The organism is Aeromonas sp. SG16, from assembly GCF_024436135.1.
Taxonomy (GTDB): Bacteria; Pseudomonadota; Gammaproteobacteria; order Enterobacterales; family Aeromonadaceae; genus Aeromonas; species Aeromonas jandaei.
Genome location: NZ_JANFNW010000011.1, coordinates 72923 through 130384 on the forward strand (window position 1 = coordinate 72923; position 57462 = coordinate 130384).

At 60.8% G+C, this 57462-nt stretch carries 55 protein-coding genes (1 of these 55 running past the window's edge); 23 read left to right on the forward strand and 32 right to left on the reverse strand.

Translation table 11 applies throughout. The annotated features are described in order from the left end of the window. The 3 genes from NOM67_RS19505 to NOM67_RS19515 form a co-directional block, all read right to left on the reverse strand. On the reverse strand, positions 1 to 1531 hold a 1531-nt coding region (locus tag NOM67_RS19505), incomplete at its 3' end, for a retention module-containing protein (RefSeq protein ID WP_255939462.1). Positions 1532 to 1763: 232 nt separating this feature from the next. Next, positions 1764 to 3425, reverse strand: a complete 1662-nt coding sequence (locus NOM67_RS19510; RefSeq protein ID WP_043849840.1) for a putative transporter — start codon at positions 3423 to 3425, stop codon at positions 1764 to 1766. 117 nt (positions 3426 to 3542) lie between these two features. Next, the gene (locus NOM67_RS19515; protein WP_255939465.1) at positions 3543 to 4178 is read right to left on the reverse strand and encodes a hemolysin III family protein; all 636 of its coding nucleotides are present in this window, start codon (positions 4176 to 4178) and stop codon (positions 3543 to 3545) included. 174 nt (positions 4179 to 4352) lie between these two features. On the opposite strand from NOM67_RS19515, the gene NOM67_RS19520 reads away from it, so the two are divergent. The 3 genes from NOM67_RS19520 to NOM67_RS19530 all read left to right on the forward strand — a co-directional run bounded on the left by NOM67_RS19520 (position 4353) and on the right by NOM67_RS19530 (position 6839). Further along, a complete protein-coding gene (locus NOM67_RS19520; protein WP_255939468.1) occupies positions 4353 to 5876 on the forward strand; it encodes an aminotransferase class V-fold PLP-dependent enzyme in 1524 nt (507 codons plus the stop codon). A 90-nt stretch (positions 5877 to 5966) separates the two neighbouring features. After that, positions 5967 to 6518: a septation protein A gene (locus NOM67_RS19525; RefSeq protein WP_041210614.1), complete on the forward strand. Its 552-nt coding sequence runs from the start codon at positions 5967 to 5969 to the stop codon at positions 6516 to 6518. 24 nt (positions 6519 to 6542) lie between these two features. Further along, positions 6543 to 6839, forward strand: a complete 297-nt coding sequence (locus NOM67_RS19530; RefSeq protein WP_033112808.1) for a YciI family protein — start codon at positions 6543 to 6545, stop codon at positions 6837 to 6839. A gap of 79 nt (positions 6840 to 6918) precedes the next feature. Here the strand turns inward: NOM67_RS19530 and cysQ are convergent, their stop codons facing one another. Both cysQ and NOM67_RS19540 read right to left on the reverse strand, forming a co-directional pair. Beyond that, positions 6919 to 7674 (reverse strand): 3'(2'),5'-bisphosphate nucleotidase CysQ, encoded by a 756-nt coding sequence (gene cysQ / locus NOM67_RS19535; protein ID WP_255939477.1) that lies wholly within the window; start codon positions 7672 to 7674, stop codon positions 6919 to 6921. A gap of 47 nt (positions 7675 to 7721) precedes the next feature. After that, positions 7722 to 8582 carry a DeoR family transcriptional regulator gene (locus NOM67_RS19540; RefSeq protein WP_104016662.1) on the reverse strand — a complete coding sequence of 287 codons (861 nt, stop codon included), beginning with the start codon at positions 8580 to 8582 and terminating at the stop codon, positions 7722 to 7724. A 274-nt stretch (positions 8583 to 8856) separates the two neighbouring features. On the opposite strand from NOM67_RS19540, the gene kbaZ reads away from it, so the two are divergent. From kbaZ to NOM67_RS19590, 10 genes are all read left to right on the forward strand, one after another. Next, positions 8857 to 10170 (forward strand): tagatose-bisphosphate aldolase subunit KbaZ, encoded by a 1314-nt coding sequence (kbaZ, locus tag NOM67_RS19545; protein WP_255939479.1) that lies wholly within the window; start codon positions 8857 to 8859, stop codon positions 10168 to 10170. A 12-nt stretch (positions 10171 to 10182) separates the two neighbouring features. Next, entirely contained in the window at positions 10183 to 11352 is a 1170-nt protein-coding gene (locus NOM67_RS19550) for an SIS domain-containing protein (RefSeq protein WP_255939481.1), read from the forward strand. Beyond that, on the forward strand, positions 11352 to 11825 hold the full coding sequence (agaV, locus tag NOM67_RS19555; RefSeq protein WP_005335358.1) for a PTS N-acetylgalactosamine transporter subunit IIB: 474 nt from the start codon (positions 11352 to 11354) through the stop codon (positions 11823 to 11825). The genes NOM67_RS19550 and agaV overlap by 1 nt, the downstream gene beginning before the upstream one ends. Before the next feature lie 15 nt (positions 11826 to 11840). Further along, entirely contained in the window at positions 11841 to 12614 is a 774-nt protein-coding gene (gene agaW / locus NOM67_RS19560; protein WP_005354369.1) for a PTS N-acetylgalactosamine transporter subunit IIC, read from the forward strand. Next, entirely contained in the window at positions 12604 to 13482 is an 879-nt protein-coding gene (gene agaE / locus NOM67_RS19565; RefSeq protein ID WP_005354370.1) for a PTS N-acetylgalactosamine transporter subunit IID, read from the forward strand. Before agaW ends, agaE begins: the two co-directional genes overlap by 11 nt. Before the next feature lie 48 nt (positions 13483 to 13530). Then, entirely contained in the window at positions 13531 to 13971 is a 441-nt protein-coding gene (gene agaF, locus NOM67_RS19570) for a PTS galactosamine/N-acetylgalactosamine transporter subunit IIA (protein WP_255939498.1), read from the forward strand. Beyond that, positions 13972 to 15171 (forward strand): N-acetylglucosamine-6-phosphate deacetylase, encoded by a 1200-nt coding sequence (nagA, locus tag NOM67_RS19575; RefSeq protein WP_255939501.1) that lies wholly within the window; start codon positions 13972 to 13974, stop codon positions 15169 to 15171. After that, on the forward strand, positions 15162 to 16016 hold the full coding sequence (locus NOM67_RS19580) for a tagatose bisphosphate family class II aldolase (protein WP_043849849.1): 855 nt from the start codon (positions 15162 to 15164) through the stop codon (positions 16014 to 16016). The genes nagA and NOM67_RS19580 overlap by 10 nt, the downstream gene beginning before the upstream one ends. Positions 16017 to 16120: 104 nt before the next feature. After that, entirely contained in the window at positions 16121 to 17590 is a 1470-nt protein-coding gene (gene malX, locus NOM67_RS19585; protein WP_255939506.1) for a maltose/glucose-specific PTS transporter subunit IIBC, read from the forward strand. Beyond that, positions 17577 to 18821: a MalY/PatB family protein gene (locus NOM67_RS19590; RefSeq protein ID WP_255939509.1), complete on the forward strand. Its 1245-nt coding sequence runs from the start codon at positions 17577 to 17579 to the stop codon at positions 18819 to 18821. Before malX ends, NOM67_RS19590 begins: the two co-directional genes overlap by 14 nt. Before the next feature lie 97 nt (positions 18822 to 18918). Here NOM67_RS19590 and pdxJ read toward each other — a convergent pair whose 3' ends face one another. The 10 genes from pdxJ to rpoE form a co-directional block, all read right to left on the reverse strand. After that, entirely contained in the window at positions 18919 to 19656 is a 738-nt protein-coding gene (gene pdxJ / locus NOM67_RS19595) for a pyridoxine 5'-phosphate synthase (RefSeq protein WP_005335389.1), read from the reverse strand. Between the two features lie 84 nt (positions 19657 to 19740). Next, positions 19741 to 20451, reverse strand: a complete 711-nt coding sequence (gene recO, locus NOM67_RS19600; RefSeq protein WP_041210624.1) for a DNA repair protein RecO — start codon at positions 20449 to 20451, stop codon at positions 19741 to 19743. Positions 20452 to 20465: 14 nt separating this feature from the next. After that, on the reverse strand, positions 20466 to 21365 hold the full coding sequence (era, locus tag NOM67_RS19605; protein ID WP_033112795.1) for a GTPase Era: 900 nt from the start codon (positions 21363 to 21365) through the stop codon (positions 20466 to 20468). Then, positions 21362 to 22033, reverse strand: coding sequence for a ribonuclease III (rnc, locus tag NOM67_RS19610; protein WP_033112794.1), 672 nt, complete (start codon positions 22031 to 22033; stop codon positions 21362 to 21364). The genes era and rnc overlap by 4 nt, the downstream gene beginning before the upstream one ends. Next, entirely contained in the window at positions 22034 to 22957 is a 924-nt protein-coding gene (lepB, locus tag NOM67_RS19615) for a signal peptidase I (RefSeq protein WP_033112793.1), read from the reverse strand. It abuts the gene before it with no gap. Between the two features lie 3 nt (positions 22958 to 22960). Next, on the reverse strand, positions 22961 to 24754 hold the full coding sequence (lepA, locus tag NOM67_RS19620; RefSeq protein WP_033112792.1) for a translation elongation factor 4: 1794 nt from the start codon (positions 24752 to 24754) through the stop codon (positions 22961 to 22963). A gap of 117 nt (positions 24755 to 24871) precedes the next feature. Further along, positions 24872 to 25333, reverse strand: coding sequence for a SoxR reducing system RseC family protein (locus NOM67_RS19625; RefSeq protein WP_201910693.1), 462 nt, complete (start codon positions 25331 to 25333; stop codon positions 24872 to 24874). A 100-nt stretch (positions 25334 to 25433) separates the two neighbouring features. Then, entirely contained in the window at positions 25434 to 26414 is a 981-nt protein-coding gene (locus tag NOM67_RS19630) for a MucB/RseB C-terminal domain-containing protein (RefSeq protein ID WP_041210625.1), read from the reverse strand. Positions 26415 to 26435: 21 nt separating this feature from the next. Next, the gene (locus NOM67_RS19635) at positions 26436 to 27038 is read right to left on the reverse strand and encodes an RseA family anti-sigma factor (RefSeq protein WP_255939518.1); all 603 of its coding nucleotides are present in this window, start codon (positions 27036 to 27038) and stop codon (positions 26436 to 26438) included. Between the two features lie 22 nt (positions 27039 to 27060). Continuing rightward, positions 27061 to 27642: an RNA polymerase sigma factor RpoE gene (gene rpoE, locus NOM67_RS19640; RefSeq protein ID WP_033112788.1), complete on the reverse strand. Its 582-nt coding sequence runs from the start codon at positions 27640 to 27642 to the stop codon at positions 27061 to 27063. A gap of 182 nt (positions 27643 to 27824) precedes the next feature. Here rpoE and nadB point away from each other — a divergent pair, with 182 nt between their 5' ends. Then, positions 27825 to 29432 (forward strand): L-aspartate oxidase, encoded by a 1608-nt coding sequence (gene nadB, locus NOM67_RS19645; RefSeq protein ID WP_156854841.1) that lies wholly within the window; start codon positions 27825 to 27827, stop codon positions 29430 to 29432. A 123-nt stretch (positions 29433 to 29555) separates the two neighbouring features. On the opposite strand, the gene NOM67_RS19650 is transcribed toward nadB, so the two are convergent. Together NOM67_RS19650 and NOM67_RS19655 are read right to left on the reverse strand one after the other, a co-directional pair. Further along, positions 29556 to 29933, reverse strand: a complete 378-nt coding sequence (locus tag NOM67_RS19650; protein WP_255939587.1) for a protein YgfX — start codon at positions 29931 to 29933, stop codon at positions 29556 to 29558. A 19-nt stretch (positions 29934 to 29952) separates the two neighbouring features. Next, positions 29953 to 30222 carry a succinate dehydrogenase assembly factor 2 gene (locus NOM67_RS19655; protein WP_033112786.1) on the reverse strand — a complete coding sequence of 90 codons (270 nt, stop codon included), beginning with the start codon at positions 30220 to 30222 and terminating at the stop codon, positions 29953 to 29955. 111 nt (positions 30223 to 30333) lie between these two features. Between NOM67_RS19655 and ygfZ the strand changes: the two genes are divergently transcribed. Next, positions 30334 to 31242 carry a tRNA-modifying protein YgfZ gene (gene ygfZ, locus NOM67_RS19660; protein ID WP_255939522.1) on the forward strand — a complete coding sequence of 303 codons (909 nt, stop codon included), beginning with the start codon at positions 30334 to 30336 and terminating at the stop codon, positions 31240 to 31242. A 6-nt stretch (positions 31243 to 31248) separates the two neighbouring features. Here the strand turns inward: ygfZ and NOM67_RS19665 are convergent, their stop codons facing one another. After that, positions 31249 to 32130 carry a LysR family transcriptional regulator gene (locus tag NOM67_RS19665; protein ID WP_041210628.1) on the reverse strand — a complete coding sequence of 294 codons (882 nt, stop codon included), beginning with the start codon at positions 32128 to 32130 and terminating at the stop codon, positions 31249 to 31251. 135 nt (positions 32131 to 32265) lie between these two features. On the opposite strand from NOM67_RS19665, the gene NOM67_RS19670 reads away from it, so the two are divergent. Next, positions 32266 to 32715 (forward strand): PACE efflux transporter, encoded by a 450-nt coding sequence (locus tag NOM67_RS19670; protein WP_182926132.1) that lies wholly within the window; start codon positions 32266 to 32268, stop codon positions 32713 to 32715. A gap of 106 nt (positions 32716 to 32821) precedes the next feature. On the opposite strand, the gene NOM67_RS19675 is transcribed toward NOM67_RS19670, so the two are convergent. Further along, complete coding sequence (locus NOM67_RS19675) at positions 32822 to 33172, reverse strand: hypothetical protein (protein ID WP_041210630.1); 351 nt, start codon at positions 33170 to 33172, stop codon at positions 32822 to 32824. Positions 33173 to 33390: 218 nt separating this feature from the next. Here NOM67_RS19675 and cutA point away from each other — a divergent pair, with 218 nt between their 5' ends. The 4 genes from cutA (at position 33391) to NOM67_RS19695 (ending at position 36463) form a co-directional block, all read left to right on the forward strand. Then, positions 33391 to 33708, forward strand: coding sequence for a divalent-cation tolerance protein CutA (cutA, locus tag NOM67_RS19680; protein ID WP_255939526.1), 318 nt, complete (start codon positions 33391 to 33393; stop codon positions 33706 to 33708). Beyond that, positions 33705 to 35489 (forward strand): protein-disulfide reductase DsbD, encoded by a 1785-nt coding sequence (locus NOM67_RS19685; RefSeq protein WP_255939528.1) that lies wholly within the window; start codon positions 33705 to 33707, stop codon positions 35487 to 35489. The genes cutA and NOM67_RS19685 overlap by 4 nt, the downstream gene beginning before the upstream one ends. After that, a complete protein-coding gene (locus NOM67_RS19690) occupies positions 35479 to 35970 on the forward strand; it encodes an N-acetyltransferase (protein WP_255939530.1) in 492 nt (163 codons plus the stop codon). Before NOM67_RS19685 ends, NOM67_RS19690 begins: the two co-directional genes overlap by 11 nt. A 79-nt stretch (positions 35971 to 36049) precedes the next feature. Further along, positions 36050 to 36463, forward strand: coding sequence for a hypothetical protein (locus NOM67_RS19695; protein WP_042029699.1), 414 nt, complete (start codon positions 36050 to 36052; stop codon positions 36461 to 36463). Positions 36464 to 36526: 63 nt separating this feature from the next. Here NOM67_RS19695 and NOM67_RS19700 read toward each other — a convergent pair whose 3' ends face one another. The 11 genes from NOM67_RS19700 to NOM67_RS19750 form a co-directional block, all read right to left on the reverse strand. Beyond that, complete coding sequence (locus NOM67_RS19700; RefSeq protein WP_255939533.1) at positions 36527 to 37117, reverse strand: hypothetical protein; 591 nt, start codon at positions 37115 to 37117, stop codon at positions 36527 to 36529. Positions 37118 to 37311: 194 nt separating this feature from the next. Beyond that, positions 37312 to 38616, reverse strand: a complete 1305-nt coding sequence (locus NOM67_RS19705) for an FAD-binding oxidoreductase (protein WP_255939535.1) — start codon at positions 38614 to 38616, stop codon at positions 37312 to 37314. A gap of 158 nt (positions 38617 to 38774) precedes the next feature. Then, entirely contained in the window at positions 38775 to 39854 is a 1080-nt protein-coding gene (gene fbaA / locus NOM67_RS19710) for a class II fructose-bisphosphate aldolase (protein WP_042029694.1), read from the reverse strand. Positions 39855 to 39969: 115 nt separating this feature from the next. Further along, the gene (locus NOM67_RS19715; RefSeq protein WP_041210638.1) at positions 39970 to 41133 is read right to left on the reverse strand and encodes a phosphoglycerate kinase; all 1164 of its coding nucleotides are present in this window, start codon (positions 41131 to 41133) and stop codon (positions 39970 to 39972) included. A gap of 61 nt (positions 41134 to 41194) precedes the next feature. Continuing rightward, positions 41195 to 42205: an erythrose-4-phosphate dehydrogenase gene (gene epd, locus NOM67_RS19720; protein WP_042029692.1), complete on the reverse strand. Its 1011-nt coding sequence runs from the start codon at positions 42203 to 42205 to the stop codon at positions 41195 to 41197. Positions 42206 to 42285: 80 nt separating this feature from the next. Further along, positions 42286 to 43215: an ROK family protein gene (locus NOM67_RS19725; RefSeq protein WP_255939539.1), complete on the reverse strand. Its 930-nt coding sequence runs from the start codon at positions 43213 to 43215 to the stop codon at positions 42286 to 42288. A 112-nt stretch (positions 43216 to 43327) separates the two neighbouring features. Then, the gene (hemE, locus tag NOM67_RS19730) at positions 43328 to 44395 is read right to left on the reverse strand and encodes a uroporphyrinogen decarboxylase (protein WP_139441619.1); all 1068 of its coding nucleotides are present in this window, start codon (positions 44393 to 44395) and stop codon (positions 43328 to 43330) included. A 180-nt stretch (positions 44396 to 44575) separates the two neighbouring features. Continuing rightward, positions 44576 to 45355 (reverse strand): NAD(+) diphosphatase, encoded by a 780-nt coding sequence (nudC, locus tag NOM67_RS19735; protein WP_255939553.1) that lies wholly within the window; start codon positions 45353 to 45355, stop codon positions 44576 to 44578. A 244-nt stretch (positions 45356 to 45599) separates the two neighbouring features. Then, positions 45600 to 48764, reverse strand: a complete 3165-nt coding sequence (gene putA, locus NOM67_RS19740) for a bifunctional proline dehydrogenase/L-glutamate gamma-semialdehyde dehydrogenase PutA (protein WP_255939555.1) — start codon at positions 48762 to 48764, stop codon at positions 45600 to 45602. Between the two features lie 329 nt (positions 48765 to 49093). Further along, positions 49094 to 49699, reverse strand: coding sequence for a TIGR04211 family SH3 domain-containing protein (locus NOM67_RS19745; RefSeq protein WP_042029683.1), 606 nt, complete (start codon positions 49697 to 49699; stop codon positions 49094 to 49096). Positions 49700 to 49851: 152 nt separating this feature from the next. Next, positions 49852 to 50670, reverse strand: a complete 819-nt coding sequence (locus NOM67_RS19750; protein WP_043849864.1) for a potassium channel family protein — start codon at positions 50668 to 50670, stop codon at positions 49852 to 49854. A gap of 32 nt (positions 50671 to 50702) precedes the next feature. Between NOM67_RS19750 and NOM67_RS19755 the strand changes: the two genes are divergently transcribed. From NOM67_RS19755 to glnE, 3 genes are all read left to right on the forward strand, one after another. Beyond that, positions 50703 to 51953 carry a methyl-accepting chemotaxis protein gene (locus tag NOM67_RS19755; protein ID WP_255939558.1) on the forward strand — a complete coding sequence of 417 codons (1251 nt, stop codon included), beginning with the start codon at positions 50703 to 50705 and terminating at the stop codon, positions 51951 to 51953. Positions 51954 to 52032: 79 nt separating this feature from the next. Next, positions 52033 to 52479: a GNAT family N-acetyltransferase gene (locus NOM67_RS19760; protein WP_103422714.1), complete on the forward strand. Its 447-nt coding sequence runs from the start codon at positions 52033 to 52035 to the stop codon at positions 52477 to 52479. 130 nt (positions 52480 to 52609) lie between these two features. Continuing rightward, positions 52610 to 55483, forward strand: coding sequence for a bifunctional [glutamate--ammonia ligase]-adenylyl-L-tyrosine phosphorylase/[glutamate--ammonia-ligase] adenylyltransferase (gene glnE, locus NOM67_RS19765; protein WP_255939564.1), 2874 nt, complete (start codon positions 52610 to 52612; stop codon positions 55481 to 55483). Between the two features lie 88 nt (positions 55484 to 55571). Here glnE and NOM67_RS19770 read toward each other — a convergent pair whose 3' ends face one another. Together NOM67_RS19770 and NOM67_RS19775 are read right to left on the reverse strand one after the other, a co-directional pair. After that, positions 55572 to 56102: a GNAT family N-acetyltransferase gene (locus NOM67_RS19770; RefSeq protein ID WP_255939566.1), complete on the reverse strand. Its 531-nt coding sequence runs from the start codon at positions 56100 to 56102 to the stop codon at positions 55572 to 55574. Positions 56103 to 56197: 95 nt separating this feature from the next. Then, positions 56198 to 57462: the 3' portion of a glycoside hydrolase gene (locus NOM67_RS19775; RefSeq protein WP_255939568.1), read on the reverse strand. It continues 937 nt past the right edge of the window; only the last 1265 of its 2202 coding nucleotides appear in the window; its start codon lies beyond the right edge, outside the window; its stop codon occupies positions 56198 to 56200.

Sequence of the window (57462 nt, forward strand, 5' to 3'; positions counted from 1 at the left end):
GCTCGCTGAAGGTGAAGGTGACCTCGCTGGTCTCGCCCACGGTCAGCTTGTCGTCAACGATGTTGACCACCACGCTCGGTGCTTTGATATCGGCGCCGGCTGTGTCGCTGCCGCCGGTGCCCGCGTTGCCCGCCAGGTCGGTGTAGCTGCCCTCGTTCACGGTGACGCTGGCTGTGCCTTCAAAACCCGGGGTCGGCGTGAAGGTGCCGGTCCAGGTCTTGCCGCCGTCAGTGGTCTTGAGGTCGGTAACAGTGCCGCCCACCACGGTCAGGTCGCCCACTTCGAAGCCCTTGACCTGCTCGCTGAAGGTGAAGGTGACCTCGCTGGTCTCGCCCACGGTCAGCTTGTCGTCAACGATGTTGACCACCACGCTCGGGGCCGCCGTGTCGATGCTGTAGCTTTCGCTGTCGGACTTGGTGGTGCTGTTGCCCGCCGCATCGGTCACGGTGATCTCGGCCTTCACGCTCGTGCCATCGACCAGCTTGTCGGCGGTGGTGCTGGTGCTAAAGCCCAGTTGGCCATTGCCCAGCACGACAACCTGGGTTGTCAGCTTGCTGCCATCGCCCAGGGTCAGGGTCACGGTGTCACCCACTTTGGCGTCGCCGCTCACGGTGCCGCTCAGGGTCACGCTCGCCTTATCATCCGCTTCCGCTTTGTTGACGGTGTTGTCGCTACCCACCACGATCGGGTCGAGGTCGATGTCCAGCTCCGGTGCCACGGTGTCGACGCTGCCATTGTCGGTTGCCGTTCCGGTATTCCCCGCAGGATCGGTGACGCTGGCCGTGACGTTATAAGAGCCCTCAGCCAAAGGGGTGACTACATCAACAGTGAAAGTGCCGTTTGGATTGACTATCGCGGTAAGGGTTTGCTGATTACCATTCGCATCGGTAACCAGCAGGGTCACGATACTGCCAGCCGGAGCATCTGTGGTACCGGTCAGAGTGGGAGTGGTGTCATTGGTGTTATCAGGAGCCGATACGGTGATCACTGGCGGCACAAGGTCGATCAGCTGATTGTCGGTACCCGGCAAGGCATTGACGATGACGCCGGTATCGACTGGATTGGTCGTATCAAAACCCGCCTGGGAGATAGTGGCATCACCTATACGGTCGATGGTGACAAAGCCGCCGTTGCCGCTGGCGCCAGCAACACCGCCGACGCCACCACCGCCAGCAGCAGGTGCACCACCCGCAGCCGAGGCTTCAAAAGTCTTGGTCGGGTCAGCGCCGCCCAAAATGGCTTGTTGCAATGCATTGATATCACTCGGAGTGCCGGGTGCACCGTTTTGTGCCAGCTGGGGCGCATCTCCCTCTTCGGCCGACTCGCTCGGCTGACCGGCCGGCTGCACATTGAACGACTGGTTGCCGCCCATAAAGCTGCCACCATCCGGAGAGACAATCACAGCCCCTTTTGGCAGTACATCCCCTTCAACCAACAGCTTCCGGCTGCCGTCTGCGGCAAGCAGGTAAATCTTTCCTTTGAGTTGGGTTACGGTTACGCCCTGTTCCAAGGTAATGGCATTGGTAATCATGTTCTCTCCTGAATCCTGATTTGCATGCAAAAAGCCACAGCCTACTTTGCACACAGGCAGTGGAAATAACCAGTTAGAAAATTCGAAAGAATAGACTGATTTGGGGCTGAACTGTTCAGCCGGCCAGAAGGGTCGGAGCTAACGGAGGGATATAAAATAAAATCAATTTTATCAGTACATTACAGAAATATGGCAGGCGCATGACAAACCATGCACCTGCCATTTCAGAGAGTTATGCACCAGCCCAGAGGATGATAGCCAGCAGCTGTGGCGAGATGATCCGCAGGAACATCACCAGCGGGTAGACAGTGGCATAGGAGAGGGCGCTGGCACCGCTGGTCGGATGCATGGCGTTGGCAAAGGCCAGCGCGGGAGGATCGGTCATGGAGCCGGCCAGCAAACCACACAGGGTGAGGTAGTTCATCTTGCCATAGAGGCGAGCCAGCACCCCGACCACCAGCAACGGAATAAGGGTAATGGCGACGCCGTAGAGCATCCATGAGGGGCCATCGCCGTGGATCAGGGTATCGACGAAGCCGGCACCGGACTTGAAGCCGACCACCGCCAGAAACAGCACGATCCCGATCTCCCGCAGCGCCAGGTTGGCACTGGGCGGCATGAACCAGTAGAGCTTGCCGATGCTGCCGATCCGCGACAGGATCAGCGCCACTACCAGCGGCCCGCCCGCCAGGCCGAGCTTGAGCGCGGCCGGGAAGCCCGGCAGATAGAAGGGGATGGAGCCAAGCAGCACGCCAAGGCCGATCCCGATAAAGACCGGCAGCATCTGCACCTGCTGCAGTTTCTGCTGCACGTTGCCGACCACATTGGTCACCGCTTCGATGGCATCGAGGCGCCCCACCAGGTTGAGGATGTCACCAAACTGCAGGCTGGTCTGGCTGGTCGGCACCAGTTCGATACCGGCCCGATTGAGGCGGGAGATCACCACGTCATAACGCTGTTTGATGTCGAGATCGCGGATCTTCTTGCCCAACACCTGTTCATTGGTCACTACCACCCGTTCAACGCGCAGGTCGGTACCACGAGTCGAGAGCGAGGTCTCCACCTCCTCCCCGAGCACCAGCAGCACCTTGTGCAGCGCATGGCGCTCACCCACCAGGTGGAGCAGGTCGCCCAACTCGATGCGCGAATCAGGACGCGGCACCATCAACTCATCGCCGCGCTTGAGGCGCGAGCAGATGACATCGGCTTCGTCGAGACTCGGGATCTCGCTCAGCATCAGGCCATGCATATTGGGGTTGCGCACCGCGATGTTGATGGTCTGCAGACTCTCCTTGGTCTTGCCGGTCTGCAGCTCGAACTGGGCGGCTTCCTCCTCAACCTTGATGCGAAAGAAGACCCTGATCAGCCACATGGTGAGCAAAATGCCGCAGATACCGAACGGGTAGGCAACCGCATAGCCCATCCCCATCAGGCCGGTGGAGCCGGGAGCTGCGCCCAGTTCACCCAGGATCTGCTGGCCCGCACCGAGCGAAGGAGTATTGGTGACCGCACCGGAGAATACCCCGAGGATCACCGGCAGCGGTACATCGAACAGCTGGTGCAGGGCCGCAGCGACCACGCCGCCGAGCAGCACCAGCAGGGCCGCAAAGCCGTTGAGCTTGAGGCCGGAGCTGCGCAGAGAAGAGAAGAAGCCGGGACCAACCTGAATGCCGATGGTGTAGACAAACAGGATCAGACCGAACTCTTGAATGAAGTGCAGGGTTTGTTCATCCAGTGCGAGACCGGAGAGGCCGGCAAAGTGCCCGACTATGATACCGCCGAACAGCACCCCTCCTATCCCCAACCCGACGCCATAGACTCGCCAGTTCCCCAGCCAGAGCCCCAGCACTGCCACCAGCGACAACATGCTGATGGAAAGCGCGATATCACTCATTGTGTGCATCCTTTGCGAATTGAACTGTCCCTAGCTTGTCAGCAAACGATGCCGCCAACTGTGTGATAACGCACGAATTTATCCTTTGGTGCGGCAAAAATACCAATTAAGGGTTAATTAAACGACATAGCCGTAAATGGCCATAAAGTGACAAATGCTGCCCCCCAGCACAAACAGATGCCAGATGGCGTGGTTGTAGGGAATTCGCTTGGCCACGTAGAAGATCACCCCGAGGCTGTAGACCAGTCCGCCCGCCGCGAGCAGCAGCAGCCCTTCACCAGCCAGATGGATATAGAGCTGATAGATAACCACCAGCGACAGCCAGCCCAGCATCAGATAGGTAAACAGCGACAACTTCTTGAAGCGATTGATGAATATCAGCTTGAACACCACCCCGGCCAGCGCCAGCCCCCAGATCACCACCATCAGTCCGCGCGCCAGCGGCGTATCGAGCGCCACCAGCAGGAAGGGGGTATAAGTACCGGCGATCAGCAGATAGATGGCGCAGTGATCAAACACCTTGCACCAGCGTCGCGCCTTGCCCTCCACCATGCTGTGGTAGAGGGTCGAGGCGAGATAGAGCAGCACCAGACTACCACCATAGAGGCTGTAGCTCACCAGCGCTTGCGTGCCCTGCCCCCACCCCTTGATCAGCAGCAGCACCAACCCGGCAATACCCAGCAACAATCCCGCTCCGTGGCTCAGCCGGTTGGCCAGCTCTTCCCGGGGGGAGTAATCCATCACACCACTCATAACATTCACTCCGTTATCATTGGCGACACTCTACCCAGCGTCATTTCAGAGTACAAGTGTTCGCTTAAAAAATGGGGTGGCTGTCACCCGCCCCCCTTTGGTGTATGCTCTGCCGCCGATGCCCGACAGAAGCGGCATAGACACCTACCCCGGTGACCTGGTCTGGAGAACCTGATGAAGTTGACTGAGCTGTTTGCACAAGCGGATCCCGCCTTTGGCGAGGCGATGAGCACCTTGCTGGAGACCTTCCACCACTCCGACGACAGTCAGGCCCCCTACCAGCGCGACCTGTTCACCCATCAGCTCGACCAGTCCTGCATGCCCGCCAGCGGCTGCTCGACCGAGACCTATCTCGCCCGGCTGGCTACTCTGGTACCCGGCGCCTCTCACCTCACCTCGCCACGCTACATGGGTCATATGACGGCACCATTGCCGGCCTTCACTGCCGAGCTATCCCGTCTGGTGGTGATGCTCAACCAGAATCCGATGAAGATGGAGTCCTCACGCCTGCTCAGCTTTCTGGAGCGGGAGGTGCTGGCCAAGCTGCACCGCCTCATCTATGGCATGGACGATGCTTTCTACGGTGAACAAATGCATGCCAAGGATGCCGCCCTCGGCGTCATGACCAGCGGCGGCACCATCGCCAACGTCACCGCCCTCTGGCTGGCCCGCAACCGCGCCTGCGGCGACAACCTGTTTGCCCTCTACGAGCAGGGCTATCGCGGCGCCGTCATTCTCGGCTCCCGGCTGATGCACTACTCCTTCGACAAGGGGATGGATCTGCTGGGGCTGGGCGCCCGCAGCGTCTGGCGCCTCGAGACCGACGAGCAGAACCGGCTCAGTCTGGCTGCGCTGGAACAGGCGCTGATCCAGTGCAAAGAGCAAAAATTGAAAGTACTGGCGCTGGTCGGCGTGGCGGGCAGCACCGACTTTGGCTCCATCGATCCCCTGCCGGAGCTGGCCGCCATCGCCGAGCGCGAGCAGATCCACTTCCACGTGGATGCCGCCTGGGGTGGCCCGACCCTCTTCTCTCCCCGCTATCAAAACCTGCTGGCCGGGATCGAGCACGCCGATACCGTCACTCTGGATGGCCACAAACAGCTGCTGGTGCCGCTCGGTACCGGCATGCTGCTCTGCCGCCAACCGGATCTGATGATGGCGGTCAAGCGGGAGGCCCCCTACGCCATTCGTGCCACCTCGTTTGATCAGGGCCGCTTTACCTTGGAGGGCACCCGTCCGGCCAATGCCCTCTATCTGGATGCCGCCTTCCAGCTGTTCGGCCAGCAAGGCTATGCCGACCTTATCGAGGCCAACTACGACCGGGCCCGGCTGATGGCCGAGCTTATTACCAGCAATCCGGCCTTCGAGCTGATGTCTGCTCCGGTGATGAACCTGCTCTCCTATCGCTGCATCCCGCCCCATCTGCAGGGTAAGGTGCTGGATGAAGCGGCCAACGAGCAGGTCAACGCCTTCAACGTGGCGCTGCAAAAAGCCCAGCGCGCCGAGGGGCACAGCTTCGTCTCCCGTACCCAGCGCGCCGTGGTGCGCTACGGTGCCCAGCCGCTTACTCTGCTGCGCGCCGTGCTGCTCAACCCCCTGATTGAAGAGCGCCATATCCGCGACCTGCTGGCCGATCAGCAGCGACTGGGGCTCACCATTGCTCGCCAACTGTTTGGCGACAGCGCGGAACCGGCGTAAAAATGAGCGGTCTTATTCATTTGCCGTTGTCCACCGTGCGGGTAGACTGGGCAAAATTTGCAGGCCATCTTTGAGGACTAGGCGTCAGAAATGAAGCAATTTATTGAATTTATTCCACTTATCGTTTTCTTTGCGGTCTACAAGTTCTACGACATCTACATGGCCACTGGCGCCCTGGTGGTGGTCACCGGTCTGCAGCTCGCCTACAGCTGGATCCGCTATCGCAAAGTCGAGAAGATGCAGCTTTTTACCTTCCTGCTGGTCGGCTTCTTTGGCGGTCTCACCGTGTTCTTCCACGATGACACCTTCATCAAGTGGAAAGTGACCGTCATCAACGCCCTGTTTGCGCTGGGGCTGCTCATCAGCCGCTATGGCTTTGGCAAGAACCTGATCAAGCAGATGCTGGCCAAGGAGCTGCAGGCACCCGACGCCATCTGGGATCGGGTCAACCTCGGCTGGGCCGGTTTCTTTGCCGTCTGCGGCCTGCTCAATCTCTATGTGGCCTTCAACCTGCCGCAGGAGATGTGGGTCAACTTCAAGGTGTTCGGCCTGCTGGGGATGACGCTGGTCTTTACCCTGCTCAGCGGTGTCTACCTCTACCGCCACATTCCGGCTGATCAGAAAGAACAGCTGAAAAAATAACCCTCATCAGAAAAGGATTGTCTCATGTGGTATCTCATCTACTCCGAAGATGTTCAGGGCAGCCTGCCGCTGCGCAAGCAGGTTCGCCCCGCCCATCTGGCTCGCCTGCAAGCCCTGCAGGATGAGGGTCGGCTGCTGACAGCCGGCCCCAACCCGGCCATCGATGCCGAGGATCCGGCCGATGCCGGCTTTACCGGCAGCACCGTCATCGCCGAATTTGCCTCGCAAGCGGATGCCCAGGCCTGGGCCGATGCCGATCCCTATGTGGCAGCTGGCGTCTATGCCAAAGTGACCATCAAGCCGTTCAAGAAGGTCTTCTGACCCGAAGCGAATAGCGAAATAAAAAAGGCCGGACTGGAAGTTCACTCCAGTCCGGCCTTTTTGCATCCCGGTATCAGCCTCACGCCCTGGCGACAAACCATGGGTTGAGGATGTCGGTCTTGTTATAGCGCAGCGGTGAACCATCGAGTTGGGTGACGCTGCCCCCCGCCCCCTCCAGCACCGCCTGCGCAGCGCCGGTATCCCACTCGCAGGTGGGTGCGAGGCGCGGATAGAGCTCGGCGCCCCCCTCGGCGATGATGCAGAACTTGAGCGAACTGCCCATAGAGACCAGCTCGATTTCCCCAAAGGGAGCCAAGAAATCGAGGGTCTCCTGCGACAGGTGGTTGCGACTGCCTACCACCCGCCACGCTTCTCCTTCACGATGGGGCCGGGTCTGGATGGACTCGCGCTTGCCATCGACGATGCGCCAGGCGCCTACTCCTTTGCCGCCATACCAGAGCTTGTCCAGCACCGGCGCATAAACCAGCCCCCAGCGCGCCACCCCCTCTTCAATCAGTGCGATATTGACGGTGAACTCGCCGTTGCGGGAGACAAACTCCTTGGTGCCATCGAGGGGATCCACCAGCCAGTAACGGGACCAGCCGTGGCGCGCCGCCATCACCTCGGGCCCCGACTCCTCGGACAATACAGGGATGTCGGGAGTCAGCCGTGCCAACGCCTGCACGATCACCTCATGAGCCCCCTTGTCGGCCGCGGTCAGCGGACTCTCGTCGCTCTTGTACTCCACCGCGAAAGGCTGGCTGTAGATGGCCATGATGGCCGCCCCCGCCGCGCGGGCAACAGGTTCAAGTTCGGTGATATCGGGGTGGTACATAACAGGCTCGATCAGTGAGTGAGAAACCCAGTCTATCGCGTTTGTCATCAACCGCTTATAGCTGATTGCACTGGATTATATTGCCCCCGCTTCTCCTGTCCCGTGCTGCCATCGGCCGGTACCAGCAGCACTTCGATACCGGCATTGCGCAGACCGGAAAGGATATCGGCAGGCACGGCATCGTCGGTGATCAGGGTGTGAATTCGCAGGGTATCGATGATCTTGTGCAGGCTGCGCCGGCCAAACTTGCTGGAGTCGGTGACCACCACAATCCGCTCGGCCACCTGACACATGCAGCGGTTGAGGCGTGCCTCATCCTCATGATGGGTGCTGACGCCGCGCTCCAGATCGATGCCATCCACCCCGAGAAACAGCATGTCAAAGTGGTAGTTTTGCAGGGACTGCTCCGCTTGCGCACCGTAGAAAGAGAGCGACTTGCGGCGCAGATGTCCGCCCGTCATCAGCAGCTCCACCCCTTCTGCTTCGAGCAGTTCATTCGCCACATTCATGCCATTGGTCATCACCAGGATCTCCTGATGTCCCTTCAGATGACGCGCCACCTCCAGTGTTGTCGTCCCCGAATCGAGGATAAGACGACAGCCAGAGGGCACCAGAGTCGCCGCCAGCGCGCCGATCCGCTGCTTCACCGGAGTATTGAGCACACTCTTGTCGGCAATGGTGCGCTCCGGCACTGTCTGGCCCGGTTCACACAGCAGGGCGCCGCCGTAGGCGCGCACGGCCACCCCCTGCTTCTCCAGAAAGGCCAGATCGTTGCGGATAGTCACGGTAGAGACCTGATAGTGACTCGCCAGCTCGTTGACCTGAACGCTGCCATTGCTGCGCAGCTGCTGAATAATCCGCTCCCGCCGCTCGCTGGTTCCGAGCGCACCTTTTTCACTTGTTTGCATAGTTCTTCTGCCGGAATGCTGTAGTGAAAGATCGCTTTCACTTCGTTACGTTTGCATATTAACGCTCAGCGAAGGTGCCAAATCAAGCCTTCATTACGCTTTACCACCACTCTCATCATCTTTCCCCACCATTCGAAACCTTTCGATGCCTTTCTTTTTGTGATCCCTTTCAAGATCTGACGACTCTTTTGTTTCGTTTTCTTTTCCTCCCTACTACCGTAAAGAAAAGAAATCGAAAGAACCTTTCCATCCGCAGCAACCAAGGAACATCAAAATGAAATCCATGCTGGCACTGGTCGAAAGACATAAACAGGGAGAACAGACCGGGATCTACGCCGTCTGCTCCGCTCACCCGCTGGTGCTGGAGGCCGCGCTGCGGCTGGCCGCCGAAAGGGATGAGCTGCTGCTGGTCGAGGCCACCTCCAATCAGGTGGATCAGTTTGGCGGCTATACCGGCATGACCCCCGCCGACTTTCGCGATCGCCTCTACGAGCTGGCGGCACAGTGTCACTTTCCGGCGCAGCGCCTCATTCTGGGGGGCGACCATCTGGGCCCCAACCGCTGGCAGGGGGAACCGGCCGGGCAGGCCATGGCACATGCCGAAGATCTCATCGCCAGCTATGTCGCTGCCGGGTTCAAGAAGATCCACCTCGACTGCAGCATGTCCTGTCAGGGCGATCCCGTCCCCCTGACCGATGAGCTGGTCGCAGAGCGAGCCGCACGGCTGGCGCAGATCGCCGAGCAAACCTGTCTGGCCACTTTTGGCGAGAGCGATCTGGTCTATGTGATTGGCACCGAGGTGCCGGTGCCGGGCGGTGCCCATGAAGATCTTGCCGAGTTGGCGGTCACCACGCCGGAGGCGGCGCGCCATACCCTCGAGGCCCACCAACAGGCCTTCAGCAAGGCAGGGCTGGCCCATATCTGGCCGAGGGTGATCGGTCTGGTGGTGCAACCCGGCGTCGAGTTTGACCATACCCGCGTCATCGATTACCGGCCCGAAAAAGCGGCTCCCCTTAGCCGGATGATCGAAGCCTATCCCCACATGGTGTTCGAGGCCCACTCCACCGATTACCAGACTCCCGAGGCCTACCGCCAGCTGGTACGCGACCACTTTGCCATTCTCAAAGTCGGCCCCGCCCTCACCTTCGCCCTGCGCGAAGCGCTGTTTGCCCTTGCCGCCATCGAGGAGGAACTGGTGGTTGCCAAGGCCTGTTCAGGTCTGCGCAAGGTGATGGAAGAGACCATGCTGGAGCGCCCCGACTTCTGGCGCAGCCACTATCAGGGCAGTGCCAACGAGTGTCGACTGGCCCGTGGCTACAGCTATTCGGATCGCATTCGCTACTACTGGCCCGATAGCCGGGTCGATGAGTGCTACGCCAGATTGCTGGCCAATCTGGCGGCGGAGCCCATCCCCTTGCCACTGCTGAGCCAGCATCTGCCCCTGCAGTATCGCAAGGTGCGTCAGGGCTCGCTCTCGGCCAATCCCCATGACCTCATTCTCGATCAGGTGCAGGAGGTGCTGCGGCACTACGCCAGCGCCTGCACTGCGGCCTCTCGCCGCCATTCCCAGCTCGACCCTGTTGTATAAGGAGTTGCAGACATGATCCTTGGTTATTCAGAAGAGATGTTGCGCAGTGCCAATGGCCTGGCGACTGCCCGTGAAATTCGCCAGCAACCCGTCACCTGGCGCGAGACCCTCGCCATGGTCGAGGAGTGCCGTCCAGCATTGACCCGTTTTCTGACCCCCCTGCTCGCCCGGCAAGAGCTGCGCATCATCCTGACCGGGGCTGGCACCTCCGCCTTTGCCGGTCGGGCGCTCGCCCCCTATCTCTCGGCCCACCTGCATGCCCGGGTCGAGGCGATCGCCACCACGGATATCGTCACCGACCCGGCCGAGTATCTGGCCGAAGATTGCCCGACCCTGCTTATCTCCTTTGCCCGCTCCGGCAACAGCCCCGAGAGCGTGGCGGCGGTCGAACTGGCAAGCCAGCTGCTCAGCCACTGCCACCATCTGGTACTGACCTGTAACGGTGAAGGGGCGCTCTATCGCCGCTGTCAGCAAGATGCCCACTCTCTGGCCCTGCTGATGCCGCCCCAGACCAATGATCGCAGCTTCGCCATGACCAGCAGCCTGACCAGCATGATGCTGAGCTGCCTGTCTCTCTTCCTGCCAGAGCGGTTCAACCGCCAGCGCTGCGAGCAACTGGTCGCTACCAGTGACGCCATTCTGGAGCAGGTTGTGCAGCGCGTACCGGCCTGGAACGAGCCGTTGCCCGAGCGGGTCATCTATCTTGGCAGCGGCAGTCTGCAAGGGGTGGCGCAGGAGGCGGCACTCAAGCTGCTGGAGCTGACCGCCGGCCGTCTGGTCGCCATGTTTGACTCCCCCACCGGTTTTCGCCACGGCCCGAAATCGGTCGTCAACGAGCAGACGCTCATCCTGCTGCTCATCTCCAACGACCCTTACACCCGGCAATACGATCTGGATCTGCTGCGCGAGCTGCGAAGCGATGGCAAGGCCGCCCGGGTGGTCGCCATCGCCGACCAGCACCATCCCGCCATCGAGGAGGGGGAGTACATCTATTTGCCCGCCACCCTGCATGGCGACGATGCCCAGCTCGCCTTCTGCTACCTGCTCTATGCCCAGTACTACGCCTTCCATACCTCGCTGGGACTGGGGATCAGCCCGGACAATCCCTGCCCCACCGGTCAGGTCAACCGGGTCGTACAGGGGGTCAATATCTATCCGTTCCACCAAGAAGGAGTGCTGTGATGCCCAATATCGTATTAAGCCGGATCGATGAGCGTCTGATCCACGGTCAGGTCGGTGTCCAGTGGGTCGGCTTTGCCGGTGCCAATCTGGTGCTGGTCGCCAACGACGAGGTGGCAGAGGACCCCATCCAGCAGAACCTGATGGAGATGGTGCTGGCCGAAGGCATTGCGGTGCGGTTCTGGCCGCTCCAGAAGGTGATCGACAACATCCACAAGGCGGCAGATCGCCAGAAGATCCTGCTGGTTTGCAAAAACCCAACCGATTTCAACACCCTTGTTCAGGGAGGTGTCCCCATCTCCCGGATCAACGTCGGCAACATGCACTACGCCGACGGCAAGCGTCAAATCCACAAGACCGTATCCGTGGACGAACAGGACATCACCGCATTTCGCGCCCTGCGGGACGCCCGTGTCGAGTGCTATGTCCAGGGCGTGCCGACCGAACCGGCACAGGACATTTTCAATTTGCTCTGATTAAGGACAATTGTGATGGAAATCAGTTTGTTACAAGGTCTGCTGCTTGGCATCCTGGCGTTTTTCGCCGGACTCGACCTGTTCAACGGTCTGACCCACTTCCACCGTCCCGTGGTGCTGGGGCCGCTGGTTGGCCTCATCCTCGGCGACCTGCCTACCGGCATTCTGGTGGGCGGTACTCTGGAGCTGGTCTGGATGGGGTTGGCCCCGCTGGCGGGGGCGCAACCGCCCAACGTCATTATCGGCACCATAGTCGGCGCCACCTTCGCCATCACCACCGGGGTCAAGCCGGATGTGGCGGTCGGGGTTGCCGTTCCCTTCGCCGTTGCCGTACAGATGGGGATCACCTTCCTCTTCTCGGTGATGTCGGGGGTGATGTCCCGCTGCGATCGCATGGCCGAAGCGGCTGACGTGCGCGGTATCGAGCGGGTCAACTACCTGGCACTGCTGGCTCTGGGCACTTTCTACTTCCTCTGTGCCTTCCTGCCCACCTACTTCGGGGCCGAACATGCCAAGGCAGCCATCGACGTGCTGCCCGCCCGCCTCATCGATGGCCTCGGCGTTGCTGGCGGCATCATGCCCGCCATCGGTTTTGCCGTGCTGCTCAAGATCATGATGAAGAACGTCTATATCCCCTACTTCATCCTCGGTTTCGTCGCTGCCGCCTGGCTCCAGTTGCCGGTGCTGGCCATCGCCGCCGCCGCGCTGGCCATGGCCCTGATCGACTTCATGCGCACCACCACCCCGCAAGCTCGTCCTGTTCAGGAGGAAACCGAAGATGGCATCTAACAACACAGCTGCGCGGATCATCTCCAGCGCCGAACCGCACAATACCCGGCCACAATCCGACGACACCTATGAAGATCAGCAGCTTGGCGCCGAGCTGACCAAGCAGGATATCAACCGCTTTGCCTGGCGCTCCCTGCTGCTGCAGGCCTCCTTCAACTATGAACGGATGCAGGCCTCAGGCTGGCTCTATGGGTTGCTGCCGGCACTGCAGAAGATCCACACCAATCCGCGGGATCTCTCCCGGGCCATGAAAGGGCACATGGGCTTCTTCAACACCCACCCCTTCCTGGTCACCTTCGTGATGGGGATCGTGCTGGCGATGGAGCGCTCCAAGCAGAACGTCAACAGCATCCAGAGCACCAAAATTGCCGTCGGTGCACCGCTCGGCGGGATTGGCGATGCCATGTTCTGGCTCACCCTGCTCCCCATCTGCGGCGGCATAGGGGCAGATCTGGCGCTGCAAGGTTCCATCATGGGTGCCGTGGTCTTCTTCCTGCTGTTCAACGTGGTCCACTTCGGCCTGCGTTTTGGTCTGGCGCACTACGCCTACCGCATGGGGGTGGCGGCCATTCCGGTCATCAAGGCCAATACCCGCAAGGTGGGGCATGCTGCCTCCATCGTCGGTATGACGGTGATCGGCGCACTGGTCGCCACCTATGTGCGTCTTGGCACCACGCTGGAGATCACTGCCGGTGATGCGGTCGTCAAACTGCAGGCGGATGTGCTCGACAAGCTGATGCCCGCCTTCCTGCCGCTGCTCTACACCCTGGCGATGTACGCCCTGATCCGCAAAGGCTGGAGCCCGCTGCGCCTCATCGTCATCACGGTGGTACTCGGTATCGTCGGCAAGTTCGCCGGTTTCCTCTAATCCGGAGCCGGCAGCAAGCCGGCCCCCTTTGCCGTAAAGGAACTGACTATGTTGGGCATCATTATTTGTGGTCACGGCGGTTTCGCCAGCGGTCTGGAGCGCGCCATGCTGCAGATCCTCGGCGAACAGGAAGCGGTTATCGCCATCGACTTTCCCGAGAGCTCCACCACTGCCCTGCTGCAGGCGCAGTGCGAAGCGGCACTGACTGAGGTCGACAAGGGGGGTGGCGTGGTCTTCCTGACCGACCTGCTCGGTGGCACCCCGTTTCGGGTCGCCTCTACCCTCTCACTGCACCAGCCAGAGCGGGAGGTTATTACCGGTACCAACCTGCAACTGCTGCTGGAGATGGTGCTGGAGCGCGATGGCCTCAGCGCCCGTGAATTCCGCCGGCAGGCCCTTGATTGCGGCCACCGGGGGCTCACCTCGCTGGCAGATGAGATGGGTAAAGAACGTCAGGCAGATGCCGCTCTCGTCGAGGAGGGTATTTAAATGACCTCACGGATCCGTGCCCGTCGCCTTCTGACCGAACAGGGTTGGCTGGAACATCAGGAGCTGACCCATGAAGGGGGCATCATCACCGCCATCGCTCCCATCACGGATGGCGAGCCGGCGCGAGATGTCGAGCTGCTGGTGCCTGCGCTGATCGATGGTCATGTCCACGGCGGTGCCGGTGTCGATGTTATGGATAGCGATGGCAATGCCTTGGCTACCTTGTCGATGGCCAAGGCGGCAGAAGGGGTCGGTGCTTTTCTTGCCACCACGGTCACCGCCCCACTCCCCGAGATAGAGCAAGCCCTTGCTCGGATTGCCGATAGCGTTGTCCGCGGCATGCCGGGCGCCGAGCTGCTCGGCAGCTATCTGGAAGGGCCCTACTTCACGCCGGACAACAAGGGCGCCCACGATCAGGCGCTGTTTCGGGAGCTGGATATTGCCGAACTGAACCATCTGCATCAGCTGGCGCGTGGCAGCCTGAAGGTGGTCGCACTGGCACCGGAAAAGCCCAACGCCATCGCGGCCATTCACCATCTTGCCGCAAACGGCATACGGGTGATGCTGGGCCACTCGGCGGCGGATCACGACACCACCATGGCGGCGCTGGCAGCGGGCGCCTCCGGGCTGGTGCACTGCTTCAACGGCATGCGCGGCCTGCACCACCGTGAACCCGGCATGGTCGGTGCAGGTCTTGTCCATCCCGCAGCCTGGCTGGAGCTGATCGCCGATGGCCATCATCTCCACCCGAGCGTGCTCAAGCTCTGTCACTGCTGCGCCGGTGAGCGCCTGCTCTTGGTCACCGATGCGATGCGCGCCGCCGGTATGCCCGACGGTCACTATCTGCTTGGCAACTATCGGGTCGAGATGAAAAACGGCGTGGTACGCACCGGCACCGGCGGTCTGGCGGGCAGCACCCTCACCCTGCTTGGCGCCGTACGCAACATGGTGCAGCTGGCGAACGTACCGCTTGATGAAGCCATCGCAATGGCCTCACTGGCACCAGCAAAGATGCTCGGCATTGCCGATCGCCTCGGTTCACTGGCAGTTGGCAAACAGGCCAACCTGCTCGCCCTCACCACTGAACTCAATCAACAACACATCTGGGTAGCTGGCCGGGAGATAAACCCGACCCAGCTCTCCTCCCTTTTCTCAGGATCTCGCGTCAATCAGGACGCTCAGGAGTCACTATGTATCTGATCTCTTCCCATGAAATGCTCAAAGATGCCCAGCGCCGCGGCTATGCCGTACCGGCTTTCAACATCCACAACCTGGAAACAGTGCAGGTAGTGGCTCGCACCGCCGCTCGCATGCGCTCTCCGGTGATCCTGGCTGGTACCCCGGGTACCTATCGCCATGCAGGGGTCGAGTATCTGGTCTCCATCTGTCAGGCCGCCGCCCATGAGTACCGTATCCCGCTGGTGCTGCATCTGGATCACCACGAAGACGAGCAAGACATCCACTACAAGGTCGAAGCGGGTATTCGCTCCGCCATGATCGATGCCTCGCACTTTCCGTTTGAAGAGAACATCGAGAAGGTGCGCAGCGTGGTGACCTTCTGCCACCGCATGGGGGCCAGCGTCGAAGCAGAGCTGGGTCAGCTGGGCGGTCAGGAGGATGACCTCATCGTCGATGCCGCTCATGCCAAATTTACCGACCCGCTCAAGGCGGCCGAGTTTGTCCGCCGTACCGGTATCGACTCGCTGGCGGTGGCCATCGGTACCGCACACGGCCTCTACAAGGAGGAGCCCCGTCTGGACTTTGCACGCCTCGCCGCCATTCGCGAGCAGGTGGATATTCCGCTGGTGCTGCACGGCGCCTCCGGCGTACCGGAAGCCGATGTGCGTCGCTGCATCGAACTCGGGATCTGCAAGGTCAACGTTGCGACCGAACTGAAGATCGCCTTCGCCGATGCGATGAAAGCCTTCCTTGGCTCTCATCCGGATGCCAGCGACCCGCGCCAGTATCTGGTGCCCGCCATGGCCGCCATGGAGGAAGTAGTCGAAGCGAAAATCCGTATGTGCATGAGCAATAACAAGATTTGATAACAATAAAATTACGGTAACAGGTCTGGGAGATAATAATGATGGCTCGCGCATCCTTGCGAAATAAGGTATGGGAATTTGCCCAGAGTTTGGGGAAAACATTTATGTTTCCCGTCTCTCTGATGGCATTCATGGGATTACTGCTGGGGGTGGGATCATCCATTACCAGCCCCTCCACCATAGATAATTTTCCTTTTCTTGGTGGGGAATATACCCAGCTCGTCTTCAATCTGGTGGCAACCGTAGGCAGCTTCGGCTTTACCTATCTGCCCATCATGTTTGCCATCGGAATTCCGATGGGATTGACCGAAAAGAACAAGGGTGTCGCGGCCTATTCCGGTTTCGTCGGCTACATGGCGATGAATATCGGGATCAACTTCTATCTCGCCAGTACCAATCAACTGGCTTCGCCGGAAAATATCAAACTGGCGGGGCAAGCCATGGTGATGGGGGTTCAGACCCTCTCCATGGGGGTGCTGGGTGGCATAGTGTCGGGGATCGTGACCTACTTCATCCATCGCCGTTTCTATAACCTCAAACTGCACGACGCCTTCTCGTTCTTCAGCGGCCTGCGCTCCGTGCCCATTATCACTGTGCTGGTCATGTCGCTGATAGGTCTCGCCATGCCGCTCTTCTGGCACTATGTGGCACTCGGTATTACTGCGGTCGGCAACATGATCATCTCTGCCGGCTCTTTTGGTGCCTTCCTCTACGGCGTGGCCATCAACCTGCTCAAACCGCTAGGTCTGCACCACATCATGCTGGCCATGGTGCGCTTCACCCCGGCAGGCGGTACCGAGCTGGTCAATGGCGAAACCATTTCCGGCGCTCTCAATATCTTCTTCGCCCAGTTGAAAGCGGGTGAACCCATCAGCCCGGCAGCAACCGCCTTCCTGTCGCAAGGGTTTATGCCGACCTTTATATTCGGTCTGCCTGCTGCAGCGTTGGCCATGTATATGGCAGCCACGCCCGGCAATCGAACCAGAATCAAGAGCCTGATTATCTCCGGGGTACTGGTCTCTATCGTGACCGGTATTTCCGAGCCCATCGAATTCCTGTTCCTGTTTGTCGCGCCGGTACTCTACCTGTTCCATGTCTTTATGACCGGCGCCGCGCTCTTTGTGGTGGCCATGTGTGGCGTCACCATCGGCAATACCGATGGCAGTGCACTCGACCTGCTTATTTTCGGCATCCTGCAGGGCTGGCAAACCAAGTGGTATCTGATTATTCCCATCGGCCTTATCTGGTCTGCCATCTATTTCACCGTCTTCTACTGGTACATCAAGAAATATGACATCAAGACCCCCGGCAGGGATGAGGTTGATGATATCCAGATTGCGAAACACGACCCGGCCGTGATCCTGAGTGCCCTCGGTGGCAAGGAGAATATCGTCAGCCTGGACAACTGCGTCACACGGCTGAGACTGGTGGTACACGACATGGGCAAGCTGCAGGAGAAGATCCTGAAACAGGCTGGCGCCCTCTCCGTCGTCAAGATCGACGAGCACAGCGTGCAGGTCATCATTGGCGCTCAGGTTCAAACCGTGAAGGATAATCTCGATGCTCTCCTGTAAAGATCGGGAGGCTCTGCGCCTCCCCACCCCCTCTGCCGACTTGCAACCCTCCCGTTTCGACGAGCTGGCAGATCGCATCAGCGACAAATGTCGCAAGTGGGATATGAAAGTGATCGAGAGCCGCTTTGGCCCCGTTCCTGCAAACAGCATTCCCATGTGGATTGCCGATATGGATTTCAAATCACCGCCGGCTGTGGCTCGCAAGTTCAGCGAAATCATCAGCTGGGGCACCTTCAGCTACACCCACTGCATCGATGATTTCTACGAGGCGGTCATCAACTTCCAGGCCCGCCACCACAAGGTCGCGGTGGAGCGGGAGTGGATCACCCTCTCCTATGGCACCGTCTCTACCCTGCATTACACGGTGCAGGCATTCTGCCAGCCGGGTGACAGCATCATCATGAACACCCCTGTCTATGATCCCTTTGCCAAGGCGGCCGAAAGGCAGGGGGTCAAGGTTGTCGCCAACCCGTTAGCCCTGAGCAAGGGGCGATACCGGATCGATCTGGCGAAGCTGGAGGAGCAAATCATTGGCCACAAGCCCAAAATCTATTTTCTCTGCTCGCCCCACAACCCGTCGGGCAGGATCTGGAGTCAGAGCGAGCTGGAAGCCGTTGCCGACATCTGCCTGCGCCATCAGGTGTTGATGATGGTCGATGAAGTGCATGCCGAGCACATCATCCATGGCGAGTTCGTCTCCTTTCTGGCACTGGAGGAGCGTTACCGCAACAACATGATGCTGATGAGTTCTCCCAACAAGGCATTCAATCTGGGCGGATTGAAAACCTCCTACAGCATCATTCCAAATCCGCAGATCAGAAGCCGGTTCAAAGCCCGTCTTGAGCAGAACTCCATCACCTCTCCCAACGTGTTCGGGCTCTGGGGCATTATCACTGCCTATAACGAGTGCGATGAGTGGCTTGCCGAATTGAATCTCTATCTGAGAGAAAACTACGCCCTGCTGGCGCGCTACTTCAGGGAGAATCTGCCCGACTTCCAAGTCATGCCGATGGATGCCTCCTATCTGGTCTGGGTCAACACCAAAGGGAGCGGAATGAGCGCAAGCGAGGTGACCCACAGATGGGCGGTCGAAGCGGGTGTCATCATCGAAGATGGCTCCCACTACGTCAGCGATGGCGAAGAGTATGTGCGGATCAACATAGGCACCTCCCGCCAGCTGCTTGGTGAGGCGCTGCAGCGTCTGGGAAAATGGACACAGCAGCAGGCCTGACGGCTGTCGATATTCCCATCGGCAGAAACAACAAAAGGGACGCCATGGCGTCCCTTTTGTTTCATATGGCCACTGTGCGTTGCCAGTGCGCGAAGCATCAGATCCCCTGACGGGCTTCCTGCATCAGCAGACGCATATCGCTCACGGCCTTGGCCAGACCGTCGAAGGCGGCGCGGCCGATGATGGCGTGGCCGATGTTGAGCTCATAGAGCTCGGGGATGGCGGCGATGGCCTTGACGTTGTGGTAGTGCAGACCGTGGCCTGCATTGACCTTGAGCCCCTTGCCAGCGGCATAGGAGGCACCGGCGGCGATGCGCTTGAACTCGGCGTTGCGCTCGGCATCTGTGGTGGCATCAGCGTAACGGCCAGTGTGGATCTCGATAAAAGGAGCACCACTCTCGGCGGCCGCATCGATCTGGATGGGATCGGCGTCGATAAAGAGGGATACCTGCGCCCCCACCGCGGAGAGGCGGGCAACGGCGTCAGTCACCTTGTCCAGCTGACCGGCCACGTCCAGACCGCCCTCGGTGGTCACTTCGGTGCGCTTCTCCGGCACCAGACAGACGAAGTGAGGCTTGATGCGGCAGGCGATGCCGATCATCTCTTCGGTCACCGCCATCTCCAGGTTCATTCTGGTCTGGATAGTCTGGCGCAGGATCTCCACATCGCGGTCGGTGATATGGCGGCGATCTTCTCGCAGATGCACGGTAATGCCATCGGCCCCGGCCTGTTCGGCCACGAAGGCGGCCTGTACCGGATCCGGATACTGGGTGCCCCGGGCGTTGCGCAGGGTGGCGATATGGTCGATGTTCACACCCAGATAGATTTCACTCATTGAGAACTCCTTGAAAGGCTTCATCTGTTGACTGCGCGGTCAGCGAATCCCCCCGCGCCAATATCCGTATGTCTGTAATCTGTGTCAGCCTTGGATGCTGGCTTTGCGTTTTAAAAACAGCTCCCGGCTCTTTAGCTGGCGTTTGCCCAGATAGGGTTGCAGTGCCAGTCGGCTGAAACGTTTGGCCGCCTGCAGCAAGGGAGGGGTATCGAAACGTCCCTCGGCAAAGGCGAGCAGGTGGGCACCGAGAAACAGGGTACGGGGATCCGGCGCCCGCTCGCAAGCAACAAAGCCCAATTCACGCTCGAAGCCATAGAGCAGAGTCGGCTCGATGGGCGACTCGTCGTCCGCCGTGTATTCGAAATCCACCGCATAACCCAGCGCCTGCAGCAGCAGGAACTCGAAGCGACGCAGCGGCAGCTCAGGCGTCTCGCCGTCAGCCAGCGCCATGATGGCACGGGCATAGGCATCGAACACCTCGGGGAAGGGGGTGTGGGCTTCCAGCAGGTAGTAGACCAGCTCGTTGAGATAGAGGCCGTAGAAGAGGCGATCGCCACCGAGTCGCAGGGAGTGGTCGGGACATTCGACCTGGGTGAGGTTCTTGAGATCCCCCTTGCCGCGCCAGGCGATGGTGAGCAGGGTAAAGGGTTGCAGCAGCCCCTTGAGAGGGGAGCGTGGCCCGCGAGAACCGCGAGCCACCAAGGTAAAGCGGCCACTATCCTGAGTGAATACCTCGACCAGCTGGCTGGTCTCACGATAGGGCCGGCTATGGATGACGAAAGCCGGGGTCAGCAATCAGTCAACGCCACTTAATCGTCACCGTAGCCAAGACTGCGCAGGGCGCGCTCGTCATCGGCCCAGCCTGACTTGACCTTGACCCACAGCTCGAGGTGCACCTTGTTCTGGAACAGCCGTTCCATATCGAGGCGCGCTTCGGTACCGATGGTCTTGATCTTCTCGCCCTTGTTGCCAATGACCATCTTCTTCTGGCCATCGCGCTCGACCAGAATGAGGCCGTGGATGTGATAGATACCGCTCTCTTCCACCTTGAAGCGCTCGATCTCCACCGTCACCGAGTAGGGCAGCTCCTCACCGGTGAAGCGCATCAGCTTCTCGCGGATGATCTCGGAGGCCATGAAACGGGAGGAGCGATCGGTCACGTAATCTTCCGGGAAGAAGTGGACGTTTTCCGGCAGCAACGGCTTGGCCCACTCGCGGATCTTCTCCACGTTGGTGCCCTTCTGGGCACTGATGGGCAGGATATGGGCGAAGTTCATCTGCTGGCCCAGCCACTCGAGGTGGGGAAGCAGCTCCTCCTTCTCCTTGACGTTGTCGATCTTGTTGACCGCCAGTACCACCGGGCACTTGAGATTGCGCAACTTGCCCAGCACCATCTCGTCATCTTTGGTCCAGTGAGTACCGTCCACCATGAATACCACCATGGCCACGTCCCCCAGCGAACTGGTAGCGGCGCGGTTCATCAGGCGGTTGATGGCCCGTTTCTCTTCAATGTGCAGACCCGGGGTATCGACATAGATGGTCTGGTAGTTATCCTCGGTGTCGATCCCCAGGATCCGGTGACGGGTGGTCTGGGGTTTCTTTGAGGTGATGCTGACCTTCTGGCCAAGCAGCTTGTTGAGCAGGGTGGACTTGCCCACGTTGGGGCGGCCCACGATGGCGACAAAGCCGCAGTAGGTTGTATCTGTCATGACAGTTTTTCCAATGCTTGCTGCGCCGCGGCCTGTTCGGCCTTGCGGCGGCTGGTGCCGACCCCTTTGATCGGACCATCCAGACCTTCCACGTCACACTGGACGGTGAACTCCTGGTTGTGGGCTTCGCCCTTGACATTGGTCACTGTATAGGTCGGCAGGGATTTGCGGCTTCCCTGCAGAATTTCTTGCAGACGGGTCTTGGGATCCTTCTGCTCGATGCCCGGCTTGATCTCCTCCAGACGGCTGGTGTACCAGCCCAGCAGCAGAGTGCGTACTGTCTCGAGATCACTGTCCAGATAGACGGCGCCAATCACCGCCTCGACCGTATCGGCCAGGATAGATTCACGGCGAAAACCGCCGCTTTTCAGCTCGCCCGGCCCCAGGATCAGGTGATCCCCGAGGTCAAACTCGCGGCCCAGCTCGGCCAGGGTCTTTTCGCGCACCAGAGTGGCACGCATCCGGCTGAGATCCCCTTCCGCCGCTTGCGGGAAGCGATGGAACAGATCGTCGGCAATCACCAGACTCAAAATCGAGTCACCCAAAAACTCCAGTCGCTCATTGTGACGGGAGCCGGCGCTGCGGTGAGTCAGCGCCCGGGTCAGCAGTTCCAGATCCTGAAAGACGTGTCCGAGACGGGACTGCAGTCTGTTCATCTTGATATTCATTTACTTGATTCCGCCAATGCGGTTGAAGCGCACCCCTGTCGGTACCCAGCTTGGCAGCAGGGAGCCCTCTTCGCGCTCGAATTCAAAACTTATCCAGATAGCGACCGCCTTGCCGACCAGGTTCTGCTCGGGCACAAAGCCCCAGAAACGACTGTCGGTACTGTTGTCACGGTTGTCGCCCATCACGAAATATTGCCCTTCCGGTACTACCCACTCGTCAGGGTAGGTGCCGGGCTGGCGATAGTAACGGCCAACCATATCGGGCATCAGCGGGTTGCGCAGGGTCTCGTGGGAGACATCGCCCAGCTGCTCGGTATAGCGGTCAAGGGGGATCCCCATCTGGGTAAATTCGCCTCTTTGTTCAAACTTGACATCGAGCTTCTGGAAGCCCGGGCACGTTTTCCCCTCCTGCTCCTCGCACTTGGGCCGGATCATCAGCTCCTTGTTGCGATAGATGACCCGATCCCCCGGCATGCCGACCACCCGCTTGATGTAGTCCACCCGCGGTTCAAGCGGGTATTTGAACACCACCACATCGCCGCGCTTGGGCTCACCGGTCTCGAGGAACTTGGTGTTGGTCACCGGGTCCCGCAGACCATAGGCAAACTTCTCCACCAGGATGAAATCGCCCACCAGCAGAGTGGGCATCATGGAACCTGACGGGATCTGGAACGGTTCAAAGATGAACGAACGCAGGATCAGCACAAAGGTGATGACCGGGAAGACCCCGGCGGTCTGTTCAATCCAGACCGGAACGGGGGCCACCTTGGCCAGGGTTTTGTCATCCAGATGAGCGCCGCCATGGGCACGGGCCACGGCAATTTTGGCGGCTCGCTGTTTGGACCAGATCATCTTGTCCAGACACCAGATAACACCGGTGATCGCGCAGACCACCACCAGGATCAGGGAAAACGTGCTTGCCATCTATTAATCCTTTCCGACGTGGAGAATCGCGAGGAAGGCTTCCTGCGGCACGTCGACACGGCCGAGGGACTTCATCCGCTTCTTACCTTCTTTCTGCTTGTTCAGCAGCTTCTTCTTACGACTCACGTCACCACCGTAACACTTGGCAGTTACGTCCTTGCGCAGTGCCTTGACGGTGCTGCGCGCGATGATCTGGTTGCCGATGGCCGCCTGAATCGCGATATCAAACATCTGACGCGGGATCAGCTCGCGCATCTTCTCCACCACCTGACGACCGCGATACTGGGCGTTGTCCTTGTGGGTGATGATGGCCAGCGCGTCGACGCGCTCACCGTTGATCATGATGTCCAGACGCACCATGTCGGAGGTTTCGAAACGCTTGAAGCCGTAGTCCAGCGAGGCGTAGCCGCGGCTGGTTGACTTCAGGCGGTCGAAGAAGTCGAGCACCACTTCCGCCATCGGGATTTCATAGGTCAGCGCTACCTGCTTGCCGTGGTAGACCATGTTGGTCTGCACGCCACGCTTCTCGATACAGAGGGTGATTACGTTGCCCATGTACTCCTGCGGCAGCAGGATGTGACACTCGGCGATCGGCTCGCGCATCTCCTTGATGCTGGTGATGGCAGGCATCTGGGCCGGGCTGTCGATGTGGATGGTGGAGCCGTCGGTCAGCTCGATCTCGTACACTACGGTCGGCGCCGTGGTGATCAGATCCAGATCGTATTCACGCTCCAGACGCTCCTGAATGATCTCCATGTGCAGCATACCGAGGAAGCCGCAACGGAAGCCGAAGCCCAGTGCAGTGGAGCTCTCCGGTTCGAAGAACAAAGAGGCATCGTTCAGGGAGAGCTTGTCGAGGGCGTCACGGAACGACTCGTAGTCATCGCTGGAGATGGGGAACAGACCCGCATACACCTGCGGCTTCACCTTCTTGAAACCGGCCAGCGCCTTGTCGGCACCATTCTTGGCCTGAGTCAGGGTATCACCCACCGGCGCGCCGTGGATGTCCTTGATACCGCAGACAACCCAACCTACCTCGCCGCAACCCAGCCCGTCGGTGTCCACCTGCTTGGGCGTGAAGATACCGATGCGATCGACACCCCACACCTGACCGGTGCTCATCACCTTGATCTTGTCGTTCTTCTTCAAAGAACCGTTCTTGATCCGCACCAGAGAGACGACGCCCAGATAGGAGTCGAACCAGGAATCGATGATCAGCGCCTGCAGCGGCGCGTCCGGATCACCTTCCGGTGCCGGGATCTTGGCCACGATCTCTTCCAGTACCAGATCAACACCAAGGCCGGTCTTGGCGGAGCAGCGCACCGCATCGACCGCGTCGATACCGACGATGTCTTCGATCTCCTCGGCAACCCGCTCGGGTTCTGCGGCCGGCAGGTCGATCTTGTTCAGTACCGGCACCACTTCCAGATCCATTTCCATGGCGGTGTAGCAGTTGGCCAGAGTCTGTGCCTCAACCCCCTGGCCGGCATCTACCACCAGCAGCGCCCCTTCACAGGCCGCCAAAGAGCGGGAGACCTCGTAGGAGAAATCCACGTGGCCCGGGGTGTCGATAAAGTTCAGCTGGTAGGTGTTACCGTCTTGTGCCTGGTAGTTCAGGGTCACACTCTGCGCCTTGATGGTAATGCCGCGCTCGCGCTCCAGATCCATGGAGTCAAGCACCTGAGCCTGCATCTCGCGGTCGGACAAGCCACCGCAAGTCTGGATCAGACGGTCCGACAGGGTCGATTTACCGTGGTCGATGTGCGCAATAATCGAAAAGTTACGAATGTGTTTCATCGAGCAAGAGTCACTCAAAATTGGTTTAAGGTCGGTTATGGAGGCGCGATTTTACTGGATAACCCGGCTGACGGCCATTCTTTAGTCGCCCACGCCAGTGAAATAGCGCCTGTTCGGTCAGGAGAGGGTACGGACGGGAACCACAACGCCGAGCATGCGGGGGCCATAACGCCCCTCATCGAGCCGGCCGGAAAAGTAACGAACCAGTAAAAAGCCGCCAGCGCCACCCAGCAGAGAGGCAAGAATGGTGACCCCCTCCCCCCCAGAGAGCAGCGGCGCCAACCAGAGTTGCCCCAGCAGAGCACTCGCCAGCAGGCAGAACAGCGGCAGCACATAGACCAGCGCGGCCCCGCGCAGCAGGCTCTCCTGCGGGATGCCGAGCCGAATCTGCTGGCCAACGTTCACCTCGGCGGTAAGGCGGATCCGCAAGCGTGGGGCTTTCAGGGGAAACGCCTTGGCCACGGTGCCGGTACCGCAACCGGATTGCTGCTGGCAGCCACTGCAGGCAGAGCGCCGTTCGCACTCCACCCAGGCATGGTCACCCTCAACGGCTACTACGGTCGCCAACTCTTCACTCATCTCGCTCACGGCAACACCTCGTGCTCATGCAATGGCAGGATCTGAACACGACTCACAGCCAACGGCAAGCAGAGCACCAGTGTGAGCCCAGAGCATGGACTCACTGCACGGCCTCGTTGCGAGCCAGCGGCTGCACCGACTCGGCAATCCGTTTGGCTGTCTCGGCAGGCACTTCCCCGACCACGGTGATCTCGACGCCCACCTCGTTGACGAAGCTCACCAGCGAGGTGGCGCCCTGGCGGATCAGCTGCTGGCGCACCGCCTGCTTGGGATCGACCCGGGAGACGTAGACCGAGAGATCCACCAGCCCGTCGGAGAGCATCATGTAGTCGACCGGCATACTGGTGGTCACCAGCTGGTGCCTGTCCTGCGACAGCACCTTGAAACCATCTGGCAACCAGGTCACCTGCCAGTTAAGCTGCTGCTGCGGTGCCGGATAGGCATCTTCCAGCGCCAGCGCAGGGGGCAACTTGCTGTTGGCCAGGGTCACCAGCCAGGGGGCAGGCTTGTTCTGCAACTCCAGATCCACCCCCAGCAGCTGCTCGACCAGATTGCCTTCCCGCTCCACCATGTCGACACGCAGCAGCAGATGGCTCTGCTCATCAACCCAGAGCATGAAGCCGTACTTGTCGGCCTCCTTGGGCACCAGCCTCACCACCTGAGCCACCACACCCGCGACGCGGCTGCGGCCAGCCAGCACGGGATCATAGCTCTGCAATACCCGGGAGAGCGGCATGCTGACCAGACTCGACCAGATGCCGGGGAAGCGGGCATCCTTCAGGGTGTAGGGGTCATGGCTGTTTTCAAAGAAGGTGAACTCGTTTTCGCGCTGCAGATACTCGATCGCCTTGCCGTCGAGGTAACTGAGATGAGCCACTTCTTTGCCATTGATCACGGCGTGGCTGATACGGATCGGTTCAAGACGCCCCTGACGGGCCTTGACCATGGACAACTCGAAATTCTGTTGATGCACGGCACTCTGCATCTGCTGCAACAAGGCCTCGGCCGACTTGTCGTCGGCCGAGGCCTTGGCACTGATTAGCAGGAGAGAGGCCAGCAAAATACGGCTGGACTGGCGCACGTTTGTATCCCTGACAACTCGTTATTGTTGGATCTGTCTGTCTTGCAACAGGCGCTGCTGTAACTGGTGATCACGCAGGAAGGCGTTGATGCGTTCGCGCTGCTCCTGCATCTGCTGTTCGGTCATTCCCTGTTGCGGCCGAACGCGGTTGCCCTCTTGCGGATAGTGGACGCTCACTGGCGCGGCACTGCCACCGATCGGGATGGTATTGAGCACAGGGTTGTTCGGCACGCCGTCCTGACCCTGATACTGCTGCACCCCGAAGATGACGGCGGCGGCCACAGACGCTGCGATGGCATATTGCCCCAGCTGCTGGCCAACCCGACGAAACAGGGGTACCACATTGGAATCTGTCTTGACCGGTGCAACGATCGGTTGCGCCACCGGAGCGGCCTCGACCGGCTTGGGTGCCAGTATGGTCGGCTCATCCTCCAGCGCAGCCATGATGCTGTCACTGAGATCCAGTTGCAGATTGACCGGCAGGTCACCCCGCATGGCATCGCCAATCAGGTGGTAACGACCCCAGGTATCTTGCAAGCCGGAGTCCATCTCCAGCTCGTTCAGTACCTCTGCGTCACTCAGCTCACCATCCATCAGGGCAGAGATTTGCTCTTTGTTTGCCATAAGTTAACCCGTCTTTCCCCAGTTAATTCTCGATCAGAGGTTGCAGCTTTTTGTCGATTGCTTCCCTCGCCCGGAAGATACGGGATCTGACCGTACCGACTGGGCAATCCATGATTTCGGCAATCTCTTCATAGCTCAGCCCTTCCAGTTCGCGAAGGGTGATCGCTGTCCTCAGGTCTTCCGGCAATGCCTCAATGGCTGAAAACACGGTGCGTTTGATCTCGTCAGTCAGCGCCAGGTTTTCCGGGGTTGAGACCTCTTGCAAGGCTTCACCGCCGCCATAAGACTCCGCTTCGTCAGCCTCCACATCACTGCTCGGGGGCCTGCGCCCCTGGGAGGTCAGATAGTTCTTCGCCGTATTCACGGCAATTCGGTACAACCAGGTGTAAAAAGCACTCTCGCCACGGAATGTCGGCAATGCCCGGTAGGCTTTGATAAACGCCTCTTGCGCCACATCGGGCACGTCGCCGGGGTTGTTGACATACCGGGCAATCAGGTTGACCACCTTATGCTGGTATTTTTTTACCAACAGGTTGAAAGCTGCTTTGTCGCCGCGCTGGACCCGTTCAACCAGCTGTTCGTCCAGTAGATTCTGGTCGCTCATCAGAGCCGTAAAACCCCCATCAGGTTATCGTTCTTCTTTTCCGGCCCTTCCTAAGCGCACAAGTTCAGACAGGGAGAATCAGAGAAAGTTCGAATCTGTTTAAAAAAATGTGATGCAGGCTGCATCCTCGCCCCCGCTTGGGCTACCATGGTGCCAGTTCTTAATCCAGGCCAATGATACTTATGAAAGCAAGTGTTGAATACCTTTGCGACGTACTGATCATTGGCAGCGGTGCCGCTGGTCTGACTCTCGCATTGCGATTGGCAGACCAGGCCAAAGTCCTGGTTCTGAGCAAGGGGCCCATCAGTGAAGGGGCCACTTTCTATGCGCAAGGAGGCATCGCTGCCGTGTTCGACGAGACCGACAGCATCGAATCCCACGTGAGCGACACGCTCAACGCCGGGGCCGGGTTGTGTGACCCGGCCGTGGTCGAGTTCACCGCCCGCCACGCCCGCGAGTCAATCCAGTGGCTCATCCAGCAGGGGGTCCCCTTCGATCAGGAGGAGAACGCCGACGGCGAATCCCAGTACCACCTGACCCGCGAAGGAGGCCACAGCCATCGCCGCATCTTCCACGCGGCGGATGCCACCGGCAAGGCGGTGCAACTCACCCTGATTGATCAGGTTCGCGCTCACCCCAACATCCAGCTGATGGAGCGCTTCAACGCGGTCGACCTCATCACCACCCGCAAGCTCGGGCTGCCGGGCAACAAGGTGCTGGGCGCCTATGTCTGGAACCGCAATGCCGAACAGGTCGAGGTGGTTCGCGCCCGCTTCGTGGCGCTGGCCACCGGCGGCGCCTCCAAGGTCTACCAGTACACCTCCAACCCCGATGTAAGCTCTGGCGATGGCATCGCCATGGCATGGCGCGCCGGCTGCCGGGTGGCGAATCTGGAGTTCAACCAGTTCCACCCCACCAGCCTGTTTCACCCGGACGACCCCAACTTCCTGCTGACCGAAGCGCTGCGTGGCGAGGGTGCCTATCTGCGCCGCCCGGACGGCAGCCGCTTTATGCCTGAGTTTGACGAGCGTGCCGAGCTGGCGCCGCGCGATATCGTCGCCCGCGCCATCGACCACGAGATGAAGCGACTCGGGGCGGATTGCATGTATCTGGACATCAGCCACAAACCGGCCGATTTCATCATCAAGCACTTCCCGACCATTTATGAGCGCTGCCTCGCGGTCGGCATCGACATCACCAAGGAGGCGATGCCCATCGTCCCGGCCGCCCACTACACCTGTGGCGGCGTGATGATTGACAACAATGGCCAGACCGACATCCCCGGCCTCTACGCCATCGGCGAAGTGACCTACACCGGTCTGCACGGCGCCAACCGGATGGCCTCCAACTCCCTGCTGGAATGTGTGGTCTACGCCCATCAGGCGGGGGCCGACATTCTGGCCAAGCTGCCGATGAGCGCCGAGCCGCCGCGCCTGCCCGCCTGGGACGAGAGCCAGGTGGAGGATTCCGACGAACTGGTGGTCATTCAGCACAACTGGCACGAGCTGCGGCTGATGATGTGGGACTACGTGGGCATAGTGCGCACCAACAAGCGCCTCGCCCGGGCCAAGCGCCGCATCGATCTGCTCAAGCAGGAGGTGCAGGAGTACTACGCCCATTTCCGGGTCTCCAACAACCTGCTGGAGCTGCGCAACCTGTTGCAGGTGGCCGAGCTTATCGTCAACTGTGCCCTGCAGCGCAAGGAGTCGCGCGGCCTGCACTACAACCTCGATTATCCGCAGATGCTGCCGGACTCGAAACCGACCGTACTGACGCCGGAGCGGGATTGATCCCCGCTCCTGCCATACCAATGACCCCGCTTCGGCGGGGTCATTTTTTTAGGGCAATCCGGACAAAGCGCGGCTCAGTTCCTTGCTCCTGCAAAGAGGTAACTCGGGAAGATGTGAGATCGTTCAGCGCCGGTCGGCGGGAAAGTTGATTGCCCGGGCCAGCAGGCGGTAGTGATCGGGAGCGAGAGCATCGGCGAAAAGCCAGAGCATGCAAGGGCGCCCCTGCTCCGGATGCAGCTCAAGGCGCAACACGCCGGGTAGAATGCGGCTCTTGTTGCCGAGCCGATAGGATATGCTCTGCCAGCGCAGCCACTGGCCATCCCACTCCAGCTCGAACGGGATGCGAGGCAACGCCCGCCAGCTCAGGGCAAACGCCAGCAACCAGACGGGAACAAACAGCGCCCACTGCCAGCCGGTAACAAGAGCGCTGACCGGCCAGAGCAGCAACAGAGAGAGGGTCACCAGCCAGTAGCGCTGATGGCGGGAGGGGTGAACAGGGATGATCACCCGCTCCACGGCATCAGGCCTGACGGTCGTGACGGGCCTGATTGCGCTCCAGGATCATCTTGATCATGGCACTGAAGGCGGGATCGGCCGGCACAGCGTGCCCCATGGTCCAGCGGAACAGATCCGGATCATCGCTCTCCAGCAGGCGGATAAAGGTCTGCTGATCGGCTTCGCTCAGGGAGTCGAACTCGTGTTCGAAAAAGGGCATAAAAACAACATCCAGCTCGAGCATGCCACGACGGCAGGCCCACTTCAGGCGGGATTTTTCAACTGGGCTCAACATGGAACTCTCCTTACAAAGACCCGGGGATGGTACCAGCTGGATTTTCCGGCTGACAAACATTAGTTACGTCTTTACCATGCAGGTCACATACTTTCTCTCTGGAATACCATCGTGAGCCTGCAACCCCCTGTTTTTCCTGCCGAGCCGACCCGCTTCGCCCTGACCAAGATAGCCATCACCCGACTGAGTGGTCAGGATCGCGTCAAATATCTGCAAGGTCAGGTCACCTGCGACGTCAACGCCCTGCAACCGGGGCAGAGCACGCTGGGTGGTCACTGTGATCCCAAGGGCAAGCTGTGGAGCGATTTTCGCCTGCTCTGCCTTGAAGAGAGCCTGCTGCTGCTGACTACCCCTTCGGTGCTGGAGCGCCAGCTGCCGGAGCTGAAAAAATTTGCCGTCTTCTCCAAGGTGGAGATTGCCGCCGACGAACGCCACGCCACCGGCCTGGCTGGCAAGGGTACCGATGCGTGGGTCGCTGCGCAGTTTGGTCTGGAGCAGAGCGGTTTGGTCGCTGGCGGCATGGCGGTGAAGATCGAACAGGATCGCTGGCTGCTGGTGAGCAGTGAGCAAGCCGATGCGCTGCCGGCGGGTGACGAATCCCTCTGGTGGGGTCTCGAGATCAAGGCCGGCCTGCCGCACATGGAGGCGGTGCATCAGGGCGAGTTCATCCCGCAGATGCTCAACCTGCAGGCGCTCGACGGCATCTGCTTCAACAAAGGCTGCTACATGGGGCAGGAGACGGTGGCTCGCGCCAAATATCGCGGCGCCAACAACCGCGCCCTGTTCCTGCTGGCGGGCAGTGCCAGTGAGCCGGTCAATGCGGGCGACACCCTGGAGATCCAGCTCGGTGACAACTGGCGTCGCAGCGGCATGGTGCTCAACGCCTGGCAACATCAGGGTCAGGTATGGCTCACCGCCGTACTGCCGAAAGATACCGAGGCTGACGCCCGTTTTCGCCTCAAGCAGGAGGAGAGCTCCCAACTCACCCTGCAACCCCTCCCCTACGAACTGACCGAGTAAGGTCGGCTAGCGAGGCACCCGCGCCAGCAGTGCCTCCTTCAGCCAGCGCCCCGCCTGCCCCAGCGGGCGGGCGCGATGCCACTGCAGCTCCAGCGCCAGCGCATGGCTGGCGATAAAGTCGGGCTCCAGCACCACCACCTCGCCCCGCTTCAGCGGCTGATGCAGTAGAAATTCCGGAATCGCGGACCAGCCAAGGCCCCGCTTGACCAGCTCCAGCACCCCGAGATCCCCCTCGACCCACCACACCTGAGCCGAGATGCGAAAGCGCTGGCGCTCGCTCCCTTCCCGTCGTCCGGTGACCATCAGCTGACGTGCCCCCTGCAAGTCGACCTCCCGCAGTGGCTGCTTGCGCGCCAATGGATGATCCGGCGACACCACCAGCGGCATGGTCACCTCCCCCAGCGAACGGGCGACGATCTCCCGCTGGGGATGCACCTTCTGGTAGCTGATGCCGAGCTGGGCCCGGCCAGTCACCAGCATCTCGGTCACATCCTCCATCAGCGGGAAGAGCAGCTCCAGCTCCACCGTGGGGTAGCGGGTGGCAAACTCCTCCAGCAGGGTGCCGAGCCAGGGGAGGTGAGAGTCATCGTCGATGGCCAGGGTCAGGCGCGTCTCCACACCTGCCGCCAGTTCGCCGGCAATGGATTGCAACCGCTCACTCTGGGCCAGCAGGATCCCCGCTTCCTGCACCATGCGCGCCCCCGCTTCCGTCAATTGCGGATAGCGACCGCTGCGGTCAAACAGGGTCAGCCCCAGATCGATCTCCAGATTCGAGATGGCGCTGCTTACCACCGACTGCGCCTTGCCCAGCTTGCGGGCAGCGGCGGAGAAGGATCCGCTCTCGGCAGCGGCCAGCAAGATTTTCAGTTGTTCCAGCGATGGATTCACCCTTCGGCTCCTCTTTTTAGCCCCCGACAGGCCTGTCATCTATCTATTTTAGCGATAGATACCAACGTGAAACCATCGCAATTTAGCGATAGATTGCCCCCATGTTTTCAACGTGACTGTTCAAGAGAGTGATTTATGCGTACCCGTAACGACCGCATCCGCCAAGCCATCGGCTTTGAAGTGATTGGCCTGTTCATTGCCGCCCCGCTGGCCAGCTGGGCGACCGGCATTCACCTCAGCCACATGGGGCCGCTGGCGCTCTTCTTCTCGGTGATGGCGACCCTCTGGAACTACATCTACAACATCGGGGTCGACAAGCTGCTGCTCAAATATCAGGGACACACCTACAAGAATGTCTGGCAGCGGGTGGTGCACGCCATCGGCTTCGAAGGGGGTCTCCTGACCGTGGCCCTGCCGGCCATGGCCTGGTGGCTCAATGTCAGCATGCTGGAAGCACTGGTGCTGGATCTGGGCTTCGTTGCCTTCTATCTGGTCTACGCCTTCGTCTACAACTGGGTTTACGACAAGGTATTCCCGATCCCGGGCGAGTCGATGCCGCACCTGCAGCAGAATGCACTGGGTTGAAGAGAGACCGGCAACAAACGGTAAAAACAGGGCACCATCATGAAACGTAATGATGGTGCCGGAGAGGAGGTCGGGACGCGCTGACCGGGCGGTCAGCGGCAGGGGATCAGGCCTGAGCCTTGGCGGCTTCGCTGCTCTCGGCCTCTTCGCTCTCCTGTTGGGCCTGGGCGGCCTGCAGGGCTTCCAGTTCGTTCTGGTAGTCGCTCAGGATCTGCTGGGCCACTGCCATGTCACCCTTGTGCTTGCGCTCGAACAGATGGTGCTGCACCACGCCGTTGAGATACTCCACCGTGATGGGCTGCTCAAGGGTTCCCATCAACTCCTCTTTCTCCAGCTCGGCATTGATTTCATCGGCGGTCGTGCGCAGCAGCCCGGCCAATTGAACCAACATGCGGCGCTCACCTTCGCGCAGCAGGCTCAACATGCGGTTTCTCTGCTGCTCATTCTGTTGGGTCATACATTTCCTTACGTCGATAGGGAACAATCCCGCTCATTCTGCCCTGTCCCCGAGACAGCGTCTATCTCATGCCCCCCACTAATTTTCGGCGCTCGCTCACAAATGGCGCCAGATGCTATTTGCTCCGGCTCTGGGGTATAGTAGCCGCTGATTTTCGGGATATTTCTGCAGCAAAAGGGTGTCCCGCCAGCTTATTCATCGAGGCGAACTTCTCCGTTATGACCGATGCCATTGTGGTGCTCTGCACCTGCCCCGACCAAACCAGTGCTGACCTCCTCTGCGAACAGCTGCTGAACCGCCAGCTGGCCGCCTGCATCAATCAGCTGCCGGGGGTCACCTCCGTCTACCGCTGGCAGGGCAAGGTGGAGCGGACGACCGAGATCCAGCTCGTCATCAAATCCCGCCAGCCGCTCTTTGCCGAACTGCAGGCGTGCATTCTGGCCCATCACCCCTATGAGGTGCCCGAGCTGCTGGCGCTGCCGGTGAGCGCCGGCCTGCCCGCCTACCTCGACTGGCTCAAGGAGGAGACGCCATGATGCGCAGTCGCCTGTTCCCCCTCCTGCTGGTGCTGCTGACGCTGGCCACGGCCGGACTCGCGCCAGCCCGGGCCAGCGGCACCGATATTCTCGGCTCCCTCGGCCTTGCGGCGAACGCCAAACCGACGTTCCTCAAGGTGGATGAGGCGTTTCGCCTCGAGAGCGAACAGCGGGGTGATCAGCTGCTGCTGACCCTCAACATCGCTGACGACTACTACCTCTATCGCCACAGCCTGCGCTTCAAGGGAACCAACCTCACCTTCAGCGACCCGGCGCTGCCGGAGGGGAGCGAGCATGAGGATGACTTCTTCGGTAAGACCCGGGTCTACTACCAACAGGTGACCATAGCCGTGCCGCTGCGAGAGGTGGGGGAGCACGCTACCCTGCGCCTCACCTATCAGGGCTGTACCGATGGTCTCTGCTACCCGCCGACCGACAAGCTGATCGAGGTTGCCCCGCTCGCCGCGTCTGGCACGGATAACCCGCAGGCGGCCAACCCGTCACTCAGTCAGCAGGATCAGCTGGCCGCCGCCCTCGGCAGCCAGGGCTTCTGGCTCAGTGTCGCCGCCTTCTTCGCACTGGGGCTGGGGCTCGCCTTTACCCCGTGCGTCTTCCCCATGTACCCCATTCTGACCGGCATCATCGCCGGTGCCGGCCATCGCCTCTCCACCGGCCGCGCCTTCCTGCTCTCCATGGTCTATGTGCAGGGGATGGCAGTGACCTACACCCTGCTCGGACTGGTGGTCGCCTCGGCAGGGCTGAAGTTCCAGGCCGCGCTGCAACACCCCTATGTGCTGATCGGCCTCTCGCTGATGTTCGTGCTGCTGGCCCTCTCCATGTTCGGGCTCTACACCCTGCAGCTGCCGAGCAGTTTGCAAACCCGGCTTTCTGGCCTCTCCAACCGCCAGCAGGGCGGCTCGGTGGCCGGGGTCGCCATCATGGGAATGATCTCCGGGCTGGTCTGCTCCCCCTGCACCACGGCCCCGCTTTCGGGAGCGCTGATCTATGTGGCCCAGAGCGGCGATCTCTGGCTCGGCGCTGCGGCGCTCTATGCCCTCTCGCTCGGGATGGGACTGCCGCTGCTGCTGCTCGGCACCTCGGGCGGCAAGCTGCTGCCCAAAGCGGGCGCCTGGATGGATGTGATCAAGCAGTTGTTTGGCTTCGCGTTGCTGGCGGTACCGATCCTGCTGCTCTCAAGGCTCTGGAGCGATCAGATCACCACCCTGGCCTGGCTTGGCTGGGGACTGCTGCTGTGCGGCTATCTCTATCACCACAACCAGCACCAGCCCCACTCAGTGGCCAAGAGCCTGCGCGGCTTCGTGCTGCTGCTGGCGATGATCAGCGCCGTGGTGGTGGGCAAGGATCTGCTGCAACCGCCCGCTACCGGCACGGTCACGACGGGCACCAACCAGAGTGCCCCGCAGTTTGTCCGCATCAAGACCCTGGCTGACCTCAAGGTGCAGCTGGCTGCCGCCAGCGGCAAGCCGGTGCTGCTCGACCTCTACGCCGACTGGTGCGTCGCCTGCAAGGAGTTCGAACACAAGACCTTCAGCGACCCGGCAGTACGCGAGCGTTTCGGCCAGATGGTGCTGCTGCAGGCGGATGTCACCGCCAACGACGATGCCGATGTCGAGCTGCTCAACACCCTCAATGTGCTGGGGCTGCCGACCCTCATCTTCTTCGACCGTGAGGGCAAGGAGCTGACAGGCCAGCGGGTCACCGGCTTTATGGGACCGGCGGAGTTCCTCGCTCACCTCGACAGGGTCAGCCATGCCAAGTGAGCTGCGCCGACTGCAGCCAAGCGATGCACCTGCCTTGCAGCGTCTGCTGGAACTGGCCCCAGCCTATCAGGCGGCGGTGAGCGATGCGCCCCTCTCCCCGGATGCTGCAGAAGAGGAGCTTGTAGCCTGCCCACCCGGCCTGCCGCTCTCTGCCAAGCATCTCATCGGTCGCTGGGAAGAGGGGGAGCGGACCGCGGTGGTGGATCTGCTGCGCGGCTATCCCGACCCGACCACCGCCTATCTGGGGCTGTTGCTGGTAGGGGAACCCTGGCAAGGTGCTGGTCGTGGTCAGGCGCTCTATCGCCACGCCTGCTCGCTGGCGCGCTCATGGGGAGCCACCCGGCTTCGCCTGTCGGTCATTGCCAGCAATGAATCCGCACTCTCTTTTTGGCAGCGCAGAGGGTTCACCGAGTGCTATCGTCGCGAGCTGGCCGGCTATCGGGCCGAGGCCATCGTGCTGGAACGCGCACTGGAACCGTGAGCCGAGGTTTGCCACCGCCCGTTCGCGTGGCACAATCTGCCCTCCCGTTTTGCTCTTTTTGCACCTGTTCGGAGTTTTGATGAAAAAGTGGTTCATCCCCCTGCTGGCCCTCTGGCTGTTTGGTTGTAGTGCAGGGCCCGGAGAAGATGTTATCCGCCAGCAGGTTACCGCCAAGTTGCTGGCCGAAACGGATGCCAACCTGTTCGATATCAGCGATTTCACCATCCTCGGCAAGGAGGAGCGGATGGAGGGAGTCTATCTGGTCAAGGTGAGCTATCAGCTCCACTTCAAGCAGGGACTGGATCAGCTGCAGGTGCTGCACGATGAAGACCTGATTTATGACCGTGTCGGCCCCTTCCAGCAGGAGATGGGACTGATGGAGCTCGAGCGCAAATATGGCGAGTTCGAAGCGGGTCAGGTGCTGCCGCAAGAGGCGGAGGTGTGGATGATGAAGGGCGAACAGGGCTGGCGACTGGCTGAACCGGCGCAATAAAAGGCTCCCCGCCCCTTACTCTCTGCAAACTCGGCAACGGCAGCTCTGCCGTTGTTGACCAGCTCAGACCTGGGTATCGACCCGATACCCTTTTTGGTCTGCGGGTTCACCCGGCAGCTTGCTGGCCAACCCCGACAGCACATCCTTGAGGGTGATCCCGCTATCTGCCGCACCGCTGCTCTCCAGCAGCTTGGTCAGCTGGCTCTGCAAGGGGTCAATCGCGTCGTTCTGCCCCCCTTGGCTGCTCTCTTTGTCCTTCCCGCCTGGTTGATCCAGCGTCTCCAGCAGACGCGCCAGATCCCGTTTCAGCGGGCTCTCGCTGCTGTCGGCGAGCGCAATCTTTCGTTGTTCCTGTTCTTGCCGCTGTTGTTGCTGCAACGCCAGCTGTTGCTCCTGCTGCTGTTGCAGGGCTCCCATCATGGTATTGATGAACGCCTCCAGCGAGTCCTTGATTGACATATGGCTGCCGCCGCCCACTTCTCCTTTCGACGACAGTCCGAGATTATCGAGCACAGAGCCAAGGTCGCGCACCATCCGGCTGTCACTGCCAGCTGATGACGACAGCGTCGTCCTCGCCAATGGCTGCGCGGTAGAAGATCCCTGCCGTTGCACCAGCGGGCTGGGCCCGCCTGACGCGACCACATTCATCTCCATCTCGGCCCTCCTTCACATCTTTTTCGGCCAGCTAACCCGCTCGTGTTCACCTGACCCGGCATCACTCTCACACCTAAAAGATAGCGCCAACCGGAAGGGATTGGCGCTAACGTATTTTTTGGTCTATCAGGCTGTGCGCTAGTGCAGTGCCGCTATAAACAAGGGCTGGCGGGGTACAGTGCCCCGCCAGTGGATCAGAAGATATCCTTGAAACGGTGCCACAGCATCCCCAACGCCAGCAGCGGAGAGCGCAGCGCCGGGCCACCCGGGAAGGTGATATGGGGCACGCTGGCGAAGAGATCGAAACCCCGGCTCTCACCGCGGATCGCCTCGGCTACCAGCTTGCCCGCCATGTGGGTGGCATTGAGGCCGTGCCCCGAGTAGGCCTGGGCATAGAGCACGTTGGGGTGAGCCTTCAAGCGGCCAATCTGCGGCAGCCGGTTGGCGCCAATCCCGATCATCCCGCCCCACTGAAACTCGATGGCGGTGCCAGCCAGCTCGGGGAAGACCCGCAGCATCTTGGGCAGCATGAAGGCCTTGATATCGCGGGGATCCCTTCCCGAGTAGTTGCAGGCCCCGCCGAACAGCAGACGACCGTCGGCGGAGAGGCGGTAGTAGTCGAGCGCCACGTTCTGATCGCACACCGCCATGTTTTGCGGCAGCAAGCGCTGGCGCAAGCGGCGATCCAGCACCTCGGTGGCGAGGATGTAAGAACCGGCCGGCAGCACCCGCCCTCCCAGCTCCGGATTGAGGTCGTTGAGGTAGGCGTTGCAGCCGATCACCAGATAGTCGGCAGTGACCCGGCCGTGGGCGGTGGTCACTTCAACCTGCTTGCCGTAATCGATATGGGTCACTCTGGAGTGTTCAAACAGGGAAACCCCGAGGCTGGCTGCGGCGCGCGCCTCGCCGAGCGCCAGATTGAGGGGATGGAGATGGCCGGAGCCCATGTCGATGAGGCCGCCGATATAGCGATCCGACCCCACCACGGTATGGATATCTTCCCGCGGCACCAGTTTGAGTTCATGCTCATAGCCCAGGCTCGCCAGATGGTCGAGATCCTCCTCGAAGCCGGCCAGATGACGCTGACGGGTGGCCAGATCGCAGTAACCCCAGGTGAGGTCACACTCGATATTGAAACGCTCAACCCGCTCGCGTACCAGCTGCACCGCCTCCAGCCCCATCAGGTCGAGCTCGCGTACCCCTTCCTCACCAATCCAGCGGGCGAACTGGCTGGTATCGTGGCCGATACCGCGAATAAGCTGGCCGCCGTTGCGCCCGGAGGCGCCCCAGCCGATGCGGTTGGCCTCCAACAGCACCACCTTGTAGCCTGCATCAGCCAGGTTGATGGCGGTGTTGAGACCGGTAAAACCGCCACCGATGATGCTGACATCCGCTTTCAGCTCGGCCTCGAGTTCCGGCCACTGCTGCGGATCGTTGCGGGTCGCGGCGTAGTAGGAGGCCGCGTGCTCCTGATATCCGATGTGCTTTCCTGCCTGCATGTTCAGCATCCTGCCTTGTTGCAAATTGTTTAATAAAATAAGCAAACTTGTTTCGATAATACCCAGCTACGGCACGGCAAACCAGCTACCACGGATCACAGAAATGCAAAAGGCGCCCCGAAGGGCGCCTTTTCATGCAATCAAGGTGCTGTAACGAATTACAGTACGTCGATGGCGTTCAGGTCGGAGAAAGCCTGTTCCAGACGCTTGATCATGGAAGTCTGACCTTCACGCAGCCATACGCGCGGGTCGTAGTACTTCTTGTTCGGCTTGTCGGCACCTTCCGGGTTGCCCAGCTGACCTTGCAGGTAAGCTTCGTTCTTCTTGTAGAAGTGCAGCAGACCTTCCCAGGTAGCCCACTGGGTGTCGGTGTCGATGTTCATCTTCACTACGCCGTAGGAGATGGACTCGCGGATCTCTTCCAGAGTGGAACCTGAACCACCGTGGAATACGAAGTCCAGAGACTTGGCAGGGATGCCGAACTTCTCGGAAACGTACTTCTGGGAAGCGTCCAGGATGGACGGGGTCAGTTTGACGTTACCCGGCTTGTATACACCGTGTACGTTGCCGAAGGAGGCAGCGATGGTGAAACGCGGGCTGATCTTGGACAGACGCTCGTAAGCGTAAGCAACATCTTCCGGCTGGGTGTACAGAGCGGACTGATCCATGTGGCTGTTGTCGACGCCGTCTTCTTCGCCACCGGTGCAACCCAGTTCCAGCTCCAGAGTCATGTTCATCTTGGCCATGCGGGTCAGGTACTCGCAGCAGATGTCGATGTTCTCTTCCAGAGACTCTTCGGACAGATCCAGCATGTGGGAGGAGAACAGAGGCTTGCCGGTTTCAGCAAAGTGCTTCTCGCCCGCTTCCAGCAGACCGTCGATCCACGGCAGCAGCTTCTTGGCAGCGTGGTCGGTGTGCAGGATTACCGGCACGCCGTAAGCTTCGGCAACAGCGTGAACGTGCTTGGCACCGGAGATGGCACCCAGGATGGCAGCTTTCTGACCTTCCAGCTTCAGACCCTTACCGGCGGTGAACACGGCACCACCGTTGGAGAACTGAACGATAACCGGCGCTTTAACCTTGGCGGCAGCTTCCAGTACGGCGTTCACGGAGTCGGTACCAACGCAGTTTACGGCCGGCAGAGCGAAGCCGTTCTCTTTAGCGATGGCGAACACTTTCTGAACGTCATCACCAGTGATCACGCCGGGTTTTACGAAGTCGAAAATTTTCTTAGACATGTTTAATCGTCCTGTCTCGTATGCCGTTAATAAAAAATGGGGGGTTCATCATGAACCGGCACAGCGGGCACATGATAAACGAAACGGGAGGCTTTTGCCCCCCGTTCCGGGTCAATTAGGCTTTGGCGCGCTGTTCCAGAATCTCAACAGCCGGCAGAACCTTGCCTTCTACGAACTCCAGGAAGGCGCCGCCGCCAGTGGAGATGTAGGAGACTTTGTCAGCGATGCCGAACTTGTCGATGGCAGCCAGGGTGTCACCACCGCCAGCGATGGAGAAGGCCGGAGAAGCAGCGATGGCTTCAGCGATAACCTTGGTGCCTTCAGCGAACTGGTCGAACTCGAACACACCAACCGGGCCGTTCCACAGGATGGTCTTGGCGTTCATGATGATGTCAGCCAGAGCCTTGGCAGAATCCGGGCCGATGTCGAAGATCATGTCGCCGTCGGTCACATCGTTAACAGACTTGATGGTGGCCGGAGTGGACTCGGAGAACTCGGCGCCTACAACCACGTCGGTGGTCACAGGAATGTTGGTCTCGGCAGCCAGTTTCTTGGCGGTATCGATCAGGTCGTGCTCGCACAGGGACTTGCCGACGTTGTGACCGGCAGCAGCGATGAAGGTGTTGGCGATGCCACCACCGACAACCAGCTGGTCAGCGATTTTGGAGAGGGATTCCAGAACGGTCAGCTTGGTGGAGACCTTGGAGCCGCCAACGATGGCAACCATCGGGCGCTCGGGCTTCAGCATGGCTTTGCCCAGCGCTTCCAGTTCACCAGCCAGCAGCGGGCCGGCACAAGCGACCGGAGCGAACTGAGCCACACCGTAGGTGGAGCCTTCGGCGCGGTGAGCAGTACCGAACGCGTCCATTACAAAGACGTCACACAGGGCGGCGTATTTTTTGGCCAGCTCTTCGGTGTTCTTCTTCTCGCCTTTGTTGAAACGGCAGTTTTCCAGCACAACCAGCTCACCGGCAGCGACTTCTACGCCATCCAGGTAATCCTTGGCCAGGCGAACCGGGCAGGACAGAGCGTCTTTCAGATAGTTGACAACCGGCAGCAGAGAGAACTCTTCGTTGTACTCGCCTTCGGTCGGACGACCCAGGTGGGAGGTGATCATCAGCTTGGCGCCCTTTTCCAGAGCCAGCTTGATGGTCGGCAGGGTAGCGACGATACGTGCATCGGAGGTGACCTTGCCGTCTTTTACCGGCACGTTCAGGTCAGCACGGATCAGAACGCGTTTGCCCGCCAGATCCAGGTCAGTCATCTTGATAACAGACATATTCAGTCCTCTATATTTTCCAGGTAATGTTAAAAACAGTAACCTTTCGCCCGGGGCAGGCTCAGCCTGCAACCATCATGGCCCGGGTGGTATCCAGCATCCGGTTTGCGAAGCCCCATTCGTTATCGCACCACATCAACATCTTGACGAGGTTGGCATCGCTCACTCGGGTCTGGGTACCATCAATGATGCATGAGTGCGCATCATGATTGAAGTCTACGGAGACCAGCGGTTCTTCCGTGTAATCCAGAATACCGTGTAATGTACCTCTGGATGCCCGTTGCAGGGCTTGATTTACGTCACTAACTGTCACTTTTTTACGAACAGTAATACTCAGATCCATCGCTGTTACATTGATGGTCGGCACCCGCACCGCGATCGCCTCGAACTTGCCGGCGAAGTGGGGCAGGATGCGCTCCAGCCCCTTTGCCAGCTTGGTATCCACCGGAATGATGGACTGACTGGCAGCACGGGTTCGGCGCAAGTCACTGTGGTAGGCATCGATGACTTGCTGATCATGCATGGCCGAATGAATTGTCGTAATAGTACCACAATTTATCTCGAATTCTCGATGCAATGTTTCAATCACCGGCACCACGCAGTTGGTGGTACAGGAGGCGTTGGAGACGATCCGCTCGCGACCCGTCAGCACCTGATGATTGACCCCGTAGACGATGGTTGCGTCCACATCCGCTTCAGCCGGATGAGAGAACAATACCTTGCCCGCCCCCGCCGCCAGATGCAGCTCGGCATCGGCCCGCGAGCCGAATACCCCGGTGCAGTCCAGCACCACATCCACCCCCAGCGCCCGCCACGGCAAGTTCGACGGATCCCGCTCGGCAAACAGGGAGATGAGATCCTCCCCCACCAGCATGCTGTTGCCCGCCAGCTGCACCGGATAGTGAAAACGGCCGTGGCTGGTATCGAAGCGGGTCAGGTGCACCATGGCTTCGGGAGCCGCCAGCTCGTTGATGGCGACGATCTTGATGGTCTTGTCGCGCCCGCTCTCGTAGAGGGCTCGCAGTACATTGCGGCCGATCCGTCCGTAACCGTTGATGGCAATCTTGATCATCTGGCAGCCAGTTCCTTACCACAGATTTGCTAGCGCATGGGCTAGAGAAAAGAGCAGCCGACCGGCTGCCCGGGCCCGGCTCACGACAGCAGGGCCTCCTTGAATTCACCTCGGGCCAGCAGGGCCGCCCCGAACACCCCGGCACTGTCACCAAGGGCTGGAGCAATAATGGGGGCACTGAAACGGGGATTAAAGAGGAAGGGCAAAATAGTCTGCCGTCCCACGCTGTAGAGGCTCTGCACATTGCCCACCCCACCACCGATGACGATCACATCCGGGTCGAGAATATTGACGACATTGGCCAGCGCCTGACCAAACAGCAGGTGCAGCCGGTCGATGGTGAGCTTGGCCACATGATCGTGAGCCGTGGCGGCCGCGATTTGGGCGAGCGAGAGGCGGCGCTTGGCCTTCGCCTCGTACCAGGCCTCCAGCGCCGGACCGCTGATCAGGGTCTCGACGCAGCCACGCTTGCCGCAGTAGCATTCGGGGCCATCAGGGGAGAGCACGTTGTGGCCCCACTCACCGGCGATGCCATGATGACCGTTGAGAATGCGGCCGTTGATGACGATGCCGGAGCCGACCCCGGTGCCCATGATGATGCCGAACACCACTTTCGCATCGGGATGGTGCTGGCGCACCGCACCCAGATGGGTTTCTGCCAGCGCGAAGCAGTTGGCATCGTTGGCAATCAGCACCGGCACGCCGAGCCGGCGCTCCAGATCCTCCTTGAACGGCTTGCCGTTAAGCTCGGTGGTATTGCAGTTCTTCATCAGGCCAGTTTGCGGATCCCGCGCCCCCGGCGTGCCCATGCCGATGACGGTCGGACGCTGGCCAATCTTCTCGGCGCACTCTGCTACCAGCTTGGCGATCTGGCCGATCATATGGTCATAACCGCCCGCCCGCTCGGTGGGGATGCGGTGGCGCAGCAGCACCTCGTCGCCATCCAGCACCACGCATTCACACTTGGTACCGCCAAGATCGATACCCCAATCCAGTGACTTGCTGCTCATCTTGCCTCCTGCACGGCCGCCACGCTCTCGTCGTCGCAGCGCCATTTTTTAATGTAAAACGGGGCCTGACGGCCCCGGATATCAAACAAACTCTTCTTCGCTCGCCCCGGCCTTAGCGACCGTGGTACTGGGCAGAGAGCTCGTGTACCGCGTTGACGAACACACCGGCATGTTCCGGGTTCACATCCTGATGGATGCCGTGGCCGAGGTTAAATACATGGCCATTACCGTGGCCGAAACCGGCCAGAATGGAGGCCACCTCTTCACGGATGCGAGCCGGAGTGGCGTAGAGCATGGAGGGATCCATATTGCCCTGCAGCGCCACCTTGTCGCCGACCCGACGCTTGGCGTCGGCAATGTCGGTGGTCCAGTCCAGACCCAGCGCATCGCAACCGGTGGCGGCGATCTGCTCCAGCCACTGACCGCCGTTCTTGGTGAACAGGGTGACTGGCACGCGGCGACCGTCGTGCTCGCGGATCAGACCATCGACAATCTTGTGCATGTACTGCAGGGAGAAGTCGCGGTAATCGCGCGGGGTGAGCACGCCGCCCCAGGTGTCGAACACCATGACCGCCTGTGCACCCGCCTTGATCTGGGCGTTGAGGTAGGCAATCACGCTGTCGGCCAGCTTGTCGAGCAGCAGGTGCAGGGTTTGCGGCTCAGCGTACATCATCTGCTTGATCTTGGTGAATGCCTTGGAGCTGCCTCCCTCCACCATGTAGGTGGCCAGGGTCCAGGGGCTGCCGGAGAAGCCGATGAGCGGCACTTCGCCCTTCAGCTCGCGGCGGATGGTACGCACCGCATTCATCACATAGCCCAGCTCATCTTCCGGATCCGGAATGGGCAGCGCCTGCACGTCGGCCATGGAGGTGATCGGGCGCTCGAAGCGCGGGCCTTCACCGTGTTCGAAGTAGAGACCCAGCCCCATGGCATCGGGCACGGTCAGGATGTCGGAGAAGAGGATGGCGGCATCGAGCGGGTAGCGGCGCAGCGGCTGCAGGGTGACTTCACAGGCCAGCTCGGCATTGCGGCACAGGGACATGAAATCCCCCGCTTGGGCGCGAGTCGCCTTGTATTCCGGCAGATAGCGCCCTGCCTGGCGCATCATCCATACCGGCGTCATGTCTACATCCTGACGCAGCAAAGCGCGCAGGTATCGATCGTTCTTCAGCTCTTTCATCCCAGTTCCTGAATTCATATCACGCATAAAATGGCGGCCATAATACCACTTTGCCCAGTCAAGCGGACTGCCCAAAACGTGGCAAATGGGTGATCGGTTGCAAAGATGTGAAGGGGCGCAAACCTGACCGCCCCGTTTTTAAAAAGAAGTGCAAAAAGGTTGGCGAAAAGATAAGCGCTGTTACCCCTCGCCAGCCAGTGACAACTCGATCAGCCGCCGGGCAATGGTGCCGTGGGGTGGCAAGCGCGGCAGCCGGTCGGCGGCAAAGAAAGCGGCGGCGACCAGTTCGTCATCCTGCACCTTGATCTCGCCGCTCTCGTAGTCGGCGGTAAAGCCCATCATCAGGCTGTGGGGGAAGGGCCAGGGCTGGCTCGCCACATAGCGCACATTGCGCACCCGGATGCCGCTCTCCTCGAACACCTCCCGCGCCACGCACTGCTCGAGGTTCTCTCCTGCCTCCACAAAGCCAGCCAGCACGGTATACATGGGATCGTCCGCCTGATAGTGACGGCGATGGGCTGCCAAGAGGATCTCCGGCCCCTTGCGCACCGCCACGATAATGCAGGGGGAGATGCGCGGATAGACGCTGTGCCCCTGCTGGCACACCTGCGCCCACTCCCCCGCCTTCGGGGTCATGGGGGCGCCGCACTCGCCGCAGAAACGGTGGGTGCGGCGGAAGGTAACAAGCTGCCAGGCACGGCCCGCGAGGCGAAAGCCCTCCTCGTCCCCCGCCACCATCAACTGGCGCAGGGGGGCCATCATAGTCGTGTCGGCCTCATCACCCAGATCCAGCAGATAACAGGGCAACCCCTGCCACTCATCAAAACGCTCGAAACGGGCACCGGCCAACGCTGCGGGCAGGCACGCCTTCACGCCGCTCGGCACCTGACCCGCCTCATCGAGCAGGATTTGATGGTCACCCGCCACGACAAACCAGCGGGCTTGTTCAGTTAATGACATCGGATAAACACTCTCGTTAAGTCAGATTAAACAACGCCACGGTCACAGCAGGCTGCAGCAGGGGCAAAATAGCGCGAATGGGCCCCATCTTACGACTGGCAAGCGCCACTGACGACCCCGCCGCCCCAACAAAATCGCCTCCGATCTTCGCCCCACCGGGGCCAAAACGGCGAGCAAGAGGAGCACACCAACAAAGAGGCCGCCCGAAGGCGGCCTGCTGTCAATCGTTCTCTCGCTGCGCCGATCAGGCATCGCCCATCGCCAGCAGAGAGGCGTTGCCACCCACAGCAGTGGTATTGATGGTGCGAGTTTTTTCGGTGACGAAGCGGCTCAGGTAGTGGGGGCCACCCGCCTTGGGGCCGGTGCCGGAGAGTCCCTGGCCGCCGAACGGCTGCACCCCGACCATCGCGCCGATCTGGTTGCGGTTGATGTAGACGTTGCCGACGTTGATGCGGCTCGCCAGCTCTTCAGCGTGGGATTCGTTGCGGCTGTGGATCCCGAGCGTCAGGCCGTAGCCGGTGCCGTTGATGTCGCTGATCACCTTGTCCAGATCCCGGGTCGCGTAGCGCACCACGTGCAGGATGGGGCCGAACTGCTCCTTGGCCAGCTCGCGGATGGAGCCGATCTCCAGCGCGGTCGGCTGGACGAAGTGTCCCTCCATGGTCGCAGCGGGCATCGGCGCCTGCGCAATCAGGCGAGCGCGCGGCATCATGTAGGCGAGGTGGGCATCGAGACCGGCTTTGGCATCGGCATCGATCACCGGGCCTACGTCGGTGTTGTGCTCGGCCGGGTTGCCCACTTTGAGCTCCTGCATGGCGCCGGTGAGGATCTCCAACACCCGCTCGGCAATCTCCTCCTGCAGATAGAGCACCCGCAGGGCCGAGCAGCGCTGACCGGCGCTCTGGAAGGCGGCGCTCACCACGTCGCGCACCACCTGCTCCGGCAGGGCGGTGGAGTCGACGATCATGGCGTTCTGGCCGCCGGTCTCGGCGATGAGCGGCAGGATGGCGCCATCGCGCTGGGCCAGGGTCATGTTGATCAGCTTGGCCGTCTCGGTGGAGCCGGTGAAGCAGACGCCACCAATGCGCGGATCCGCAGTCAACTTGGCACCGACGGTGGCACCGTCACCGGGCAGCAGTTGCAGCACGTCGCCCGGAATACCAGCCTGATGGGCCAGCGTCACCGCCAGATGGGCGATAAGGCCGGTCTGCTCGGCAGGCTTGGCGATGACGGTGTTGCCGGTGGCCAGCGCAGCGGCAACTTGCCCCAGGAAAATCGCCAGCGGGAAATTCCACGGGCTGATGCAGACAAAGACACCGCGCCCCTGCAGGAACAGCTCGTTCTGCTCGCCGGTGTAACCGGGCAGCAGGGTCGCCTGCCCCATCAGGCTGCGGGCCTGCACCGCGTAGTAGCGGCAGAAATCGACCGCTTCACGCACCTCGTCGATACCATCTTGCAGCAGCTTGCCCGCTTCGCGGGTACAGAGGGAGACAAACTGCTCGCGGTTCGCCTCCAGCAGATCCGCCAGCTTCTCCAGCGCGGCGGCACGCTCGCTCACCGGGGTTTCACGCCAGCGCGGGAAGGCAGCGTGGGCAGATGCCAAGGCCTGCTCCACCGCCTGCTCGTCGGCCCAGTGGATCTTGCCGACGGTGAGGCTCACATCCTGCGGGCTCAGCACGGTGCGTGCCTCGCTGCGCTTGAGGGTCTCGCCATCGACGATGGGGCCCGCCAGCCACTGCTTGCTCTCCAGCTCTTTCAAGCGGGCGAAGAAGGGGCGCTGGATGGAGAGGATGTTCATGTTGACGCCGCTGGAGTTCTTGCGGTCGCTGAACAGGTTCACCGGCTGCGGAATGCGGTCGTTGGCAAAGCCGGAGTAGCGCTTGAGGGTGCGCAGCGGATGCTCGGCCAGCGAGTCCACCGGGGTGTTGGGATCCACCAGCTTGTGAACGAAGGAGGTGTTGGCCCCGTTCTCCAGCAGGCGGCGCACCAGATAGGGCAACAAGTCCTTGTGGGCGCCGACCGGCGCGTAGATGCGGCAGTGCAGACCGGGATTGTCGCTCAGCACGGCGTTGTGCAGCTCCTCGCCCATGCCGTGCAGACGCTGGAATTCAAACTGGCGATCACCGGCCATCTCCAGAATGCTGACCACGGTATTGGCGTTGTGGGTGGCGAACTGGGGAGCGATAAAGCCGCGGGTCGGCTCGCTCAGCAGGTAGCGGGCGCAGGCGAGGTAGGAGATGTCGGTGCCCGCCTTGCGGGTAAAGAGCGGGTAGCCGGGCAGGCCCGCCTGCTGGGCATATTTCAGTTCGCTGTCCCAGTAGGCGCCTTTTACCAGTCGCACCGGAATGAGGTCACCCTGCTCGCGGGCCAGGGCGGTGAGCCAGCAGAGTACCGGCAGCGCACGCTTGGAGTAAGCCTGCACCACCATGCCGAGCTTGCCCCAGCCACGGTTGGCGTCGGAGCGGTAGAGCTGTTCGAACAAGTCCAGCGACAGCTCGAGGCGGTCCATCTCCTCGGCATCGATGCTGATGGCCACATCCTTGTCGCGGGCCAGACGCACCAACCCCACCAGCCGCTCGCACATCTCGCCGAGCACCCGCTCGCGGTTGGCCACGTCATAGCGCGGATGGAGCGCCGACAGCTTGATGGAGATGGAGGGGGCCGGGCCGCCGTCGCTGATCCGCTCGTTGCCCACCGCCTCGATGGCGTTGCGGTAATCGGTCAGATACTTGTCGGCATCCTGCATGGTCAGTGCCGATTCACCCAGCATGTCGTAGGTGTGGGTGTAACCCAGCTCGCGGGATTTGCGGCTCGCCTTGAGCGCCTCTTTCATGTCGCGCCCCAGCACGAACTGCTTGCCCATGATCTTCATGGCGGCGTACATGGCGGAGCGCACCACCGGCTCCCCCAGCTTGTTGACCATCCGTCCCAGCAGGTTGGCCGGGTTGCCGTCGAGCTTTTTATCGAGCTTGATGATCTTGCCGGTTAGCATCAGCCCCCAGGTGGAGGCGTTGACCAGAGTAGAGTCGCTCTTGCGGAAATGGGAGGACCAGTTGGCGCCGGAGAGCTTGTCCTTGATCAGGGCGTCGGCGGTCTCGGCATCGGGAATGCGCAGCAGCGCCTCGGCCAGACACATCAGGATGATCCCCTCCTGGGTATCCAGGCTGTACTCCTGCAGGAAGGCGTCGATACCGTCACCGGAGCCGCTCTCCTTGCGCACCTTGGTCACCAGAGTACGGGCACGCTGGGTTACCTGCTCCAGCGAGGCGCCATCCCCCGGCAGCATGGCCGACAGTTCGGCCAGATAGGCATTTTCATCCACCACGTAGTTCTGGGTGATGGCTTCGCGCAGGGCGGCCAGATCAGAGGGGATATAGTCAGCGGCAAGCACTTGAGTAGCTTTGAACATATGGGGTCTTCCTGTACGCCCTAAGGCTGATATCGACAAAGGCGGTCACGCCGCCGAAACGCCGACAATGTATACAATATCCTCCCCTATATGAAATGAATTTGTTGCCACTCTTTAACAAAAATCGCTAATTCACCCCATTCATTCCCTTTTGACGCCAGCCCGCCAGTAAACATGAGGGTCATCTGACTTCATTTTGTATACGATCTGCCACCGCCCTGTCGCAAAGCAGCCACGCATCCCGTCCAATAGCGGATGTCCCCAATGCGCCCAAAAAAAGAAGGGCCGCCACGGCGACCCTTCTCAGCAATTCATTCAGCCAGAGGCTGTCAGTTCATCCAGCGATCGCCACGGCTGCGACGGCGGGGCAGCATGGGCAACAGGATGCCAAGCAGGATACCGGCACCCACCATGGCACCACCACGGATGAACCAGTCCATCTGCATGTCGTGCTCCTGATTGTCGTAGCTCTGGGTCAGGGCATCATTCTGCTCTTTGAGATTGTTCATCTCCTCACCCTGGCTGGCCAGCTGGGCCTTGAGGGCGGCAATCTCCTTGCTCTGGGCAGCGATCTGACCATCCTTCTCGGCGAAGCGTTTCTCGTTGTCGCCGTTGAGGTTTTGCAGGCGGGCCTTGAGCTCGTCACGCTCCTTTTCTACCTGCGGCAGCTGCTCGCGCAGGCTGATCTGGCTCTGCAGTTCGCTGCTTTTGATCCATCCATCACGGCCGCGACCGTCCACCACCTGAGTGAAACCGGCCTCGCCGTTCACCGCCTTCACCTCCAGCGGTTCACCAGCCTTGACGCTACCGAGGATCCGGTACTGGGTACCCGGACCATTGTGGATAAAGGTAAAGATGTTGTCTGAAACATAACGGGTATCGGCCAGTGCCTGTTGGGCACACAAGCAGATAAGAATCCCGAGAAGGGCGCGCATGGTTGATCGATTCTCTTTTTCAGGTTTGGACAAGAGGTTGAATGTTAAGCCGCCAGCAGGTTAAAGGACAAGCAAAGAAAAAGCACCTCCCCCGCTCTGCCACAAGCGATAGCTGAGAGCTGGCTCGCAACTTGCGCTCCCGTGCGACAACCTTACTTCTTCTTGAGCTCGCGCACCTCGTCGCGCAGCGCCCGCAACTCGCGCAGCAGCTGCTCCTGCTGGTTGTTGTAGTGGTGGCGCCACTTCTCGGTCTCGCTCTCCTTGGCCGGCTGCAAAAAGATGCTGGCCATGAAACCGCTGATGGCACCAAACAGGCCAACCCCGAACAGGATCAGCAGGCTGGCGACAAAGCGCCCCTCCTCGGTTTTGGGTACCAGATCGCCATAGCCCACGGTGGAGAGGGTCACCAGAGTCCACCAGAACGCATCGTAGGGAGTCTCAATCTGGCTGCCGGGCTGGCCCGACTCAATCCAGTACATAACGCCGGAGCCCACCCCCAGCAGCAGGAAGAAGAGGAACAGGATGCCGGAGAGGGTGGTCTCGTTGCGCTCGCGGCGGAACATGGCCCAGAGATCCGGGTGCTCCTTGAACAACTGATAGACCCGCCACAGCTGGAGCAGACGGGCCCAGCGCAGCTGCTCCACCATCGGCAGACTGCCCGGCAGATAGATCCAGTTGGCCTTGAAGAATGCTTTGCGATCGGGCGCCCTGAGCCAGCCATAGGCAAAGTGGGCGATGAAGAAGTAGCAGATCAGGCTGTCAAGGTCATAGAAGAGCTGCAGGGTCTGGGGGGTCAGTGTCTGATGGCCCCACCAGCGGGCTGTTACCAGTAACACCGAGACTATCGACAGAAATGCCATCAACAAATCCATCGCCCGCAAGTGAGTTAAGTGATGCCGCATACATTTTCCAACTTTAAACACAGTGCAAATTAATAAAAGAGAAGATAATGCCGATAGCCTTGAGGGCAAAGGAAAAAGCGATTTTCAAAGGAGATTTTACGATGCAGTTGAACCTGCTGGAGAAGCGGATGAGCAACATTCGGCTGGTGCCGAAAGTGGTGTTGCTGATGGTGATCAGTACCATTTTGCTACTGACCAAACTCTGGTTTGATGCCAACAATCTGGAGGCCACCCTGCTCACCGAGGGGCTGGATCCGGAGAAAGCCAACGCCATTGCCGACCGCCTGCTCTGGAGCGGCCTGATGGAGACCACCATCATGGGGCTGCTGTTCGTTATCCTGCTGATGACCGGCTCCCGCCTGATGGTCAAGCAGGTGCACTATCTGGTCGATCTGCTGGAGCGTTTCGCCAAGCGGGACCTCAGCCACAAGGTGTTGCTCCGCTCCCGCGACGAGTTCGGTGACATCGCCAAGGCGGTCTCCCACTCCCAGGAGAATCTGAAAGCGGTGTTTGGCAGCCAGCGCGCAGCCTGCAAGGAGCTCAACGACATCGCCTCCCAGGTGACCCTCTGCATGGAGGAGGCCAACGAGGCGATCAGCGAAGAGTTCGCCCAGATTGAGCAGCTGGCCAGCGCCATGAGCCAGATGGTCGGCGCCATTCGCGAGGTGGCTTCTCACGCCGATCAGGCCTCCCAGGCGACTGCCGAGACCAGCCAGCTGGCCGAAGCGGGGAGCCGTTGCGTGGCCGAGACCGTCAACACCATCGACACCCTCTCCGGCAACATCCAGCGCTCCGCCAACGTGGTCAACGAGGTGGAGCACGGGGTCGAGCGGATTGGCTCGGTGGTCGACACCATTCGCGGCATCTCGGAGCAGACCAATCTGCTGGCGCTCAACGCCGCCATCGAGGCCGCCCGCGCCGGTGAAGCGGGCCGTGGCTTTGCCGTAGTGGCCTCCGAAGTGCGCGAGCTGGCCAACCGGGCCCAGGCCGCCACCGTCGAGATCCAGAAGATGATCGAGCAGTTGCAGGGCAATGCCCGTCAGGCTGGCGAGCTGATGGCCCAGAGCGTGCAACAGGCCGACAAGGGGGTTGCCCAGGTGACCCAGGCGGGCGATCAGCTCGCTACCATAGTGGAGCGGGTACAGGGCGTGGCCGACATGAACCGCCACATCGCCGCCGCTTCCGATCAGCAGAGCTCGGTGGCCGAGGAGATGCGCGGCAATCTGGAGCAGGTCAAGCAGATCGCCGAAGGCTCCGTGGTGGTGCTGCGCGAACTGCAGGAGGCCTCGGTACTGGTGGAGCAGCACAGCCAGGAGCTGGATGGCCAGATCCAGTCCTTCAAGCTCGCCTGACTTTCCCGCTCCAATCCGGTTAGACTGGAAGGCCCCGCGAGGGGCCTTTCTCATTTCTGACCCACGGCAAGGAGCCAACATGCAGCAGAGCACGACGCACTCACCCATCGAGATCAGTGACGACAAGGGGCGGCTCGATCTGCCGCTGATCCACCGTTTTCTCTCCGAAGAGGCCTATTGGTGTCGCGGTATTCCCCACAGCACTGTGGTGCGGGCCATCAACCACTCCCTCTGCGTTGGCGGCTATGTCGATGGTCAGCAGGTTGCCTTCGCCCGGGTCATCACCGACAAAGCCACCTTCGGCTATCTGGCGGACGTGTTTGTGCTGCCAGAGTATCGCGGCCGCGGTTACAGCAAGGCGCTGGTGGCCGCCATTGTCGACCATCCCGAGTTGCAGGGGCTGCGCCGCCTCTCCCTCGCCACCTCCGATGCCCACGGCCTCTACGCCAGTTTCGGCTTTGCCCCACCGGCCAACCCGGGTAGCCTGATGGAGATCTACGATCCCGCCATCTACCAGCGCACCTGAATGACTGGCTGCCGATAATTCCCGCCGGATCATGCTTCTCGCCCCTGCGCTGTGACGCGGGGGCCTGACAGTGCTAGATTGGCAGCCAGCTTTTTATCCGGCAGTTTTGTTAACCACAAGGACGGCAACCGTGGCCCAGCACTCTCCCTCTTTCTCCGCCTTCTCCCCCCTGCTGCAGGAGCTGGCCCAGCGCCAGTGGCAACGGCTGACTGAACTGGCCCCTGACTATGGCAACCAGCCCGAGCCGGTGCGCCACACCCTGCTGACCCTGCTCGGCCTCTCCGATTTTGTCGCCGACTCTCTCTTCAAACAGCCGGCGTTGCTGACCGAACTGCTCACCTCCGGGGATCTGGAGCGGGTCGAGCGCTGGCCCGCCTACCAGAGCGATCTGACCGCCCTGCTCGCCGAGGTAAGCGATGAAGAGGCGCTCAAGCGCATCCTGCGCCAGTTCCGCCGCAGCCGCATGCTGGTGATCGCCTGGCGCGAGCTACTGGGCCACGCGACAGTAGAAGAGAGCTTTATCCATCTCACCAAGCTGGCAGATGCCCTCATCTGCTCAGCTCGCGACTGGCTCTACGCCAAACAGTGCGGCGAGCTGGGCACTCCGATGGACGGCAACGGCAACCCGCAGCCGCTGCTCATTCTCGGCATGGGCAAGCTCGGTGGCGGCGAGCTCAACTTCTCCTCGGATATCGACCTTATCTTCACCTTCCCCGAGAACGGCTACACGGTTGGCGGGCGACGCGAGCTCGCCAACCAGCAGTTCTTTATCAAGCTCGGTCAGCGCATCATCAACGCCCTCCACCAGCCCACCCAGGATGGTCAGGTGTTCCGGGTCGACATGCGGCTGCGCCCCTTTGGCGATGCGGGGCCGCTCGCCATCTCGTTTGCCGCCATGGAAGATTACTACCAGCACCACGGCCGCAACTGGGAGCGCTACGCCATGGTCAAGGCGCGGATACTGGGCCCCCAGTGCGAACACGCGGTGGAACTGGCCGAGATGCTGCGCCCCTTCGTGTTTCGCCGCTATATCGACTTCGGCGTTATCGACGGCCTGCGCCAGATGAAGGCGATGATCGCTGCCGAGGTGCGCCGCAAGGGGCTGGAGGGCAACATCAAGCTGGGGGCTGGCGGCATCCGTGAAGTGGAGTTTATCGCCCAGGCGCTGCAGCTTATTCGCGGCGGTCGTGAACCGGCACTGCGGGTGCGTCACCTGCCGGAGGCGCTGGCCGCCATCGCCCAATGTGGCGCCCTCGAATCCGCCCATTGCGATCGCTTGCTGGATGCCTATCGCTTTCTGCGTCGGGTCGAGAACATCTTGCAGGAGATCGGCGATCAGCAGACCCAAACCCTGCCCACCGAAGAGCGGGATCGCCAGCGGCTGATCGCCGCTCTGGGTTTTGCCGACTGGGGCGCCTTTATGGCTCATCTGGATGAGGAGATGGCGGCCGTCCATCAGGAGTTCGCCGCCGTGGTGGGGGAAGAGAAGGAGGCCCCCGCCCACCTCGAGCAGCTCTGGCTCGATCTCTGGCGCACCGAGCTTGACGCCGCCGAGCTGGAGCAACTGCTGACCGCGCAGGGGGTGGCCGAGCCTGCCCCGCTCTGTGCCGCGCTACTGCGTTTCAAGGAGGAGTACAAACGCCGTCAGGTGGGGCCGCAGGGGCGCATCGCGCTGGACTGGCTGATGCCGGAGCTGCTGCGACTGGTGGTGGCCAGCGAGCAACCCGCCCGCCTGTTCGAGCGGGTCTGTGAGCTGCTGACCCGCATCTTCACCCGCAGCGCCTATCTGCAGCTGCTGGCGGAAAACCCGGGCGCCCTGCGCCAGCTGGTGCGGCTGTGCGACGCCAGCCATCTGGTGAGCGAACAGCTGGCCCGCTACCCCATCCTGCTGGATGAGCTGCTCGATCCCCAGCACCTCTACCACCCCACCCCGCTCGATCAGTACAAGCCCCAGCTGCGCCAGTTCCTGCTGCGCATCCCCGAAGAGGACGTGGAGCAGCAGATGGAGGCGCTGCGTCAGTTCAAGCAGGTGCAGCTGCTGCGCATCGTGGCGGCCGACATCGCCGGCGCCCTGCCGCTGATGAAGGTGAGCGACCACCTCACCTGGCTGGCGGAGGCGATCACCGAGGAGGTGGTCAATCAGGCATGGGCCCAGATGAGCGAGCGCTACGGGGTACCGCCCGAGGTGGCAGTGAGCGGTCAGCGCGGCTTTGCGGTGGTGGCCTACGGCAAGCTGGGCGGTATCGAGCTAGGCTACGGCTCGGATCTCGACCTGGTGTTCCTGCACGGTGGCGACCCCAACAGCTACACCGACGGGCGCAAGCCCATCGACAGCCGCCAGTTCTACCTGCGCCTCGCCCAGCGGATCCTGCATCTGTTCAGCACCCGCACCCCGTCCGGCATTCTCTACGAGATCGATATGCGGCTGCGCCCCTCCGGCGACTCCGGCCTGCTGGTCTCGTCGCTGTCGGCCTACGAGCAGTACCAGCAAAACGAGGCGTGGACCTGGGAACATCAGGCGCTGGTGCGGGCTCGCCCGATCTATGGCGATGACGCCATCGTTGCCGAGTTTGCCCGCATCCGCCGCGATGTGCTGGCCAGGGAGCGGGAGCTGCCGACCCTGGCCCGCGAGGTGCGCGAGATGCGCCAGAAGATGCGGGATCACCTGCTCAAGGCCGGCGCCGGCGAGTTCGATCTCAAGCAGTCCCCCGGCGGCATGGTGGATATCGAGTTTATCGCCCAGTATCTGGTGCTGGCCCACGCCTGCGGCGAGCCCGATGCCCTCACCCGCTGGTCCGATAACGTGCGCATCTTCGACGAGTGCGTGATGGCGGGGGTGCTGACGCTGGAGCAGGCGGAGGGGCTGAAGCAGGCCTATCTGGAGATCCGCAACCTCGGCCATCGCCTCAACCTCTCGGAGATCTCCCGCAAGGTGAGCGACGATCAGCTGCAGAGTGAGCGCAGCCATGTCCTCGCCGTCTGGCAAACCCTGCTGGGGGAGTAATTCCCGCCAGCGGCAATGAAAAAGGGCCCGCCTGAATTGCTTCAGGCGGGCCCCGCTCTTATCGGTAAAACAGCATTCCTGCGGCTGCTCAGCCGTGATCCATCACCGTCTCCACCAGCATGCTGTTGAAACGCTGATAGGCCTCTTCCTCAAGGAGCCCCGGATAGCTCAACACCCGCAGCGCATGACCTTGATAGTCAGGATGATAGGGTGGGTGGAGATGGGCATAATCGTTGAGACAAAAACCCAGCCCCTGATAGAAGCGCAGACGGCGAATGGCAATCTCATCCGCTGGAGGATCGATCTCGAGAATGACGGTTTTGCCTGCCCGCTCGCAAAATTCGGCCAGCAGGCGGCTGCCGTAGTTGCGGCCGCGCAGCGCCGGATTGATGGCCAGATGCTCGATATAGATCTGCTCACCGCACGCCCACCAGAAGATGAAACCGAGCAGCAGGCCGTCCTGATAAAAGATTTGGCAGTGATAGCGAGGATCCCGCATCTTCTGCGGCTGATGCTGTGACTGGCGCTGCTCGTAGCGGGGAAAACTCTCGCCATAGATCTGCCAGACCAGCGGCCACGCCGGATGGTTTACCTCTCTAATCACTTCACCCTCAATCATCAGAACTGCCTCTCATATATTTTGCAGAACGTTCATCTATACATGAAAAGTTCTGCCACAGCATCCTCTGATGAAATAAAAGCCAGAACGCCCGATTAGCGGGCGCCATCCGGTTGCGAGACAAACTGCTGCTGGCTGCCATCTGGCAGCAGCGCCAGCACGCTTTGAGCGGCCAGTTTTATCCCTGCCAGCTCGGTGGCCGGGCCGAAGTTGGCTATCAGTCGAGTGCCATCGGCAAACTCGCTCTGCTGCACCACGCCTCTTTTATCGAGCCAGCGAAAACCGGTGAGCGGCTGGTTGTAGAGCCGCTCATGCAGCGGACGGAAGAAGGCATCGAGCCCCTTGAGATAGGGAATGCGCACGCTGGCACTATCCAGACTGAGGTTGAGCAGCGGCGGCACGTTGTAGAGCTGCTGCAACAGTTCGGTCACCTGACGGCTCTCCCTGAATTTGAGGCTATCCATCGTCCAGTGGTGGGTGGTCACTATGCTGTCGTGAAAGACGCTCTGGAACAGCGGCAACCGCAGCGCCGGATCGAAGTAGAGCCCCTGATACTCAGGTTTTAGATGGCTCTGGCGAAAGAAGAACGCGGGCTGATAGTCGGGATACCAGGCTCCCAGATAGTAGGGAGAGCGCTTGTTGCGGCGCATATCGGGATCCTGCCAGCCAAAGCCGCTGGTCTGGGGGCCATGGGCAAAGGCCGCAGTGCGGTTGGCAACCGCGCCGCCCTCCTCGGAGCCCACCAGCACACCCTGACTCCTGGCAATCCACGCCATCCCGGCCATCCGGTTGTCCGCATCCTGCGCCTGAGTGGTCGGCTTGGCCGGGTCGAAGTCGTCAAACACCATGCCGGTCGCCGCCACATCGAGGAACCAGCTGTTGTAGTGGCTCGCCTGCTGCAACCAGGGCACGCGCTGCTCCATCACCGGGCGCACACAGGCCTGATTGGTGTAGACACCGCTGCTTTGAAAGCCGCTCTTGCGCCGTCCGTTCTCCTGCATGATGCCGCAGCGCAGGTAGATATCCTGCCCCATCTGGGCGGTGAGCCAGCTCTGTTGGCTATTCCCCTCCGGCAACGCGGTATCGTAAGAGTCGTAAGGTGCGATGAGATAGCCCGCCGCTTTGGCAAGTTCAATCCCCTCTGGCGCAGCAAAACCGGCGGTCCACTGGGGCAGACCCAGCCAGAGTTTGGGTAGTCCAGACTGCTTGAGAGCGGCGATCATCTTGGCCGAGCTGCCATCACCCCAGCTCTGTGGCTCGTTGAGCGCAGCCCCCAGTTGCGTGGCAGCCTGCGTGCGCCGGGCAGCGAAATCGGCCGGTTGCTGACCCGGATGGCGTAGCACGAGCGCCTGCTCAAGTC

Coding starts and splice junctions, on each gene's coding strand:
- NOM67_RS19515 (WP_255939465.1), bottom strand. CDS start 4,178: ATGAGTGGTGTGATGGATTACTCCCCCCGGGAAGAGCTGGCCAACCGG.
- agaW (WP_005354369.1), top strand. CDS start 11,841: ATGGAAATCAGTTTGTTACAAGGTCTGCTGCTTGGCATCCTGGCGTTT.
- rnc (WP_033112794.1), bottom strand. CDS start 22,033: ATGAATATCAAGATGAACAGACTGCAGTCCCGTCTCGGACACGTCTTT.
- era (WP_033112795.1), bottom strand. CDS start 21,365: ATGACAGATACAACCTACTGCGGCTTTGTCGCCATCGTGGGCCGCCCC.
- NOM67_RS19670 (WP_182926132.1), top strand. CDS start 32,266: ATGCGTACCCGTAACGACCGCATCCGCCAAGCCATCGGCTTTGAAGTG.
- NOM67_RS19525 (WP_041210614.1), top strand. CDS start 5,967: ATGAAGCAATTTATTGAATTTATTCCACTTATCGTTTTCTTTGCGGTC.
- NOM67_RS19695 (WP_042029699.1), top strand. CDS start 36,050: ATGAAAAAGTGGTTCATCCCCCTGCTGGCCCTCTGGCTGTTTGGTTGT.
- lepA (WP_033112792.1), bottom strand. CDS start 24,754: ATGAAACACATTCGTAACTTTTCGATTATTGCGCACATCGACCACGGT.
- NOM67_RS19520 (WP_255939468.1), top strand. CDS start 4,353: ATGAAGTTGACTGAGCTGTTTGCACAAGCGGATCCCGCCTTTGGCGAG.
- cutA (WP_255939526.1), top strand. CDS start 33,391: ATGACCGATGCCATTGTGGTGCTCTGCACCTGCCCCGACCAAACCAGT.
- cysQ (WP_255939477.1), bottom strand. CDS start 7,674: ATGTACCACCCCGATATCACCGAACTTGAACCTGTTGCCCGCGCGGCG.
- NOM67_RS19590 (WP_255939509.1), top strand. CDS start 17,577: ATGCTCTCCTGTAAAGATCGGGAGGCTCTGCGCCTCCCCACCCCCTCT.
- malX (WP_255939506.1), top strand. CDS start 16,121: ATGTTTCCCGTCTCTCTGATGGCATTCATGGGATTACTGCTGGGGGTG.
- NOM67_RS19755 (WP_255939558.1), top strand. CDS start 50,703: ATGCAGTTGAACCTGCTGGAGAAGCGGATGAGCAACATTCGGCTGGTG.
- agaV (WP_005335358.1), top strand. CDS start 11,352: ATGCCCAATATCGTATTAAGCCGGATCGATGAGCGTCTGATCCACGGT.
- NOM67_RS19700 (WP_255939533.1), bottom strand. CDS start 37,117: ATGGAGATGAATGTGGTCGCGTCAGGCGGGCCCAGCCCGCTGGTGCAA.
- NOM67_RS19745 (WP_042029683.1), bottom strand. CDS start 49,699: ATGCGCGCCCTTCTCGGGATTCTTATCTGCTTGTGTGCCCAACAGGCA.
- NOM67_RS19550 (WP_255939481.1), top strand. CDS start 10,183: ATGATCCTTGGTTATTCAGAAGAGATGTTGCGCAGTGCCAATGGCCTG.
- NOM67_RS19510 (WP_043849840.1), bottom strand. CDS start 3,425: ATGAGTGATATCGCGCTTTCCATCAGCATGTTGTCGCTGGTGGCAGTG.
- agaF (WP_255939498.1), top strand. CDS start 13,531: ATGTTGGGCATCATTATTTGTGGTCACGGCGGTTTCGCCAGCGGTCTG.
- NOM67_RS19675 (WP_041210630.1), bottom strand. CDS start 33,172: ATGACCCAACAGAATGAGCAGCAGAGAAACCGCATGTTGAGCCTGCTG.
- NOM67_RS19715 (WP_041210638.1), bottom strand. CDS start 41,133: ATGTCTGTTATCAAGATGACTGACCTGGATCTGGCGGGCAAACGCGTT.
- nadB (WP_156854841.1), top strand. CDS start 27,825: ATGAAAGCAAGTGTTGAATACCTTTGCGACGTACTGATCATTGGCAGC.
- lepB (WP_033112793.1), bottom strand. CDS start 22,957: ATGGCAAGCACGTTTTCCCTGATCCTGGTGGTGGTCTGCGCGATCACC.
- NOM67_RS19530 (WP_033112808.1), top strand. CDS start 6,543: ATGTGGTATCTCATCTACTCCGAAGATGTTCAGGGCAGCCTGCCGCTG.
- hemE (WP_139441619.1), bottom strand. CDS start 44,395: ATGAAAGAGCTGAAGAACGATCGATACCTGCGCGCTTTGCTGCGTCAG.
- fbaA (WP_042029694.1), bottom strand. CDS start 39,854: ATGTCTAAGAAAATTTTCGACTTCGTAAAACCCGGCGTGATCACTGGT.
- kbaZ (WP_255939479.1), top strand. CDS start 8,857: ATGAAATCCATGCTGGCACTGGTCGAAAGACATAAACAGGGAGAACAG.
- NOM67_RS19705 (WP_255939535.1), bottom strand. CDS start 38,616: ATGCAGGCAGGAAAGCACATCGGATATCAGGAGCACGCGGCCTCCTAC.
- NOM67_RS19635 (WP_255939518.1), bottom strand. CDS start 27,038: ATGGCAAACAAAGAGCAAATCTCTGCCCTGATGGATGGTGAGCTGAGT.
- NOM67_RS19770 (WP_255939566.1), bottom strand. CDS start 56,102: ATGATTGAGGGTGAAGTGATTAGAGAGGTAAACCATCCGGCGTGGCCG.
- putA (WP_255939555.1), bottom strand. CDS start 48,764: ATGTTCAAAGCTACTCAAGTGCTTGCCGCTGACTATATCCCCTCTGAT.
- NOM67_RS19625 (WP_201910693.1), bottom strand. CDS start 25,333: ATGAGTGAAGAGTTGGCGACCGTAGTAGCCGTTGAGGGTGACCATGCC.
- NOM67_RS19725 (WP_255939539.1), bottom strand. CDS start 43,215: ATGAGCAGCAAGTCACTGGATTGGGGTATCGATCTTGGCGGTACCAAG.
- epd (WP_042029692.1), bottom strand. CDS start 42,205: ATGATCAAGATTGCCATCAACGGTTACGGACGGATCGGCCGCAATGTA.
- NOM67_RS19540 (WP_104016662.1), bottom strand. CDS start 8,582: ATGCAAACAAGTGAAAAAGGTGCGCTCGGAACCAGCGAGCGGCGGGAG.
- nagA (WP_255939501.1), top strand. CDS start 13,972: ATGACCTCACGGATCCGTGCCCGTCGCCTTCTGACCGAACAGGGTTGG.
- NOM67_RS19580 (WP_043849849.1), top strand. CDS start 15,162: ATGTATCTGATCTCTTCCCATGAAATGCTCAAAGATGCCCAGCGCCGC.
- pdxJ (WP_005335389.1), bottom strand. CDS start 19,656: ATGAGTGAAATCTATCTGGGTGTGAACATCGACCATATCGCCACCCTG.
- NOM67_RS19655 (WP_033112786.1), bottom strand. CDS start 30,222: ATGTTGAGCCCAGTTGAAAAATCCCGCCTGAAGTGGGCCTGCCGTCGT.
- agaE (WP_005354370.1), top strand. CDS start 12,604: ATGGCATCTAACAACACAGCTGCGCGGATCATCTCCAGCGCCGAACCG.
- NOM67_RS19760 (WP_103422714.1), top strand. CDS start 52,033: ATGCAGCAGAGCACGACGCACTCACCCATCGAGATCAGTGACGACAAG.
- NOM67_RS19685 (WP_255939528.1), top strand. CDS start 33,705: ATGATGCGCAGTCGCCTGTTCCCCCTCCTGCTGGTGCTGCTGACGCTG.
- rpoE (WP_033112788.1), bottom strand. CDS start 27,642: ATGAGCGACCAGAATCTACTGGACGAACAGCTGGTTGAACGGGTCCAG.
- nudC (WP_255939553.1), bottom strand. CDS start 45,355: ATGTCATTAACTGAACAAGCCCGCTGGTTTGTCGTGGCGGGTGACCAT.
- NOM67_RS19690 (WP_255939530.1), top strand. CDS start 35,479: ATGCCAAGTGAGCTGCGCCGACTGCAGCCAAGCGATGCACCTGCCTTG.